The sequence below is a fragment of the Candidatus Lokiarchaeota archaeon genome (assembly GCA_014730275.1).
Classification (GTDB): domain Archaea; phylum Asgardarchaeota; class Thorarchaeia; order Thorarchaeales; family Thorarchaeaceae; genus WJIL01.
Map to the genome: position 1 here is coordinate 57672 of WJIL01000117.1, position 42999 is coordinate 100670.

A 42999-nucleotide genomic window follows, 5' to 3' on the forward strand; every position below is an offset into this window, starting at 1 on the left:
ACATCAAGACAGAAGAAAGGCCTCTCCCAAGAACAGCTCGCCCAGAGAGTCGGTGAAAGAATTTCTACTCTTCAATCAATTGAGGCAGGCCGTTTGAAACCCACTATGAAAACCATTCGAGGCATTGAGCGTGAATTGGGAATTTCATTACTTGAACCCATTCGAAGCGCTTCTGCCGCTCCTAGATCTTCCAAAGGCAATAAGCGACTCACTTTGGGTGATGTTGTAAAAGTGAAACGAAAAAAGAGCCAGAAAAGAGAAAATTCTGAAGATTGAACCATCGGGAAGAAAAGGTCTTATATTGCGTCAGAACAATATATTATTTGACAGTAGTAGTTAGAGACCAGAGTTTTCGCTCCCAACAAATCTCGACTCTGCATTTGATATCTCATGACAAGGTGGCTTCGATGGCTGAAACTGATTTCAATACCGACTTATTTAGGCTTGTAGTTGAAGAGATTGCCGGCAAAGAGGGGGTAGAGGTAGCTTCAGTACTTGTTAATAGTGACGAGACCACGGACGAGGAAATAGCGACAAAGACCGACCTCAAGCTGAATACTGTCCGGAAAACATTATACAAGCTACACGATAATCAACTAGCCTCATATCGCAGAATCCGAGATAGTGATACTGGTTGGTTCCTATACTACTGGCGAATTCATCCGCAGAAAGCGCAGGCCTTGATAAACAGAAAGAAACGTATGGTTCTAAACTTGCTAGAACAGCGGCTTCAACATGAAAGCAGCAATGATTTGTATGTATGTGTAAATAGAGATTCTTCACCCGTGCCTTTTGAAGAGGCTATGAATCTAAGCTTCAGATGTCCGGTATGCGGTGATCGCCTTGAGTATGTTGATAATAAGAAAACAATTGATTTCTTGAAGAAACGAGTTGAAGAACTCAGAGCAGATTTGAAGGCCACATCTGCATCATAACCTGTATGTGACCAGATAGTCTCTGATATTCTATCACATCACAATAGAGAAACCATGAGGAAGTACTATTGACCAAAGTGACTTTAATTCCGCGAGCATATGGACCGGAATCGACCCATCTCTTGGATATTTTTAGCAGGCGGATTAGAAGTCTATCTGAGGATTTACACATCTCCCAGCTTCGCATTAGTACAAATTCCCGGGGTCACATAGAAATCACAATGGGTGGAGATGATGAGGAATTTCTGCGAAATGTGCTCGATCAACGCTACGGAATCGTACCAAGTTTTGAAAAGGTAAGCATAGATATAGAATACTCTGGATATTTAGTTGATGTTGGGCAAGTTGGATATGGGCTATACATCGATATTGGACTGTCACCGAATCCACCTACAGATTTGTTAATTCCACTTCACAGATTGCGTGAGCAATTCGATATGCCGGGAAAATCACTTAATGAGATTTGCCGAAAACAAGTTCTTGTTGAGAACCTTCCGGTTAATACTCGTATTACAAACATAGATTCACGAAAGGCTGAACTGGAAGGAGAATTCGCAGAATCTTATATTGATCGAATTAATGCTTGGGCAAATGAAACTCATCAGCGACTACTTATTTTTGGGTCAACATATAGGATGATTGACAATGCCCTATCCAATACCAATCACAAACAGGATGTGATTGAAATTGAGCGAATAGGAACCTTCGAGTTTTCAGTTACTTGTAAATTGGGAACTAGAGCTACAGGTATTCTAGCCGCTATTGGCCCCCGCCTTCGTGGAATACCCGTTTATCCATTCATACCTAAGAAAGTGCGAGGATAAAACCGTGCCAAGATTAGATAGGTGGCTCCGAGATAATGGGTATTTCAGTTCCCGCCAGACAGCGAAACGGGCAATTAAGAACGGTTTAGTGCTCGTAAACGAAAAGCGGGCAAAACCTTCCACACATGTGACCACAACGGACGAAATCCATATCTCTGAAGAAGCGCGAGACATGCCTCTCGGGTATCTCAAACTCAAGGAAATAGACCAAATTTTGGAAACCAAAATCATCTCTCAAAATGACTACGTTCTCGATATTGGCAGTTCTGCTGGTGGGTTCATTCTCTATGCTAAGGAACAAGGCGCAAGAGTTCTTGGGATTGAGATCTCGGGCGACTTCCTCCCTCGATTGAGAGAAATAGCGCGTCATTCTGAGGATGTCTCGATTCTAGAAGCTGATGCTTTTACAATGCCACTAGGAAACATTCCGTGTGGCGACTTCAACGTGATTCTGATTGATGTAACTACAGAACCTCGGTCTACACTGAAGCTTGCTCGGAGATTCTGTCGGTGCTTGAATTCTTCTGGTAAGATTTTGGTGGCTTTCAAATCCAATCCAATTCCCGATACCGTTGATATCTCCCGCAATTCAATTGAAGACTTAGGTTTCGCTAATTGCAAGTCTATTGTATTAGATGAAAAAAGGCAGGAATTCCACATCTTTGCAATTAAGCCTGAAAATCATACAAAATGAATATATCAAGACAACGTGAGACTTCTATCTCTAGTGTTCCTATGATAATCAGTAGATATCTTCCAAGACAATGTTTTTAATCTGAAGGCTATCCACTGCTTACTGGGTAAAGACTCTTACTTGGTTTAGCCCACATATGGGGCGGTTGTCTAGCTCGGCTATGATGTCTCGTTTACACCGAGAATAACAGACGAGGTACTCGCTGTTCTCGACGGTCGCTGGTTCAAATCCGGCCCGCCCCACCATTGCCTGCGAATTACCCTCTCTTCAATGAAACGTGGATTCAATCTCTCTCACAAGCCTTAAGGTTATAATACCGTAATCTCTACGCTCTATCTAGTACAGTATCTAATGCGGGAGTAGCCAAGCCCGGCCAACGGCGCCAGACTTAAGATCTGTGACAAATCGGGGTCATACAATAAGACATCTGGTCTGGCAGCAGTTCGCGAGTTCGAATCTCGCCTCCCGCACCATCAGCTTCAATCAGAAATTCGATGATGATTTCCTTTCAATGATATCCCGATTGAGTCTAGTTGGTGAGAAAAACATGGAATATGAACGACTAAAATTTCCCGAAAATTTCCTATGGGGTAGCGCGGCCGCCGCTCATCAAACTGAAGGCGGGAATCGCAATAGCTGGACGGAATGGGAATCGAAACCAGGAACTATCAAAGATGGATCAACTTCTGAAGTTGCCTGTGATCACTATAATCGATACAAAGAAGATTTCGACTTAGCAAAAGAACTAGGTCACGAGGTTCACAGATTCTCTATTGAGTGGAGCAGAATTGAACCCAAAGAGGGCAAGTGGGACGATAGCGAAATTGAACATTACAGGAATGTCATCCAGGCCCTGTTGGATAGAGAAATTCAACCGATGGTCACACTTCATCATTTCACCAATCCAATCTGGTTTTCTGAAGATGATGGATGGTTGAATCCTTCTAGCCCTGATAGATTTGGTAGATTTGTACGAAAAGTGGTGGAGCCATTCACCGACTACGGTATAATCTGGAATACCATCAATGAACCGATGGTAGTTGTTACGATGGGATATCTCTTTGGTGATTTTCCTCCTGGTCTGCAAGATTATGGCAAGGCCTTGACGGCTGCCAAGAATCTATTAAAAGCACATGGGCAGGCAGCTACTGCTATCCGTGAAGTATATGATGAAAAAGGAATGGAACAACCCGACATCGCTCCAGTTCTTAGTACTTCATATTTCGAGCCTTATGACCCAAATAATGAGGAAGATGTGGAGTTAGCGGAGTATCTCGATTATCTGTACAATCATGCTTGGCTGGAAGGTGTGATGACATCAACTATACCTGAGATTATGGGTGAAGAGAAAACCTACAAACCATTGGAAGATAGTGCTGATTTCATTGGTGTGAATTACTATAGCAGAATGCGGGTTTCCTCCTCTCTTGATTTTATGGCAGGAGAAATGCCCCCAAAGGATCCAGATTTGCCACGTTGCGAAGGTTTGGAGTGGGAATTCTATCCTGAAGGTTACTACCCCATTCTCAAAGCCATTTGGGACAACTGGAAAACTCCGATTTTCTTGACAGAAAATGGCATAGGGACCCAAGACGATTCCCTTCGTAGGAGATACATCGTCGCACATCTTCGACAGGTTCACAAAGCTATACGCGATGGCGTGGAAATTCTTGGCTATCTTGTATGGAGTCTGACAGATAATTTCGAATGGGCGGAAGGCTATGAAAGCCATTTTGGCTTGGTTGAGGTGGATTACGAAACTCAAGAGCGAATACCCCGTGAAAGTGCCTATATGTTTAGAGAAATCATTCAAGAGAATGCTCTTACCTCTGAAATCCAAGCCAAACATCTCGATAGTGGGATAAATTCCTCCTAATGCTCGAAATTACAGCAATATAGCTTTTGCATTGCTTGGGCGAAGGTTTTATGACGATACAGCGTTGGAGCACAAGCTGAGCTTCACAGGTGTATAATTTTGGTGCAAGAAACGTCGGGATATGTTGGGCTCGCCCTGAGAAAACTCAAGGATGCTGAAGTTCAAGTTGGAGACGAAGTAGAAGTCTCCACAGACAATCAACAGCATGTAGGCATTCTTATGCCCCGTGCGCAGATCGGGAGCGATGAAGAGCATATCGTCATCAAGCTGGATAGCGGATATAATATCGGTATTCGCCTGAATGAAGATTCCAAACTGGATAAACTTCGTGAAGTTTCCAGAACCAAATCTTCTAGAAAGAAAATTGACCGAGAAATTGATGAATCTCTTCCAACTGTTTCTATCCTAAGTACTGGTGGAACAATTGCTAGCCGCGTCGACTACAAAACTGGAGCCGTTAACCCCGCTCTTAATGCAAAGGATCTCTACGATACTGTTCCAGAGCTGACCGACTATGCGAATATTCGAGCCAAAGTCGTAATGAGTGTGCTTTCTGAAAATATTGAACCAAATGATTGGAGCTTGATAGCAGAGAGTGTAGCAGAAGAAATCAGAAAGGATACCGACGGAGTAGTAATAGCCCATGGGACCGATACGTTGGGATTTACTGCAGCAGCACTTGCCTTTGCTCTTCAAAACATACCTATTCCAATTGTATTGGTTGGATCCCAACGCTCTTCCGATCGTCCTTCATCTGATGCTTCAATGAATTTGCTACAGGCAGTGCAATTCGTTGGACAATCTGATGCTGCAGAAGTCATGGTTGTAATGCATGGGGAAAGTGATGATACATTCACATATGCTCATCGTGGTGTAAGATCTCGGAAATGTCACACTAGCAGACGCGACGCATTCCAATCCATTAACATCGAACCGCTCTACAAAATTGAGAATGACAAAATATCAGAGATTCAATCTCCAATATTCCGAAGAGATCGAGATAGAAAATTCGAATTAAAATCCAATTTTGAGGAACGTGTAGCACTAATCAAAACATATCCCGGTATAAATTCTACGATTATTGATAATCTGATTAATGAAGGGTACAAGGGATTAGTAATAGAGGGAACTGGTCTAGGCCATGCTCCAGAACATCTACATGAATCTCTGAAAGAAGCAATTGATTCAGATATCATTGTTACAATGACTAGTCAATGCATCTGGGGGCGAACAAACCTAAATGTATATCGGCCCGGTGTCGAAATGCTACAGATGGGAGTCGTTCCTTGTAAGGACATGCTTCCTGAAACGGCTCTTGTGAAACTTATGTGGCTGTTAGGTAATTATGATGATTTGGATGAAATACGGGACCTGATGACACGGAATCTGGTTGGTGAGATACGACCACGTACAGAGATTGACCAACATTGCTCAACAAAGGAGGCATGATGCTTTTGGACAATGATATTTCCTATGAAAATCTGGGACTGAAAGTTGGACTTGAAATTCATCAGCAGCTTGATACTCGTCGAAAGCTATACTGTCACTGCCCCCCTGTCATTCGAGATGATGAACCCGATGGAGGCTTTATGAGACAACTGAGACCTACTCAAAGCGAAATGGGTGAAGTTGACCCAGCTGCTCTGTTTGAGTTTCAACGAGGGATAACTTACTATTACGAGTATTACAAAGAAACCACCTGTTTGGTAGAAGCAGACGAAGAACCTCCACACAACCTTGCCGAGGAGTCCATCGAAACATCTCTTATGATGGCTATTTTTCTAGAATCCACACCTGTTGATGAAATCCATCCGATGCGAAAAATCGTTATTGACGGCAGCAACACGGCTGGATTCCAACGAACGGCTGTAATTGCTCGGGGTGGGGGGATTGATGTTGGAGGCAAGAAAATCGGTATCCAAACTATCTGCTTAGAGGAGGATGCCGCGCGAAAAATCTCAGAGGATGAGGACAAAAATGTCCGGGTCTATCGACTGGACCGTTTGGGTATTCCCCTTATTGAAATAGCAACAGCACCTGACATTGCAACTCCTGAAGAGGCCAAAGAAACAGCCTTGGCACTTGGCCTTCTTCTTCGTTCAACTGGAAAAGCGATGCGAGGTATTGGTACAATTCGTCAAGATGTTAACGTGTCCATTGAAGATGGTGCTATTACCGAAATCAAAGGTCTACAAGAGCTAGATATGGTGGCAGATGTTGTGCGTTTTGAGGCTCTACGCCAGCATCATCTTCTTGAAATTGCTGACATTCTCCAAGATCAAGAAATCGATACTGATTCTTTTGATGTAGCTATCGAAGATGTCTCTTTAATATTCCTAGAGACCGAGTCTGAGCTCATCAAGTCCGGGCTCGATTCAGGGCACGCTGTGTATGCTGCAAAATTGCCGGGTTTTGCCGGCATATTGGGTCGAGAAATCCAACCAGGCCGTCGATTTGGTACTGAGCTATCTGACTATGCGAAGTTCTGGGGTGGGATTGGAGGCATCTTTCATACCGATGAAATGCCAAAGTATGGCATATCCGAAAAAGAGATATCTTCTCTACGAGAGTACTTGGATGCCAATGAAGAAGATGCTGTCGTTTTCGTTGTTGCTAGCGAAGAAGATGCTACAGACTCGTTGAGTGCAGTTGTTGACAGATCTAAGGCAGCCTTCGATGGCGTTCCAGAAGAAACACGAATTCCCCTTCCGTCCGGCGCTAGTAGATATGCTCGTCCCCGTCCAGGGGCTGAACGAATGTATCCCGAGACAGATGTCCGTCCTGTGAAAGTTACTCAATCAAAGCTTGAGCAGATTCGCTCCAATTTGCCTGAAACTCTCGACGAGAAGAAGGAACGATTCATAGCCGACTATGAACTGAGCGATGAACTTGCCTCACAATTGACGATGTCTTCCAATGCGGATTTGTTTGAAGAAATAGTTGAAACACATCAGGTTCCTCCTACCTTGGTTGCAGTCACACTGGAAAACACCATTGTGAATCTTAAGCGGAACGATGTGCCTGTAGAATCACTAGACGACAATGATTTGTTCCAGATCTTTGAGGGTGTTGAAGAAAATGCTGTTTCAGCTGAAGCTATCCCTGATATCCTCTCTTACCTTGCAACGAACCCCACAGTAGGAATAGACCAAGCATTGAGAGATACGGGTCTTGGTATGATCGAGGAAGAAGATACTAGGAAAACTCTTCGGAGAATTGTTGAACAGCGAAAGGATTTCATCATTGAGCAAGGGAAGGGTGCAATTGGTGGATTGATGGGCGTGGCCATGAAAGAGCTGCGTGGGAAAGTGGATGGAAGCACAGTTAAAAACCTGCTAATGGAAGAAATAGAACGAACACTCGAGAAGGAGGAATCGTAATAGCCTTCTTTAAGAATAGATTTAATAGAACATCGAGACTCGCAATTCTGAATGAGTCACCTCCCAACAACTACACGTCCATAATACATTAGCCGCAGTGGCCTAGCCTGGTAGGGCGCAAGACTCATAATCTTCAGCGGGATACGCTGTTTACAATTGGGGTTAAAAAGATGAGCGCCCCCGGATGGGAAATCTTGAAGTCGAGGGTTCGAAGCCCTCCTGCGGCACCAATTTCTGTTGTTGTTTTGTCTCTTCGTTTGTTCTTGTTGGTCTTTGCACAACCTCTTTATCGATGAATCGTCTTACACCTGTTAGGGGTGAAAGCATGGAACTGCCCTTCAAGACCCTTGACGATGTGGAATACGAGAATAAACGCGTTTTGCTTAGAGTGGATATCAATTCTTCAGTAGATCCTGATACAAAGGAGATACTTGATGCTTCTCGCATAGAGGCAATTGTTCCTACTCTGAAAGAGCTTTCAGAAAGCAAAGTTGTTCTGATGGCTCACCAGGGCCGTCCTGGTAGTGATGATTTTATTTCCCTTGAACCGCATACTTCAATTATCAAAGAATTGGGATTCGATGCCTATTTCGTGGATGATATTTTTGGTTTCAAGGCGAAGCAGGCAATCAAGTCGGTGAAGAAGGGAGAGATTCTGGTCCTTCAAAATGTCAGGATGTTTGAAGGAGAATTGAAAAAGGCACCCCCTGAAGAAGTCGCGAAGGAACCTCTGGTACAAGAGCTGTATTCACTATTTGATCTCTTTGTCAACGATGCGTTTGGGGCGGCCCATAGATCACAAGCTTCTCTCGTAGGATTCACTACCGTGCTACCCTCTGTTGCAGGACGACTTTTCGAGAAAGAGGTAATTGCTCTTCATGAGGCCGCTTCAACAGAACGGCGTCCCTGGATACTAGTTCTTGGTGGAAGTAAAGTTCACGACAAAATAGCCACCTTGGAAGAGCTTTTCCAGTTGGAACGTGCAGATGAGGCTTTGCTTGGAGGACTAGTAGGCATTGTATTTCTAATAGCTGACGGCCAAATATCTCGAAAACATGGAGATTTGATTGAGGATTTGGAAAGTGCTGTGGAGAACGCAGCGCAGGTCTTAGACAACTACCGCGATAGTATTCGCTTACCCGCCGACGCTGCGGTAGAGAAGAACGGCAAAAGATGGGAATGCTCCTTGAATGAAATAGATGATTACCCATTCTACGATATAGGCCCCCAGACCGTAGAGGATTTTATGATGGATATTGATGATGCTGAAGTGGTGTTTGCAAATGGTCCTATGGGATATTTCGAAAAGGAAGCCTTTGCGCGCGGCACCATAGATGTTCTCAAGTCAATTTCGGAAGCTGATTGCACCAGTATTGTTGGTGGCGGTCACTTGGGTTCTTTGGCACGAGAGCTGAAATTCAGCGAAAAGCTCACGCACATAAGCACCGGTGGAGGATCCACAATTCGGTATATCACAGGAAAGAAACTTGATGTTATAGCTGCATTGGAAGAAACTGCCACACGGATGGAATGAACCCGCAAAACCATTTGTCCATCTGGTTAAATCGAAGAAACTTCAAAAGACATAATCCCGCCGTATATCTATGGAAGGTTTTGCGGTTACCCCCAAAGAGTAGGCTTTTAAAGCATTCAAGTCAAAACGCCCACCGGGACATGCCCCAGTAGCACAGCCCGGTTTAGTGCACCTGACTTGTACATTTTGCGGTTATTCGCAAATCAAGAAATCAGGGGGTCGCGAGTTCGAATCTCGCCTGGGGCTCCACAATCTCATAAACAGATTTCAGAAATACATGTAGTGTTGATCACGTTGTTCCGGACATCAAGAAAATGGCATTATATCAAGGTCATGTTTATGAGTCCATCTGTAATAAGAACACATAAGACTAGTCAATACTAGGCTCAAGCGTGTCACACCTGAGTCATACAAAGGCTCAATGTCTACACGAAAGCTAAAATAACCGAGCACAAAGCTCCAATCACAAAGTCATGTACTAGCAGGTGATGTAAATTGCAAACATCGTACAGCCAATTCACGCGATTCATTATTGACCTATTCAGACCACTATCCGACTTCTTTCAGCCCTTGGGCGTACCATTTGGGCCTATCGCTTGGTTCTTTATAGTTTCGGTCACCCCGCTAGTACTCATAATAGTAGGGCTCGCTTGGCTCCGTCACAAATCGACGGCAGGCGGCATAGCTGGCGATTTACAGAAGATAATTGCCTCTACAGGTGATATATCTGGAGGCATTAGCGGATCAAAGAAAACACGCTTCATCAACACTCCCACTGAAGCATTGCTCTTTCTTCGCATTGAGGAAAACGCTCTTAGACAAGCCCTTTCAGCTGTAGATTACTACTCGGAACGAGGAGAGCTTGATGATACACTCCAGTCTCAGCTAGATTCTCTCTATAAGACTCGTCTTGAATCTGTCAAAGATGCAATTGCCAAAAGTGATCAATTGAAGGCGATAGTGGATGCAGATTCTGCTGTAGACAAAGCTCGATCCGATTATCTACGTAAACTTGCAGCTATGTCTGGCAGAACTCTACCTTCTGAAGAACCCGAAGCGGGTCCCTCATCAGTAGGCATGCCTGGTGAAGCAGCCGAACCTGCGGAGGTTACTCCCGAACAACCTCCAACTTCTGAACCGGAGACAGCTCCACCAGCGGAAGCTCCAAGTGGCGGCCCTCCGGGTGGCGGTCCCCCAGGCGGTGCAGCTCCAAGTGGCGGCCCACCCAGCGGCGGCCCACCCAGCGGCGGCCCCCCAGGTGGTAGTGCTCCGAGTGATGGTCCCCCAGGCGATGCAGCTCCGAGTGGCGGCCCTCCGGGTGGCGGTCCCCCAGGCGGTGCAGCTCCGAGTGGCGGCCCCCCAAGCGGCAGTAGCCCAAGCAGTGGTCCCCCGGGTGGCACACCGGCAAAAACACCCTCTTCAACATCTGCAAGTGAAGCTCCAAGTTCTAAAGAGAAAGAATCCGGTGCTAAGAGCACTCTACAATCTGAGATGCTCGCCGAAATGGAGCGTCTTCGCACACTTATGGGTGGAGACTAAGTAGATTAGTCTCTTTCCTTCCGAATTGTTTCTTGAAAGACTAATAGCAGCATTCCATTAGCTTTAGCGGTTTAGATTATATATAGTGCTAAACCTGTTCATGTACCACAGTGTGGAGTGTGGAATAGATGAATAATTTGAAACGAAATGCTGCAAAAAGTGTCTTGGATATTCTACCATCAAGTGCCGTCATTGGTTTGGGCAGTGGGTCAACTGTAGCTTATTTCGCTCAAGAACTTGGCAAGCTTGTTGAAAAGGGAGCTAATCTTACCGTTGTGCCTAGTTCATATCAGGCATATCAGCTTGCTCTTGAATATGACATACCCTTGACAGATTTAGATCGGGCACCTGAGCTAGAACTCACTGTTGACGGCGCAGATGAAGTTGATGACAAACTGAATCTGATAAAGGGTGGCGGTGGCGCTTTGCTTAGAGAGAAGGTTGTTGCATCTGCTTCCAAGAGACTCATTATCATTGTTGATGAATCGAAACTTGTCCAACGCCTGGGTGGAAACTTCCCTGTTCCTGTAGAAGTTCTCCCTTTTTCCTTAGGAACCGTAAAAAGAAAAATCAAGTCTATGGGAATCGAGCCTGTACTACGGATTGCCAAAAAGAAAATGGGGCCGGTGGTGACAGATAACGGCAATTTCCTACTGGACCTAGAATTCAATGAACCTCTGCAGAACCCACTCGAGATGTCAATAACCTTGAAGATGATTCCTGGCGTAATTGAAACAGGTCTCTTTGTAAATATGGCCGACCAGGTTCACGTTGGAACTGAAACGGGCGCTTATGTTCTAAATGAGTCCAGTGACTGAATCGCTAGGAAAACAGTGGCGGGCCCGCCCGGATTTGAACCGGGGCTAACTAACTTAGGAGGCTAGTGCCTTATCCAGACTAGGCCACGGGCCCTTTCTACAGAGCGGTGGAAACGTGGTCACAAGCGCCGAGATAGCGTTTCGCTGTTAAACCTTTTGTGCTATTACATTTGTACTTTTGAAGTTCAATATGCTACTTTACCCGTGATTTCCGCGCCTTCCTCAACCGCATCGACGAGCATACTGCCCTGCCTTGTTTTGATTCGGATTGAACATTCACCATCACGTCCAATCACTGTAGTGAAGAGGTAGTCGTTGTCCGCATAGACTTCTATCCGCTTCTTGGCATATCTCCTCCCGGCCCGTACATTCACCTTCTTCTTAGAATAGCTTACAGTAAGGGGTATTGTCTCGCCAGGCTTTGGTCCCCCGGAGCGATAGTCTTGGCGACCCGAGTTTCTCCTTCTACCGCCCTTGACAGGAACTACAATTTTCTCGCCGCCGAATGAGAAGATTTCGTGCTCAAGAATACCTTGTTCAAAATCTCGAATCTCGACAACCGGTCTAGCCAAGTCTCTCTTTGAACTGCTCATTCCAGTTGGGAGCTTGACTTTCAGCGATAATGAAGTGACCTTCGAAACGCGACCCGCCTCTATGTGCAAAACTGTGTCAACAGTGCTTGGTAGCTGCCCCAGCTCAACACGCCCACCCAAAATCAGTCGTTGGATTGCATCAATGGCTGAACCAGCGTGAACGATTCCGACCATACCAACACCAGCCGAACGAAGATCAGAATATGCCTCGAAGTCAGAATCTTTTCTGAGCTCGTCATAGATTACATAATCGGGGCGTACCAAGAGCAGAATGTCAGCTGCTTTCTCCATACTTCCATCTAGGGATGAGTACTGTACTATGGCATCTTCAACTTGAAGATCTCTGGGCTGTTCCAATGTTTTGACCACATTGCCTTTCCTTCCGTAAAACTCGGCAAGTGCAGTCGCAAATGTGCTTTTTCCTGAGCCGGGTGATCCCGATATGAGAATACCTTCGGCCCTTGCTTCCAATCGCTTCATGAGCTTGGGACTCAAATGATAGTCTTCTATATCCAGTTTTACTATAGGTCTGATTGCACTGATTTCCATCTTGTCCGCAAAGGGTGGCATGGCAATGGCTATTCGATAGTTTCGCAACTGGACAACAGCCGCCCCCTCTTCTTCAATTTCTATGAATGAAGCTCTATCATTTCTGGCGCTTTCTAAAATGCCCCTTGCTAGGATATCCAGTTCCTCATAGGTCAGAGTTCTTTCCGAGAGATCCACCAACTTCCAGTTTCCTGGTTCCCCCCGTTTTGCCCTGGGCGGATTGTTTTCCACCAGGTGGACACTCATAGTGTGATCATCAAAGAATTCCCTAAGCGTAACTAGCTCATCCTCATAGTACTCCCAATCGTCTTCCTTCAAGTTTTATCCGCCTCTAGTTGACTGAGTTCTGCTTTCGCTACTCGATAAAAGTTGACTTCGCCATTCTTGTCTACAAGTGCAAAGGTCAACTTCTTTCGAGCCTCGGCTGACATACGTGTAACCATTTCCAGCTCTTTGAGCGTGATTGGTTCATCTTCCTTCATTATGTATACTAGCTGTTTTGCCGCAGACTGTCCGGGCTTATCACCTCTTTGATACACCCGAAAACCGATCCCCCCTCCAAATCCTTGCCTTACAGCATACCCTCTACTTCTGAGATCTCTGAATACCAAGTACCTAACCCATAGGTCGGGATCTTCGACAATCAAGTTCCGTACTATATCGTCACTATCCATGATTCGTCCCTCTGCAGATTTGACTTGGATTCTTTCCCGTTCCAAAAGATGCAAGATTTCAACAGGGCGTAGCTCTAATTGTCCATTCTCTAATCGCACTCCGTAGAAGCCCTGTTGAGATATTCTGTCGGCGTCTTCTACGCCAACATAACCCTTACCAGCCTCAAATAGGCATACTGAAGGCTCCTCCATCTCATCATCTGTTCTGTTATCTGAACCAGTTTTTTCTTCTGTTGACAAATTATATGCGCCTGCCTAGTCTCGTGTTTTAGTTTTCAAAAAGCCTTCGGCATCACAAGAACTATAGCCAACCGACATTGATGAAACCTCGTGAGCTATGAAAGTCTAGAAAAAGAACTTCTCCAATTCCTCAAGGGCGGAAAAAAAGCAGCAATTCTGGGTATTGGAAACGAGCTGCGAACAGATGACGGTCTTGGCCCCTACATAGTCTCTAAATTGAGTATTGACGATTCAAATATTATGATACAAAATGTTGGGTCAGTACCAGAAGCCTTTGCCAAACCCCTTGCCGAATTTGGGGCTGAGAGAGTTATACTCGTTGATGCAGCAAATATGGGAGAGCCAGTTGGTCATATTGAACTCGTTACCAAAGACCGAATAGGTGGTATAGCTATAAGCACTCATAGCATGCCTTTGTCTATGCTAATGAGCTATCTTGAAGAGAGAAGCGGTGCGCAAACTATCCTTCTCGGAGTCCAACCTCAGGATGTGAGCTTTGGAGAAGGGCTCACAGGCGACATTGAAAACGTCGCAGAGAGAGTAATTAAAATAATAGAAAACGTCTGGAAAAAAACAAAGAGATGAGAATCGTATGTTCCGAACAATTGAATGGACAGATAATAACAAGGTTCGCTTAGTGGATCAAACCAAACTACCTTTGGAAAAAACACACATCGTAACAGATAGTCACGATCGAATCGCGGAATCGATTAAGGTTATGGAAATCCGAGGGGCTCCAGCTATCGGTGCCGCTGCCGGTATGGGCATGGCTCTTGCTGCCTTGGAAAGTGACGCTCAGACCAAAGAGGAACTTCTTGATTTCTTGGAGACAGCAGCTGATACACTCAATACACGCCCCACTGCTGCAAACTTGACTTGGGCAACCTCAAGAATGCTCGATGTTGCAAAAAAGTCCGAGGGGACTGCTGAAGAAATCAAGGAGACGTTGGTTGAAGAAGCAAAGGAGATTGCTGAAGAGGATGTACGCATGTGTCGAGCCATCGGGGATGCATCTCTTCAACTAATCAAACCTGGTTGGACAATTCAAACCATCTGCAATGCCGGCTCCTTAGCTACTGTACATCTTGGAACCGTTGGAGCTGTAGTACGTGCAGCGCATGAAGAATATGGGGATATACAGGTATATGCATCCGAGACCAGGCCAAGATGTCAAGGTGCCCGACTCACAGTTTTTGAATTCATGGAAGATGATATTGATACAACCTTGATAACTGACGGAATGATAGGCACGGTTTTCAAACAAGGAAGAGTTGATTGCTGTGTAGTTGGTGCAGATAGAATAATTCGAACCGGTCATGTCATCAATAAAATTGGTACCTACACTATGGCGATTACAGCCAATTATCACGATATTCCATTCTATGTTGCGGCGCCTTTGTCAACCATCGATATGGGATCAAATCCTGAAGATGTGGTGATTGAAGAACGTGACGAATCCGAGATTAGGAAAATAAATGGAGAATACATCACAGTACCTGACGCAAAGGTTTACAACCCAGCATTTGACATGACTCCCCCTGATTTGGTAGATGCAATAATAACGAATGTTGGTATTGTTGAGAATCCTACCGAAGCAAAAATGAAAAAGCTTTACGAGAAGGGTACTAAGTAGCCCCCTCCCTACTTAGCTATGTACCATCTATTAGCTTACTGCAGGCATCAGCTATGGCATTTCCCGTATTGGATGGAGTAAGAAATAGTGGTTAACTAGATGAAAATCCCCTTTAGAATTGGCAAAATGGCGGGACCGCCCGGATTTGAACCGGGGATGCCCAACTCCGAAGGCTGGTGCCTTATTTGCCTCTTCCAGAAGATTGTCTTCTGGAAGTCCAGACTAGACTACGGCCCCACCAAGTCTTTTTCGTGACCCCTCTTAAGCGCTTCCGTATTTCCACTCAAAAGTTAGATTCTTTCGTTTCTTGGGTTTTCAAGAGGATATCTACTCGTTTCCGAGTTTCTCGCTCCAGACTTTGATGAAATACTCCAAGCTACGATCGTATGTTTTCTCTGCTTCGGGTGGGAAAAGACAACCCGGCAGTTCCTTATGCTTCCAGTGGTATTCTATGCAATCACAGCAATATCCCTTGCGTGAACAACCAGGATATGTGCAGCCACAACGTTCCTTATTGCTTTCGACATTACAAACTCGACCAGTCATCGTACGCTCCGGCCTCGGTACAGCGGCCTCCTATTAAAACGTGATTGGTAGGGCGTTAGCCTAATAGCCATAGGAATAATAACGAAGTAGTATGGAACTCTTCGAGATCCTCCAAGCAGGAATGAAAGGCAAAGATGGGAAAGAATTAGACCCTACTAGCTCGGAAGTTTTGGAATCCCTTCTGGACGCTCTGGTTGATTATCAGCCCTATGATCTTTCATTTCAGCAACTCAGGAGCAAGAAGAACATAGTATTCAAGATTCAAATTTCGACAAAACGAGGAAAGATTCCTGAACTGATAGCCAAGTTGTTTGTTACATCTGGCTTTGAGAGAGAATTGGAAGTACTCAAACGAAGCCAAGAAAACGCACTCACAGTCCCCCAAGTTATTGATGCCAAAGAAGGCGTTATACTGATGAGGTTCATTGAAGGTAATGTATTGACAGATGTAGTAAATGAGACCTTCAGTACTACTGCAATTGAGCAACTTGCTAAGTGGTATTACCGTTTTCATGACATCCATTCCCTGATAAAAGGGGACCCTCGGCTAAGGAATTTCATTTACCATAATAGAATCCTTTACGGAATTGATTTTGAAGAGTCTAGGCCGGGTGATTGGATGGAAGACCTGGGAGGTATTGCGGCTAGTCTCTTGGATACCCGGCCAATATTCCATGAAGCAAAACAGAAGCTTGCATGGCAGTTGCTCGACTCTTACCTTGATTCAGCTGGCTTGGATAGAAACGAAATAATCGAGACTCATTTCCAGAAGACAGTAGCGAATACACTTAAAGAGACTTCTAGATGGCGAGAAAACAAAACTATTTGGACTCTTGCTAAGAAAATTGAATCGAATGGCATACCGAAGAAATGACCTGTACCTCATCGTTATTATGATTAATTTTGTCCACGATGATTCAGGGAGATCCTCTCAACCGCAAGAAACAGGTTATGGAATCCAATGACTCGCAAGAAACTCGTTACAGTTTGTCCTCGTGATTGCTATGATACTTGCTCACTAGAGGTAATTACTGAAAATGGCTCAATCGAATCAATCCGAGGTTATTCGGATTCCCCTCTTACTCGCGGTATTACTTGCCCCAGAGCAGCTAAAGACGCAGAGCGATTGGTCAAGAATCGAGTGCTCTATCCACATGTATCCATTTCTGATAAAGGGAAACTAAGCAAGAAACGCGTGAGCTGGAGGACGGCTTTGAAGGAAGTAAAAAATCGATTACGTGAAGTTCTAAATGACCATGGTCCCGAAGCAGTACTACTACTTGATTATCTTGGGAATACTGGTATCCTGACTTGGCATTTCCCTCGCAGGCTATGGAACGCGCTCGGTGCAACGAGGACTGATTATAGCCTTTGTGCAAAATCCGGCAATGAAGCAATCTCTCAATACTATGGCAAATCCTACGGACTCCTTCCGGAGACTCTTCTGAATTCCGATTTCCATGTTTATTGGGGTTTCAATGCTGCAGTCAGTGCTCCCCATTTTTGGAATCTTTCTCGAATTGCTCGAGAGGATGAAGATGCGCAGGTAGTGGTAATTGATCCAAGAAGAAGCAAGTCTGCACAGCATTCCGATTTGTGGCTTAGACCGAAACCCGGGAGTGATTTGGCTCTAGCTTATGGAATAGCTAATCAACTTATCGCCAAAGACTACATTGACCATCAGTTTCTTGACCAGTGGACAAATGGATACGAGCATTTTGAAACGCAAGCGGCTAGATGGGATTTAGAAAGTACTGCAGAAGCCACGGGTATTCCAACCCAGACAATCACTGAAATGGCAGCAGCTTATGGAAATGCTGACCGGAGTGCCTTGTTGCTCGGTGTCGGATTCCAGAAAGCTAGGCAAGGGGGTGAGGCTATTGGGGTTGCTTCACTTTTGCCTGCTTTAACCGGGCTTCACAGAGGCTTCTTCTACAGTAATGGCAGTGGCTTTGACATAGATACTGCTTATCTAGAGGGCATTACACTTGCAGATACGAATCCCCGAATCGTTAGCCAAGTTGATTTAAGCAAACATGTTCAAGACGGTGAATTCAAGTTCATCTTCTGCTATAGCATGAATCCAGCTCTCACAGTACCAGATCAGGCTGCCTTCCGTAGTGGTCTCGAAAGAAGCGATGTCTTTCTTGTTGTACATGAAACTCACTGGACCGAAACAACTGATTATGCTGATTTAGTACTCCCTGCTCCCACATATCTAGAAAAGAGGGACATCGTTGTTCCCTGGGCTCACAATCGAATTAGAGAATCCCCTCGTGTAGTAGAACCGCAAGGCCAAAGCAAAACCGAAATCTGGCTTATGCAGGAGATTTCTAAAGCTCTTGAAATAGAACAAGACTGGGTACATGCTGACCCTTGGAAATGTCTAGATGCTGCAACAAGTACTACTTTTGAAGATGGCACACTAGAGGACTTGATAGCTGGCGAGACACTTCACCTCAGCTACCGAAGTATGACATCATATTCCACAAAGAGTGGAAAGATAGAATTTGACAACAATCTGCCAGAATATGAACCGACCACGCATTCTACCAATCAGTTTGTTCTCCTGAATAGCGCATTGCCCCAGTATACCCATACACAGTTCCAAGAAGTGTATGGTCCAATTCCCTCCGTTGTCTATATTCACCCTCTTGATGCCTGTGAAAGAGACATTGAGCATGGTGATACCATTATTATTTCCAATTCTCAAGGTCATGTATTACTTCAAGCGAACCTTTCAATAGACATTCAAAGAGGAACAATATGGACTCCTAGAGAGGGTAAAGGCCTCAGTGGTACTCCTCTCAACGCCCTGACTTCGGGAACGCCCCAGAAGCTCGGTGGAGGCCCCATGTTCAACTCCACACTTGTCTCGGTAGAACTCTATGAAAAATGCTAATTCCCAAGCTTCATATCTGTGTGCTTAGAGCACTGATATGAATACGCGTACATATCAATGATAGAAAGACTGTCGAGGTTAGATACTGTTGCAAAGGAAATACATTCTGGCCGGTGCGGCTATCATTTGCCTTGTTTCCGGCGTACTTGTAATTACTTTCTTCCCCTCTTTTCCTAAGCGTAGCCCTCCCCATGTGACTGTTTCAGGCGCACATATCCTTGAAAAAGGCGATTACAATCTTGCTCTAAGAGCAAAGAGTGTCAATGTCTCCATTCATCTTGTATGGAACGAATCTGAGGGACACGGATGTTACTCAACTACAGTTACAAATATCGCCGCGGATCGTATTATTCCTCAATCTCAATCCAATCTTGAAATCAATGTGCTCAATGAAACTTCAATAAAAATCGATGTATGTACCGCATCAGAAGAAGTTGGTATATATCTCACCATGCCCCCAAAATCTGAGTTTAATTTCCTTGTCTTTGGTGACAGCCAAGGCTATCAGGGCGGTCTGAATGAGATTGCATCTATTGTTGAAGGCAATCTCCCCGCCTTTGCCTTCCATTGCGGTGATTTAACACCATTTGGGCAAAGGCATCAATACGGAGAAGTGTACCATGCTCTCCAAAACATCAATATACCTGTTTTCACAACCGCAGGCAACCATGATGTCAGACTTGATGGTGGAGAGATTTACGAAGAGATATTTGGTAGATCTACATATTCATTTGACTATTCTAACTGTCACTTTGCCGTGGTTAATTCGTCAAATTACACAGTTCCGTCGGACGAATTGAATTGGCTTGATCGGGATCTCTCCGCCTCACAGAAGCCGCTGAAATTTGTTTTCACACATGTTCCCCCATTTGATCCTCGACCAGGTAGTATCCATAGTATGACTAACCAAACAAGCGCAAATCGGTTAATGGATATTGTTAAGAAAAACAATGTATCGACCGTTTTTACTGGGCATATCCATCTCTACAACAGCACGGTTAGAAACGGAACACGTTATGTAATATCGGGAGGTTCTGGAGCACGACTTGTTGCTGATCCACAAAATGGAGGGTTTCATCATTTCATCAATGTCACCGTATCAGGTTCAAGTGTTTCAATGGAACCGATTGAGCTTTCCACTCCTGCACCCAATCCTCAAAGAATCATGATAAAAAACGATAACGACGCACTTGAACTGTCTCTCCAGGATATTGTGTCTCTCCCCCAGATTGAAGAGTACAGCTCATTCCAGAACAACTTCGGGAACTGGCGGGGACAGGGAATCTATACCGGCACGACCATCGCAAATCTTATCGAATTAGTCGGCGATATGACACCTGGAGACATTCTACGCATAGAATCTTCTGACGGCTATTCTCAGAATTACTCGTATAGCAATGTATATCCTAATAGTTCGTGGAGTGAACTCCAAGGCAGTATGATTCTAGCATATTTCTACAATGGAACTCCTATCCCCGAATGGGATGAGGGTATGCGTATTGCGATGCTTCCACCTGACGGAAAATACAGCAATGATGATTGCCTTGCCACTTCTTGTCCGGGTATGGGCTGCAACGTGTATCTCTCAGCTGGAGCAAGATGGGTCAAGTATGTTGCTTCAATAGAGGTGATACAAGATGATGCATGAACCAGAAGAACACTTCTTAGGAACGAGAGAAATAGCAACAATTGCGATTTTAGGTGCATTAGGCGGAAGCCTAAGTACTTTCGTGGGTTATTTGGGTAATCTGGTCAATCTAGCTCTTGGTGTACCCTTTGGTGCCGGCCAGTTCATGGCCGGTCTTCACGTTTTCTGGCTTGTACTAATGAGACTTATAGCATCAAAACGAGGCGTTGGAACCTTTGGAGGAACTCTCAAAGGCCTAGTCGAGCTTTTTACAGGTAGTACTCATGGTGTAGTAATCGTATTGGTTTCCTTTGTCCAAGGGATTGTAATTGACTTGGCAGCCGAAGTGGGTGGCTCCCCTCAAGAAGCGGGAGCAAGGAACCAGATCGTTTGGTGGTTTGTTGCTGGTCTTTCCTCCGCTTCCAATGTTATTGTGTTCCAAATTGTATATTTCTCTGGTGCTCCCTGGATCTACCTTGCTGCAATCACAGCTCTAGCGTTTTCCTCGGGAGCCATTTTTGCCGGCTATTTCGCTTGGCAGACCATGTTTTTCATACAAGACATAGGAATCACCGGCTTTTCGGTTGAAACCCCATCCCTTCCAGAATCACCTGTCTATCGAAACATCCCTGCAATCCTTTTCATCATCTTTCTTACTACTGGAGCATTATACTACACTGTATTTGTTGCGAAACCATTTGCGGATCCATATGCTTGTGAAATAACAGGGGATGTTGCTAATCCATTCATCTATCATCCCTCCGATTTTATTCAGCAGGAAGTTACGATCGAGGCTGAGCTTCAAGGCGCATATACATACATCCCTCCGAAGAATTACACTGGTGTACCTTTGAACATACTCATTGAGCAGGCCGAGCCTTCGACTGGAGCAAGTACTGTTAGAGTAGAAGCAAAAGACGGTTATTCAGTAGAATTTGGCTTATCCGTTGTTCTTTCTGACGATAGATTAATACTCACTGAGGAAGAGGATTCAGGTCTTTGGCTGATTGCAGCTGAGTATGAAGGCTCATATTGGGTGCACAAGGTCTCGACAATTCTAGTAACCTAGGAGGTTGAATCACTCTTTGCTCGAAGCAGAAAGCCTTGAATTCTCGTATACAGATTCAGCCAACGTGCTTCGTTCAGCTGATATTTCCATTCCTAAGGGTAACTTAGTACTACTTACAGGGCCTACTGGATCAGGCAAATCAACGCTAGCTTTGTGTCTTTCAGGCCTTATTCCCCACTCAATTCCTGGAGAATTAACAGGCAGGATCGAAATAGATGGTGTTGACATATCCAGCTTGAGCATGCCAGAAATTTCGAGAAGAGTCGCGATGGTTCAACAGGATACAGAAGGCCAATTGGCAACTTTACAGGTTCAGGATGAAGTAGCTTTTGGTCCAGAGAATTTTGCTATACCCGAAAACGAAATATTGACTCGGATTGATGATTCTCTTGAGGCAGTAAATTGCGAACATCTTCGAAATCGTTCGACTAATGCATTATCTGGCGGTGAAAAACAAAGAGTAGTGATTGCTTCACTCCTAGCGTGTAACCCCGACTATTTGATATTGGACGAGCCAACATCGAATCTAGATCCTTGTGGTGTCTCAGAATTACGAACCATTATTGAAGATCTCAAAGAAAGAGATATCGGCATTCTATGCATCGAACACAAAATAGGCTCTTTTGTACATGAAGCTGATCGGATTCTGGAAATTCGTGATGGCCAAACCCAAACACATCATTCTCATAGAATGGAACATGACACAAAAATACCGCGCCAATCAGCAGAAATCCACAAAACTGCTATGCTTTCAATAGAGGATATTTCTTTTTCATATGGATCAAGGCTTGCAATTGATGGAATCTCTCTAGATTCCTATCCCGGGGAAATCATCGCTGTAATGGGTAACAATGGTTCAGGAAAAACTACACTCCTATCTCTAGCTGCAGGCCTTTTGGAACCCGATTCGGGGGTATCATATCTGGACGGAAAACCAGTTTCCGAACTAACCCCCTCTCAAATTGCCTCTCTGATTGGTTTTGTATTTCAAAATCCAAACCATCAGATATTCGAAAAGACGGTGTGGGCTGAACAGACTCTGATTGCGGACTTCCTCCCTGTTAATCGCCAATCGTTCTTCGAAAAGGCAAGGACTCTCCTTTCTGAAGCATCTCTAATCTCTATGAAGGAGCGAAATCCGTTTACTCTCAGTCATGGACAGAAAAGGAGACTGAACATCACATCAGTTACAGCTCATGAACCACGAATACTCCTCCTTGATGAGCCATTTGTTGGACAAGACCCGGATGGTCAGGAATTTGTAACTCGCACGATTCTTAGCAAAGCCCGGCATGGGGGCACATGCCTAATAATCACACATAATTCACAATTTGTTCAGAGATACTGTAACAGAGTGCTTTTCCTCCAAGAGGGGAACCTTCTTCTAGATGGACCCCCGAAGATGGTTTTCAATCGCCTTGAGCAACTGGGCCTGATGGAATATATCCCAAGGAGGAAAAATAGATGAAAAAAAGCACGGGATACATTAATCGGGATACGTTCCTGCACAGACTAAATCCGGCGGTGAAGCTGTTTAGTCTTGCATTTATGCTCATAGCAGCCATTATTCTGTCCAAGTGGTATTTTTTGCTTGCTCTTTTGCTTGCTGTCCTTATTGCCTTCAAAACTAGCCAAATACCAGTGGGTCTTACCACCGCCAGAATCAGATTCCTACTGACATTTTCAGCATTCATACTTGTTGTGCAGCTGATAGCAGTACAGAATGGAGTGGTTATCTTCCACCTCTTTCCCTCTGTTGGAACAATTGGGCCCTACTTTCCCGTAACAACATTTGGCTTAGAACGGGGGTTATTGTTTTCATTGAGATTCATGTTGATTGTTTTCTCAAGCAAGCTGTTTGTGGCAGTGACCGATCCCACACTTCTTGCTCATGCACTCACAGATTTGGGTCTTTCCTACCGCTACAGTTTCGCTCTGGTCATTGCGCTACGTTTTGTACCCTTCTTTGATATTGAAACAGAATCTGTTCGCATGGCTCAGCAATCTCGCGGATTCTCTCCCAAAATTGGAAGCCCTTCCAAATTATTGCGAACAATCAGGATGACTTTCTACCCTCTACTCGTATCTGCACTCTCCAAGGCGAATTCCCTGACTATGTCCATGGATGGGAGAGGTTTTGGCTATAGCAAAAAGCGAACCTATATTCGAAAGTCTAGATGGAGAACAATAGATTGGCTAGTCCTAGTGCTTTCTATGGGCCTTCTATTTGTTAGCATTCTTCTTTCGATAGGTCTGGTTCCCCTACATCCTTTACTAAGGTAAAACAATATTGACTATCTTACCGTTTTCATTTCTGATACAATCCACTCTAGGGCTTCACTAACACTTACCTTTCTGTCGCCCATCATCACATTTGGATAGTGCTTGGAATAAAGCTGAAAACACTTTCCCAACGCCAAGACGAAGATATCCGGTGTATCAGGGTCGCTACCAAGCCGATTTAACTCTTCGATACTATGTCTGATAGTTCTTGAAATCTTCTGCTTGATATCATTCCACTCTGCTTGTTCTACTTGCCCTCTCCTTTTACGACAAACGATGATTGCGTCATACTTGATATTGCTAACATTGAGGAGATGGGTGCTTGCTCGCATTTCACTTCTGATTGGCCAAGATTGCGAAACAAAGAATCCGGCATCTAAGACTGCTGTTACTAGAGCTGTCCATGCATCTAGCTCCTTGTGATGGAACGTGAATACGAGCAACCCATCGTCTTTCAAAATTCGATTGGCTTCAGCGAATACGCTTCTGATTCCGTCCAAGAACTCTGCTTGACTCTTTTGTTGTATCCGATTCTGGACAATTTCTTCTTTCCAAGGAACCAAATCAGGTTTGAAATATTCATATTCTTCTGCTAGAGACATTCTCAGCCACGCATAGAAGAAATTTGACAATTCAGAGTAGGCGACATTATCATAATACGGAGGATCTGTAGCCACTAAATCTACCGTTTTGCTTGAGATTTCAAGATCTTGAGATGATTCGCATAACAGACACGTGTTTGCATTACCATCGAGGTCATCATAGTTGAAACATGTTCTTGCAAGAATTGGATTCTTCAGCTCTATTTTTCTAGACTCCCCATTTTCTACGAGTCTCTCAAAAGGACGCTGACAGTATTTCTTTCCCTCTATAACGAGATGTACAAAGTTGGTAAATGAGCCACGCCCCTTCGGTGGGTCATAGCAATTCGCCTCTACTGGAGTCATTGAAGGTGAGAATGAGTGCGTCCTGAATATATCCGTGATGAAACCGTTACTTGCGTTATACTTACAGAAAGAGTTGTTATACTTCAGGCAGTTAGAAAACGCTAGTAGAAGAAACTCCTTCAGATTCTGGTTTCTAATCTGAAGTATCCATCTGTATATCTTGCCTAGATTCAAAAGCTGCCTTTTGTTGAACATATCTGAAAAGCGAATGTATCCGTGTTTCAAGGCTCTCTGTGTCTCTACGCCCAAAGGAATCTTGGTACTCGGGATTGGCAAGCTATCTCTTTCCCGTTTGAATTCTTGTTCAGCTTTATGGAATAAATCTACATCATAGGAACCTACTGATTTGTAGCCTCTCCCCCTCTTGAGTTTTGGATTCTGGTTTTTGTCGCATTCTGGGCAATAGAATTCTACTGCGTAAAGACGCTCTCTAGGCCGTCCTTGTTTTTGTATTACATCTATTACGTTTCCACCCGTGCACCCTTCGCTAGAACACTCATATTTTCTTCCAGATACGAATGACCGACTCTTGGGGACAAATAATGTCTCACATGTAGGGCATGAGCTTTCTTGGTCTGCATTTTCTGTTTCGTACATGCTCCAGCACTTGGGGCAGATAACTACATCTCCTTGGTCAGTTGGTGAGTTGGCGAGGAAGAAATTGCGCATAAGGGGTACTTTTGTTCCACATTTATCACAGTCTATTTCCTTCACATGGAAGTAGTAAATTGCGTTAGCTACTCCCCCACATTCTGGGCACACAGTTCGATAGTATCTCCTGAATTCATCTCCTAGTTCTTGTTCTAATTTCTGCAACGCCTCTCTCAACAGTTCAGGATCTATATCCTCTATTTCCTTCTTGACTACAAACCATGCTACTGGATTGATATCAACACCAATAATCTGGTTAGCATGCCCAAATCTCAATGCTTCTACTATCGTCGTTCCCCCACCCATCATGGGATCGACGATTGTTCTATTTCGAATTTCAACATCTGAAGCATACAGACTCCAAAGTTCTCGATTATCTCCATTCCACCCCTCTATATGTTCGTCTGCAAGCGAATACAAAAGAATTGTCCTGAAGACTGATCCCAACCTTCTTGCCCACCACTTATGCATAACATAAACTGGCCTGTAATGACGCCTTCCGAATCCTGTTGATTCCTTCTCTGCAATTTTGTTCACCTCATTAATTGGAAACGTCTCTTCTATAGGGGCTCTAGGCAGCTGCATTCCCTCCTCTTCATTCTCTTCTACAAAACAACTTCTCCTTATGAAGTGTACGAGTTCCAAACGCGCTCAGCAATTGTCATAAAGGGGAACTACAAGTCATTACTCCGTGAGAGAAAGTGCGGGAAGTGCATATCGAGCTGAACAGAGATGCCTACCTTGCTGGTCAGCAAGTAGAGGGTACTGTTACGGTTCAAACTGATGAATACTTTGAGTGTGAGGATTTCACCGTATTTGTTCGCGGTTCCGAACGTACCCGTATTACAGTTGGTAGCGGAGATGACCGACGCACATATAGAGGATCCACAAAACTCGTTGAGCATCAACTGGATATCAATACGGTAACCAGATTTGGGGCTGGCAAAACACCCATAAATTTCTCTTTTACACTCCCAATGGGACTGCCCCCAACTTACAAAGGAACTGGAGCTCAAATCAAATACTGGATTGAAGCCAAGGCAGAAATTTCATGGGCTTTTGATTGTGATAGTCAGAAGGAGTTCTGGGTATTTTCGCCCGGGGCGAGAGCAACAACAGCTGCAAATAGTGCGACTGCCAAACACGAAGGAAAACCCGTGCTGGACCTTCGCTTGGACGAAACTTCTGTTCCCCTTGGAGCTGGAATACCTTTCCAGTTTAGGGTACACGACGGAATTGAGATTCGTGGTGTTAGAGCCGAGCTCGTTCATTGTCAGAATCGGAAAGCGAGGAGCCGATCTAGAAGAACGGTAAGGGTGATTAACCAACGAGAAATACCGGCTGAAGAGATTCGGTGGGGCCGATGGGTCGATTGGAGTATTCCCACTCGAAGAGATTTTCCACCTACGTTCAAAACGAGACTCATAACAAGCTGGTATTTTGTGAGACTTACGTTGGATCGGCCTTGGCGCTTCGACAAATCTGCTTCTGTGACCGTTGTGCCTTATTTCGACCCAACCAAAAGTAGTTCTTAGCATCGAAAAATTGAGCGTGGTGGTCGGGACGGCCGGATTTGAACCGGCAGCCGACGGATATCTGGAAACGATTCCAACGGAACCGAATACTACAGTCCGTTGCTCTGCCAGGTTGAGCTACGTCCCGCTTGATTCAGCCAATCAGTTTGTATCTAATCAGCTTGGAGACCCACATCTCAACTCGGAGTCCTACTAATCTGCTTTAAAGCATTACTCTCAGGGATAAAGAGAATGGCACCAAAATATGGTTTCTACCGAATGAACATGAGTGTCATACTCGTATGAATCTGGTATTACAGGTGTTAATAATCTGTAGTACGGAACAAGGATATGGTGTAGAATAAGGATGGCAGACATCGAGCGTAAAATTCGAAGAGCACTTGAGAAAAACGGTATCCGATGTCAATCGGTTTACAAGCTTCCTGATGCAGATAACAGTGAACGCGTCCTGATCGCGTTTGATTCAAAGAACAACGGCAAGCTGAGTACAAAGAACGTTAGAAGCGCACTCAATTCAATGGGTTTGGGACGATTCAGCGTCCCCAGAGACTTTCAGCATCTAAGCGCCGCTTTCGTACATCTAGAAGTGGAACTTGGTGCAAGGACTGACCCTGAAATAAGTACAGGCGCAAGTTGACAGGTGTATATACTAATGAATCTCGGGCTCAAGGATAGAAACTTCGTGGTTGCAGCTGCGTCACGTGGCCTCGGATTTGGTGTGGCAAAAGCACTGATTGAAGAAGGAGCGAATGTACTCATCTGCGGACGAACTGAGCGCACGTTAGAAAACGCAGTAGCGAAACTCGGTGATCGTTCAGATTATACTGTTGCTGATGTATCGGAAAAGGAAGATGTCAAGAAATTTCTGGATGTTGCTACTTCCAACTTCCAGAAGATTGACGGTGTGTTTGTCAATGCGGGTGGTCCGCCGCCAGGCGAGTTTTCTGACCTTTCGGACGAACAATGGCAATCATCATTTGATCTGACACTGATGAGTGCAGTTTGGCTAACCCGCTTTTCACTTCCACTCCTTGAAAAATCGGATTCACCTTCAATTCTCTATAGCACTTCAATCTCAGTGAAGCAACCCATAGACAATCTCCTTTTGTCGAATTCGATACGTTCAGCAGTAATTGGACTAATGCGAACTCTGGCTGACGAGATTGGTTCAGAAGGGGTGCGCGTCAATGCAGTTTGTCCAGGTTATATCTACACTCAACGTGTCGAAGAATTGCTTGAGGCAGACGAAGAGAGCTCCAAATCTGCCATTGAAGATAATATTCCAATTGGTCGAATTGGCACGCCTGAAGAATATGGAAGGGTTTGCGCTTTTCTCTTGAGTCCTGTAGCCGGCTATATCCACGGCGCTTCGCTATTGGTTGATGGCGGTCTTTATCGCGGCATGCTCTAATATGTACTAGAACAAAGATTCGAATTCGCTGCCATCAATCTTTCCTAGGCGTCTTAGAGCTGCCTGAGCGTATTTCCGAACGTGAGGGTCTTCATCATCCAAAAGCTGTTCTAAGCTGGCTGCTGCTGGTGGATATGGTGAAACGCCCATCGCCCAAGCTGCTACACGCCTGACTTCTGTATGTGGTGATGACAAGAATTCAGCTATAGATCTGAGGATTATCTCTGATCGTTTTTCTACAATCAAACGAATCATTCGAACCTGTTCTTCAGGTGAAGCTTCCTTCATGGCACCAATAAGTCCTTGAATAGCCTTTGGAGAGTCCATATCTCGCAAAGCGCGGACACTCCAATCCCTGACTGCCTCTGACTCGTCTTCAAGGGCGGCTAGTAGACAATCGATGGACTCTTCATTTCCTATTCTTCCAAGCGCCCATGCTGCTGATTTCCGCATATCTTCATTTGCGTCTCCAAGAATTGCACATAACGAGCCAACGGTTTTATCATCATCGGATTTGGTGAGGGCGTGGACCGCCTCTCTTCTAAGATCTGTCTTCTCATTTGCATCTCGTGCAATCTGCCGCAGAATCCTTCCGTATTCTTCAGGCTCCTCACTGGCTAGAATATGGGTTGCCCATTTCCTGACCTCAAACGGTTGGTTCTCATCTCTGACTAGTTCAAGGCAATCCGGTGTGAATTCATCACTCCGGGTTCTGTATACAGCTCGCAGTCCTGAAATCCTGATATCCGAGTTTTCATCATTTACTGCTTGACCTATGGCTTCACACATAAGGGGCTTATCAAGCAAATCACAGATACCAATGACTCGTTTTTTCAAATTCTCTTTTCCTGAGGCTTCGAATAATGAAGCCACCAACTCTCGGAATTCAGCAGGGTGCGCATTGATGTACTCTGCAATACCTTCGCGCAATTCTGGCCTATCGCTTTTCATAAGCTGCTGTTTCATAGTGTCCAATGCATATTCCCCTAGTATATCTCGAAAGCTGAAACGTTAGGTTTCTTCCACCCCTTCTTATCTGGCTGGTGTTCCAAAACAGCATAGTATGCAGCCATTTGCAGAGCTATACTGTTGGGAATGACTTGAGAAAGTGAGGTTGATAGACCCAATTCATCATCTGTTTTGAGGTGGTGCGCATGAATTCCAAGCGCATCTTTCAGCGCCTTCATGTACCGGGTCATATTGGTATCAGAATCGGAAATCACGATTGCGGAATCCCCGTCTTCGACTGCCAAGACATAATGATGTCGAAATTCTTCGGTGAGAATCGTGGATGCAAATGTAAGTGAATACTCGTTTACTTTACACATTCCAATTTGAGCAGCAACGTAGTTTGGTCCTTCCGATATGAGATACAATCGACTCTCTGGGCGAATAATCTGTGCTATCTTCTTTCCCTCTTCTTCAGCCCATGCAAGAATCTGTTCTCCTTTTGATTTGAGAATCTCAAGATCCTCAGCTAGATCTTCATGCTCGCCTTCAATGCTGTGTGCTACAATCAACAAGTACGCCATTGCAGTTGTAGTCGGTGAGGAGGGACTGATATCATGAGATGTAACGTGAGATTTCGTCACCCAGACAGTCTCAGCATGTTCTGCTGCACTTCCTTCCGGGTTATCAGTTAGAAGAATGGTGGAAGCACCCATCTCACCAGCTTTGCGAAGTGCATCTATAGTTGTGAGGCTTCGACCTGAAGCAGACACGGCAATCAATGCAGATGCATCGTCAAGAGACAATCGTTTGACTTCTGGTGGCGATACAACAAGTGCATTGATACCTTGGCTCAGGAATACCCATTTGCCATATTCTGCTGCGGCCAAGGAGTCTCCACATCCTGTGAGAACAACCGTTTCACTACCCGATATGATGGAAGCTGTTGAAGTATCTACATTATCGATGGTATCTCCAATCGCAGCTTTCTGTTTGGCAATCGCTTCGTAGCACGCATCCAGGAATTCTGTCAAACCTTTCACCTATTTAGAGCATATTTACATCCGGTGGTTGCCCACCAAGTTTTCTGATGAGTCCTATTATCAGGCCACGATGGTGAACTTCGTGCGTGGCTACATGTAATAATGCCTTAGCAACTGTAAAGTTGTTGGTTACACCATTCCAAATAATGGTCTCCACATTCTGTAAGTCAGTTTCTATCAGGTTCGAAAGATATTCCTCTGTCTTTTCTTCCCTCTCTTTAAACAAAACCCTCACATCAGTGACGGTTGTTACTTCCTCTGGATCATAAAGCCTCCTTCCTCTCCCTTTGAGGACTTCATCAATCCAGTACCCCTCATTATTCACAAGATGAACCACGATGTTCCTGATTGACGAATGCCCGACTCCTAAGTCTCTTGTGAAGTCACGCTCAGAAAGATTTCTTTCTATGGAGGATAAAAGTGGCTCTCTGCACTTGATATTATGTTCGAAAAGAAGCTTTATGCAGTCAATCATGGAACATCAATAATCACACGAGAACATCTTAACCTTGCCTTATCAGCAGAAATTGAATGTGGCGCCCCGGTCGGGAGTTGAACCCGAGTCCCGAGAGTGACAGTCTCGGATGCTATTCTGATACCTATAGATTGTTTCTATAGATATGGCCAGACTACACTACCGGGGCACTACTGAACCTGTCCATACTTGGACGAGTCAACGGGGCCACTTGCAGAGTTCTATTAAAGTTGTCGTTGTCAAACCGTCAGCATAATCCTTTTTTGTTGTCTACATAATACATTCTCTCAGTACATTGCCCCTCATTTGAGCAGCTGATATGCCAAATTAGCTTGTCTTAAGGAAAATCTTTTATTCATACATAATTCCCGTTCGGTGCTCAAGCAGGATTGCTTCCCACTCATGCATGGCCATATGCCGCATCAAAGACAAGATGATGGTGCACATCGTTATCTAGTCATTTGTGTTGCGCATGGTCTACTGCAATGCACGGGCTCGTGGCGCAGACAGGTAGCGCAATAGGCTTTTAACCTAGGGGTCGCGGGTTCAAAGCCTCTCTTGGTTTCCAAGAGATGTGAAACTCCCGCCGAGCCCGCCATCGTGCATGCGCAGTAGTATGAGTTGGTTGCGTTCTGATCGAGCTGAACAATCAACGGGGCGTCTATTGCTGGGAATGTACGAGCTCGGATTTTCTGGGTTCCATGCGAAGGGAAGCATGAGTCTGATTTCTGGCAGTAGTACCCCCGTCCATCTCGGAAAGGTGTCATAATATGGCTGCATTAGACGCAAAAGAACGTGGAAATTACTGGCCGGTTATTGAGGCTTTCTTCGATTACTATGGCCTGGTGGGTCAACATCTTGACTCGTTCAACAGGTTCGTCAACGAAGAGTTGCAGAAAGTGGTCGACGATATTGGGAAGATTACACCCAAGGTTGAGGGCTATCACGTAGAACTTGGTGATATAACTGTAGAAGAACCCTCAATTAGAGAAGCTGATGGAAGCGAGCATCCGCTTTATCCAAATGAGGCTAGAATCCGAGATTTGACCTATGCGGCCAAGTTGTATCTCGAGATGACACCAGTCAGGAAAGATGGCTCCGTATCAACTAGAATGGAAACCCTCCGGATTTATGTCGGCGATCTTCCAATCATGCTTCGAAGTGAAAAATGTCTGCTACACGGGATGTCAGATGAGGAACTTATCGAACATGGTGAAGATCCAAAGGACCCTGGAGGCTATTTCATAATCAATGGTTCTGAGCGGGTATTGGTTACTCAGGAAGATCTTGCACCCAATAGGATTCTAATTGAAGAGGCGAGTAAGAGCTCCAGTTATACTCATGTTGCTAAGGTATTTTCGACATCTCGGGGCTTTAGAGCTCCAGCAACAATTGAACGGAAAAGAACCGGAGAACTAAGAGCATCATTCCCCTCAGTTCCAGGTAAGATTCCATTGGCAATACTGCTCAAGGCTCTCGGATTGGAATCTGACAGAGAAATTGTTGATGTCATCTCTGATGATGATGAAATCCGGAATGAGCTTATTGTTACTATTGAACAATCTGCACCAATAAATGCTGATAGAGATGATCCAGAGGCTTCAACTAAAGACAACGCACTAGACTATATTGGAAAGCGAGTGGCAGTCGGTCAAACAAAGGAATATCGCCTTTCGCGGGCGGAGAAGGTTCTCGACAGATATTTGCTTCCTCACGTTGGGACCGATCCCGAGAATCGTCTTCAGAAGGCTTACTATCTTGGACAGATGATTGAGCGTCTTCTAGAGCTTGTCCTCGGTAAGCGTGAGGCTGATGACAAAGATCATTACGCTAACAAGCGACTAAAACTCTCTGGTGACCTTCTGATGTCACTCTTCAGGGTTGCACTGTACTCTCTGAATCGTGACATAAAGTATCAGCTGGAACGAACTGCCACACGCGGTAGAAAACCCAATATAAGAACGGCGGTTAGAGCGGATGTTATTACACAGCGTCTTAAGCACGCTCTTGCTACCGGGAATTGGGTTGGGGGAAAGGCTGGAGTTTCACAACTACTCGATCGTACTAACTACATATCTTCCCTATCTCACCTGCGCAGAGTGGTTTCACCGCTTTCAAGATCACAACCTCATTTTGAGGCTCGAGACCTTCATTCCACCCATTGGGGGAAGATATGCCCAAACGAGACGCCCGAAGGTCCTAACTGTGGTCTTGTCAAGAATATTGCGATGATGGCGTACATTTCGGTAGGAACTGAGGAAGAACCAATCGAACGTGCACTTCTTCAAGCTGATGTTGAACCAATTGAAAGCCTGAAGGGCAAACGGGGGCAGAAATGGGCAGATGTATTTCTGAATGGCCGTCTTATTGGAGTTCATGCTGCTCCTAAGGTGCTAGCAAAAACCATGCGCCAGAAGAGACAAGCTGGCGAAATCGACTCAGAAACTAACGTCGCATATTATGAAAACACACATGAAGTTCAAGTGAACTGTGATGCTGGCAGGGTTAGACGACCACTAATAGTAGTAGAGAATGGCAAGAGTCGTTTGACCAAAGAACATCTCAGAATGGTAATGGATGGAGAATGGCAGTTTCAAGACTTGATGCGAAACGGACTCGTAGAATTCTTGGATGCAGAGGAAGAAGAGAATGCCCTCATTGCAATGTATCCTGATGATATTGGACCTGATACAACCCACTTGGAGATTGAACCGTCAACTATCCTTGGTATATCTGCAGCTTTGATACCTTTCGCTGAACGAAATCAGTCTCCACGTAACGTATACATGGCGGGTATGGCCAAGCAATCAATAGGTGTTCCCTCGTCCAATTTTAATCATCGTGCTGATACCCGGTCTCATTTCTTCCACTATCCACAGATTCCATTGGTCACGACAAGAGCTATGGATTCGATAGGTTATGAAGACCGACCTGCAGGTCAAAACGTGGTCATGGCAATTCTGTCATTTGAAGGCTATAATATCGAAGACGCTTTGATTATGAACAAGGCCTCAATTGACAGAGGTTTGAGCAGAAGCACATTCTGTCGGGTATACGATAGCGAGGAACGGAAATATCCTGGCGGTCAAGAAGATCGATTTGAAATACCTGAGAGAAGCGTGCGTGGATACCGCGCATCTGAAGCTTATCGCAATCTCGGTGAAGATGGTATTATTGAAACAGAAGTTGAAGTCCAAGGTGGTGATGTTCTTATTGGACGAACTTCACCTCCACGATTCCTTGAAGAATACTCAGAGTTCGAGATTACTTCACCAAATAGACGTGAAACCTCTGTTGCCGTAAGACATGGTGAGTCAGGAGTCGTAGACAACGTAATTCTAACTGAGACAATTGATGGAAATCGTCTTGTGAAGGTCAAGGTACGGGATCTGAGGGTACCAGAGCTTGGTGACAAATATGCTTCCCGTCATGGCCAGAAAGGAGTTCTTGGATACTTGGCGCCCCAAGAGGATTTGCCTTTCACAGAACAAGGCATTGTTCCTGATATGGTTCTTAATCCTCATGCCATCCCTTCAAGGATGACCATTGGACAAATCCTCGAAATGATTGCTGGAAAAGCGTCTTCAGTCGAAGGTCGACAGAAAGATGCTACTCCCTTCTGCGGAGTGACAGAGGAAGAGCTATTTGAAACGCTCAAAGAACATGGATTCCAGCATAATGGCCGTGAGACCATGTACTCCGGAGTAACCGGTGAGAAACTCAAAACCGACATTTTCCTCGGAGTAATCTATTATCAGAAACTCCATCACATGGTTGCGGACAAAATCCACGCTCGTGCAAGAGGTCCTGTACAGATTCTCACTAGGCAACCAACGGAAGGTCGTGCCCGCGAAGGAGGTCTTCGTTTTGGAGAGATGGAACGAGACGTGCTTATCGGACATGGTGCTGCAATGCTTCTGAAAGGTCGCCTCCTCGAGGAATCGGACAGGAGCACGATGCTTGTCTGTGAAGAATGCGGCCTCATTGGAGTGTATGACCGTAATCGTGATAGCTACTACTGCCCGATTTGCGGTTCGGATGCAAAGGTAAGTAGAGTTGTTGTATCATATGCTTTCAAATTGCTTTGTCAAGAAATGATGTCGCTAGGGCTTGCACCCCGACTTAGACTAAAGGAGTTGATCTAGATGTCTTTCAATCAAACACCAACCAAGAAAATCGACGCAATCGAATTCGGGCTGCTTAGCCCAGAAGATATCCGTAAGATGTCAGTTGCTCAGATTGTGGTGGCCGATACCTATGACGAAGACGGCTATCCAATCGAATCTGGAATCATGGATCAAAGACTTGGTGTAATTGATCCGGGACAACGGTGTCGAACGTGTGGGAACCGGGTTGGTAACTGTCCTGGCCATTTTGGTCATATTGAACTTGCAAGACCAGTTATGCACGAAGGATATGCAAAGAAAATCTACAAAGTACTCCGTGCAACGTGTGGTGAATGCAATAGGATTCTTCTTACCCCTGATGAGATTGATTATTTCAAACGTGAAATCAAGAAGTTTCCTAAGACAAGCCAGCGCTATGAAGACTTAATCAAGGACGCTCTTAAGCGTGGAAACAAGCTCAAGAAGGGTAAAGTATGCCCACATTGCGCAGCGGATCAGCACAAGCTCAAATTGGAGAAACCCACTTCCATTTACGAAGTTACCGAACAAGGTTCAGTTAGACTTACACCTATTGATATTCGCGCTATTCTGGAAAACATACCTGATGACGATTATCGTCTGATGGGTATCGACCCTGAAGCTGCCCGACTTGAATGGGCAATTTTGACCGTTCTGCCTGTTCCTCCTGTTACAGTAAGACCGTCAATCACCCTTGAATCTGGTGTGCGCAGCGAGGATGATCTGAGCCATAAACTCATCGACATAATTAGAATCAATCAGCGGCTAAGAGAGAATCTCGATGCAGGCGCGCCACAACTCATCGTTGAAGATTTGTGGGAGCTTCTACAGTATCATGTGACAACCTACTTCGATAATAGTGTAAGCGGAATTCCTCCTGCTCGACATCGGTCCGGAAGAGCGCTTAGAACTCTCTCTCAGAGACTAAAGGGCAAGGAAGGTCGATTCAGATCGAACCTATCAGGGAAACGAGTAGATTTTTCCGCACGGACGGTAATCTCCCCCGATCCGAATCTCAGTATGAATGAGGTTGGAGTCCCTGAACAAGTTGCAAAAATCCTCACAATACCTCAGAGGGTAACGGATTGGAATCTTGAAGACATGAAGGAGCTCGTTATTCGAGGACCGGACAGGCATCCAGGTGCAAATTATCTCATTAGATCTGATGGGCGTAGGGTTGACTTGCGTTTTGTCAAGGATCGAACCATAATTGCTGATACAATAGAACCTGGTTTCGTAATCGAGAGGCATCTAGGCGATGGCGACATTGTTCTTTTCAATCGGCAACCATCTCTACACAGAATGTCAATAATGGCGCACGAAGTACGGGTAGTGCCTTACCGAACATTCCGACTGTCACTTTTTGTGTGTCCCCCTTACAACGCGGACTTCGATGGTGATGAGATGAACCTTCATGTGCCTCAGTCTGAAGAGGCTCGAGCAGAAGCTAGGGTTCTAATGAGAGTACAAGAACAGATACTCTCTCCACGATACGGAGGACCCATTATCGGTGCTCTACAGGACTACATATCTGCTGCATTTCTATTGACTCGAAAATCGAGTCTCTATACTCGCAATCAAGTTAATCAGCTGCTAGCAACCTCTGGCTACGAAGCTGACATTCCAGAACCTGCCATCAAGTCACCCGTCAATCTATGGACTGGAAAGCAAATCTTTAGCATGTTTATTCCTGAAGGCATCAACATTTCATTCACAGCAAACATATGTCGGAATTGTGACGTGTGCAAGGCAGAGGAATGCGAGTTTGACGCATATGTTGTTGTACGCGATGGGAACCTAGAATACGGTGTTGTTGATGAGAAAGCGTTTGGTGCTGGTGAGCCTGATTCTCTCTTCCACAGAATTGTTAAAGAGGAAGGTTCCACAGCTGCGAGGAGATTCATCGACTCCATAGGTAGGCTTCTTGTGCGCCTCATTACTAATCGAGGTTTCACAATGGGTCTTGACGACGTAACCCTTCCCGATGAAGCTTCCCGACGGATTCGAGTCATCTTGAAGGAAGCCAACGAGAAGGTCAACCAACTTATCGAAACGTATCAGCGCGGCGAGCTCGATGCCAATCCTGGTCAAACCGTTCTTGAGACCTTGGAACAACGTATTATGGCAACCCTTGCAGAAGCTCGTGATTCCGCAGGTGAAGTAGCAGGTCAACATCTAGGGTTGGACAACTCGGCTGTAATCATGGCACAGACAGGAGCCAGAGGTTCTCGATTGAACCTTTCTCAGATGGCTGCGGTCGTAGGACAACAAGCCGTTCGTGGTGAACGAATCAGCCGAGGATACGTTGGCAGAACACTCCCTCATTTCAAGGCTGGAGATCTGGGTGCGCGTGCACGAGGATTTGTATCATCGAGCTATAAACGGGGCCTAGATCCTATTGAGTACTGGTTCCACGCTGCAGGAGGAAGAGAGGGTCTTGTAGATACTGCAGTTCGTACCTCAACATCTGGATACATGCAGCGCAGGTTGATGACGGCACTTCAGGACTTGAAAGTTGAGACTGATGGTACTGTGAGAACGGCCCCAGGTAGAATCGTCCAGTTCAAATTTGGTGATGATGGTGTCGATCCAAGTAAATCGGACCACGGAAGAAGCGTTAACATAGATATTGAGCTGGAGAAGGTGTTAGGAAAGGGTAGGATGGAACAAGGGAGGTAGTAAGTAGATGACAGAAGGCAATATGTCCGAGCATATGGAGAAGCGCATGCAAAAGATCAGAGATAACCGGCGATTACCGCCGAAGATTATCAATCAACTTGAAAATAAGTTTGAGAAGTTAGATGTAACAGAAGACGAATTTGATCAAATCTGCGATAATGTAATTCAGTCCTATGAACGGTCCATAGTTGAACCTGGTGAAGCTGTAGGAACGGTTGCTGCTCAAAGTATAGGGGAGCCTGGCACACAGATGACACTGCGTACTTTTCACTATGCCGGTGTTGCAGAATTGAGCGTTACCCAAGGTCTTCCGCGTCTTATCGAGATTGTTGACGCACGTAGAAATCCAAGCACTCCCACGATGACCATTCACTTGGACCCATCTATTGCAGCTGATCGTTCAGAGGCCAAGAAAATAGCACAAAACATTGAGATGGTACTCGTAGAGAGTGTAGCTAGCAACGTTTCTATCGATCTACTTAGACAGGCTATTGATATACGGCTTGACCCCGAACTCATGGAAGACAAGGACCTAACTGTGGAAGCAGTGGCTGAAGCAATCGACAATGACATTAAGAGAAAGGGGGAAGTTGAAACTGGCAAAAACACCATTTTTGTTTACCCTACTAGTGATGAGCTCGCCGATCTCCAGCGACTTAGTGACAAGATACGCGAGGTTAGAGTGAAGGGTATTGATGATGTAACACATGTGGTTATTCGAAAGGACGGTGGGGAATATGTCTTGTATACCGAAGGCACTAATCTTGAAGATGCATTGGAAATAGAAGGTGTAGACCCGAACCGAATCCACACAAACCACCTACGAGAAATTCTTGAGGTTCTCGGAATTGAAGCTACGAGGAACGGAATAATCAAAGAAGCACTTGCAGTTCTTGACGAGCAGGGTATGGACGTTGATGTGCGCCATATCATCTTGGTGGCTGACATGATGACCCATTCAGGTGAGATTCAACAAATTGGCCGCCATGGAATATCAGGACAAAAACACAGCACACTCGCCAGAGCTGCTTTTGAAGTCACAATCAAGCATCTGCTTGGTGCAGGTATCGCTGGTACTAGAGATCCCCTTGATGGTATCACTGAGAACGTGATTTTGGGTCAGCTTATACCACTTGGAACCGGCTCAATTGATCTACTGATGAACCCTCAAGCATCGAATTCATAGTGATAAGAGTTGAAGATACATGTCGGAAACATTAAAACAGGTCATCTATCTGGCCATTCCCTGTAAAGGCCTAGCCTACAATCAAAGAAAGAGGTCGTAATAGTGAGTCTAGAACAGCCGATTGCTAGTGCAGCGAATACTGGCGAATGTCGTATTGGTGCTAAGTCATCAATCCGTGCAATAAAGATGGGAGAGGCCAAACTAGTTGTAGTTGCTGCCAACGCCCCAATTGATGTACTGGAAGATATCGACTACTATGCCAAAATGGGGAATGTTTCTACTAAGAGATTTGAAGGAACCTCTTGGGATTTGGGTGAAGTTATAGGCAAACCATTCATGGTTGCCGCAATAGCGGTCATTGAACCAGGTGATTCAAACATCCTCGAATTGGCGTGAGGGCGAATTTTTTGGGCAAAGTAAAGCTATCCATGGATGATATGGCTCTTATTGCCAAATTCGAACAAATTACCGGCGCTCCCGCAACTGATGTGATTGCTGAAGAGGACCGTCTCATTTTTGTTGTGAGTGGAAAACACTTGGGTAAAGCAATCGGTCCTCGAGGTTCTCACGTGAAAAAAGCTGCTGAACTCTTTGACAAGGAAATCGACATAGTCGAGGATGCAGATAATCCGGAAGACTTCGTGAAGAATGCATTGTCCCCAGCACGTGTTGATGAAGTAAACATTAGAGAGCAGAAGAATGGTCGCAAGGTTGCTTCGGTGAAAGTTAATGATAAAGACCGTGGTATTGCTATTGGCAAACAAGGGCGCAATGTAGCACGAGCCCGCATTCTTGCACAACGCCACTTTGATGTGGATCAAGTTGTAATAGATTGATGGTATGACTGTTTTTCATTAGTTATTTTTTTGTGCTCATTTCTTACAAGAAACCTTTTGTCGTGTCATAATTCTTTTAAGCCTCTAGGAGTGGCTTTGCTCTGACCCACCGTAGAGAACGCCATGAATGGTGTCTTAGCATTAGCACTAGGAGATGTTATGATTTGACCGGAAAGAAAAGCCCAATGGGTGAATTCGCAGCAAGAGACCTGAAGAGGAAACGCAAAAAATTCCGCTGGAAAAAAGCCAGTGTAAAACGGAAGCTTCTCAATTTAAAAGAGAAGACTGATCCCTTGGAAGGGGCACCCCAAGCCAATGGTATTGTACTTGAGAAAGTGGGAATCGAATCCAAACAACCTAACTCAGCTATTCGAAAGGCTGTGAGGATTCAGCTTTCCAAGAATGGGAAACAAATTACTGCTTTTATTCCTGGCGACGGTGGACTGAAGTACATCGATGAGCATGATATGGTGCTAGTAGAAGGAATAGGTGGGGCAATGGGCGGTGCTATGGGTGACTTGCCTGGAGTACGGTGGAAAGTCGTGAAGGTCAATGGTGTAGCCTTAGAATCATTAATCTACGGTAAAGCTGAGAAACCAATTCGGTAGAGGAAGAAAAATGTCAGAAGAAGCAACAACTGAAACTGAAGAACAGGAAACACACACAGCACCAAGGCTTCTGCTTTTCGGCAAATGGGATTCCACGAGGGTTCAAGTTGGCGATATTGGTTTGAGAAGATACATCTCTTTGAAACCTGTTTTGATTCCTCACTCAGCAGGACGACATGCTGGCAAGAGATTCCATAAATCAGATGTTCCCATTGTTGAACGTTACATCAACAAATTGATGAATGCAGGCAAGCGGAAAGCGAAGAAAACGAGGACAGGACGCTGGGCCGGTAAGAAGGCGAGGATGATATACGCCGTTCGACGGGCGTTCAATATGATTAATTTCAAGACAGGCAAGAATCCAATACAAGTTCTTGTAACTGCAATAGAGAACGCAGCACCAGCTGAAGAAACTACTCGCATTTCATATGGTGGCATGGCTTATCCGCGTTCCGTTGATGTTGCTCCTCAACGAAGAATCGATTTGGCTTTGAGGTATTTGGCAGTAGGTTCTGTTCGAGCTGCTCACAAGAATCCGAAATCACTTGAAGAATGCATCGTCGACGAGCTTCTGGCTGCCTATAATAATGATACGAGAAGCTATGCTATTTCCCGTAAGGAAGAGCGGGAGCGCGTAGCCCGATCTGCTCGGTAATGTCTCGTTCCTTTCGGTTTACGACACTAGGCTAAAGCAAATGCTCTTTAACTAGCGGTCTTTGTTTCTGCAAATGAGAGTGGAGACATGGATCAACATACGAAATCGTGGTTAGCCATCCTGTTCACTACTCTCGCTTGGGGCTCGTCTATCGTATTTGCCAAGTTCGTCTATACCGAACTAACACCCATGGTATTCCTGGCGTTGCGTTATACCATTGCATGTCCGCCGCTTTATTTGCTGGGAAGACTTCTAGCTCAGACCAAGCCCGATGAGTACATAATCCGAGAGAATTGGAGAATTCTTCTTGCGGCAGGCATAAGCGGCCCTTTCGTTTCACAGGCACTTCAATACATAGGATTGGGCTATACTACGGCCAGTGACACTGTACTTCTAATCAATTTCGCCCCGTTATCATCAGCAGTCCTAGCAGTCCCCCTTCTTAACGAATCGATGGGCCGATGGAAAATCACAGGCATGATCCTTGCAATTGTTGGTGCATCCTTTATTGTCCTAGGAGGGGCTTCAGTTGAATCAGCAATATTGCCGAATCGTGTACTTGGAGATTTGCTCGTTCTTGGTTCTACATTTTTCTTCGCCCTCAATGGTATTTTTGGAAAAATGGCGGTTAAGACCCTTCATTCTCTGCATTTCACATTTGTTAGCATTTTATTCTCGATTCCTTTTCTCTGGCTATCCGCAATAATCACAGAAGACCTTGCTATTCTGCTTACTGTGTCATTAGGAAACTGGCTTCTTATGCTCTGGATAGGCATTGTGAACACTGCCGTTAGCTTCGCCCTCTACTATGAAGCTCACAGACATATAGACGCCTCCACCATCCAAATTGGGTTAAATATGGTTGCAGTATGGGGTGTCCTTCTGTCCGTCCTTCTGCTTGCTGAATCCGTAACATTGCTTACACTTTTCGGTGGCGCACTTACTGTTGTGGGTGTCATACTAGCACAGGCTTTCACCAAAAGAAATAGGACTGCTTCCGAAAAGACCCCATAATCCTCTCTCCTTGCTCAATACCATCCGGTATTCTAGACCCTATACTCCTCCTGTAGGATTATTTCGGGTATCTTTGGAAGTATCGGAGGCCATAACACTTAGTAACTGACCTTTAATTTCCTCAATAAAGCTTCGCCGTACTCTCTTGGGATGAATCGCAATTATTAAAAGGTGAGCACGGCAGGACTCAAAAAGCCAGTCCTTCCATGAGGAAGGGCTACCAAACAAGAATAATAGGAGAGATTATGCCTTGCCTAAGAAAAGTGAGCATCTCAATATGGTTGTTATCGGGCACGTAGACCACGGCAAATCAACCATGGTTGGGAGGCTATTATATGAAACAGGCGCTGTTGATGAGCGTACATTCCAGGCGCACAAGAAAGAAGCGGAGGAACTTGGGCGGCCTAGCTGGGCATGGGCCTTTGCGCTGGACCGCCTGAAAGAAGAGCGCGAACGTGGTTTAACCATCGATATCGCTTTCTTCAAGTTCGAGACTCCGGGAGGACTATACTACACGATTATTGATGCTCCTGGTCACAAGGACTTCATCAAGAACATGATTACTGGTGCATCACAAGCAGACCTCGCTCTACTCGTTGTGTCTGCGAAACGTGGTGAGTTCGAAGCCGGTATTGGTCCAGGTGGACAGACCAAAGAGCATGCCTACCTTGCAATGACATTGGGTGTGCCTAACATCATCGTATGTGTTAACAAAATGGATGATGAGACTGTCGACTATAGTGAGGACCGGTTCAATGAGGTTAAAGAAGAAGTGGGTGGCTTCCTGAAAGGCATCGGATACAAGCCTGAGGATGTTGAATTCATTCCTACTTCCGCTTTGTCAGCATGTAACCTCAAGGAGAACACACCCGACCTTACACCTTGGTATGACGGACCGTCTTTGCTTGAGGCACTTGATCAAGTACAGTTACCTGAGAAACCAATCGAGTTGCCCCTCCGAGTACCTATCAACGATGTGTACTCAATCAAGGGTGTCGGTACTGTACCAGTAGGACGTGTCGAGACTGGAGTCATGAAACCTGGTGACAAAGTCACATTCATGCCGCCGAACAAGACCGGTGAAGTCAAATCGATTGAAATGCATCATGAGATGCTAGATGAAGCAGAACCAGGTGACAATGTTGGTTTC

The 42999-nt window shown here is 45.1% G+C and carries 37 protein-coding genes and 9 tRNA genes (1 of these 46 cut by a window edge); 35 read left to right on the plus strand and 11 right to left on the minus strand.

Annotated features, from left to right (window positions below):
• The 14 genes from GF309_12970 to rpiA form a co-directional block, all read left to right on the plus strand.
• Nucleotides 1-276: the 3' end of a TIGR00270 family protein gene (locus GF309_12970; protein ID MBD3159695.1), read on the plus strand. It extends 306 nt beyond the left edge of the window; only the last 276 of its 582 coding nucleotides appear in the window; its start codon lies off the left edge, out of view; the stop codon is at nt 274-276.
• 131 nt (nt 277-407) lie between these two features.
• Nucleotides 408-935, plus strand: a complete 528-nt coding sequence (gene tfe, locus GF309_12975; GenBank protein MBD3159696.1) for a transcription factor E — start codon at nt 408-410, stop codon at nt 933-935.
• A gap of 68 nt (nt 936-1003) precedes the next feature.
• Nucleotides 1004-1759 carry a DUF2110 family protein gene (locus tag GF309_12980; protein MBD3159697.1) on the plus strand — a complete coding sequence of 252 codons (756 nt, stop codon included), beginning with the start codon at nt 1004-1006 and terminating at the stop codon, nt 1757-1759.
• On the plus strand, nt 1698-2453 hold the full coding sequence (locus GF309_12985; protein ID MBD3159698.1) for a methyltransferase domain-containing protein: 756 nt from the start codon (nt 1698-1700) through the stop codon (nt 2451-2453). Before GF309_12980 ends, GF309_12985 begins: the two co-directional genes overlap by 62 nt.
• 138 nt (nt 2454-2591) lie before the next feature.
• A tRNA-Val gene (locus tag GF309_12990) sits at nt 2592-2698 on the plus strand.
• Nucleotides 2699-2806: 108 nt separating this feature from the next.
• A tRNA-Leu gene (locus tag GF309_12995) sits at nt 2807-2926 on the plus strand.
• 38 nt (nt 2927-2964) lie between these two features.
• Nucleotides 2965-4329, plus strand: a complete 1365-nt coding sequence (locus tag GF309_13000; GenBank protein MBD3159699.1) for a family 1 glycosylhydrolase — start codon at nt 2965-2967, stop codon at nt 4327-4329.
• 135 nt (nt 4330-4464) lie between these two features.
• Nucleotides 4465-5778 carry a Glu-tRNA(Gln) amidotransferase subunit GatD gene (gene gatD, locus GF309_13005; protein MBD3159700.1) on the plus strand — a complete coding sequence of 438 codons (1314 nt, stop codon included), beginning with the start codon at nt 4465-4467 and terminating at the stop codon, nt 5776-5778.
• A complete protein-coding gene (gatE, locus tag GF309_13010) occupies nt 5778-7709 on the plus strand; it encodes a Glu-tRNA(Gln) amidotransferase subunit GatE (protein MBD3159701.1) in 1932 nt (643 codons plus the stop codon). Before gatD ends, gatE begins: the two co-directional genes overlap by 1 nt.
• 91 nt (nt 7710-7800) lie before the next feature.
• Nucleotides 7801-7939 (plus strand) — tRNA-Met (locus tag GF309_13015).
• 62 nt (nt 7940-8001) lie between these two features.
• A complete protein-coding gene (gene pgk, locus GF309_13020) occupies nt 8002-9243 on the plus strand; it encodes a phosphoglycerate kinase (protein ID MBD3159702.1) in 1242 nt (413 codons plus the stop codon).
• Between the two features lie 142 nt (nt 9244-9385).
• Nucleotides 9386-9492 (plus strand) — tRNA-Thr (locus GF309_13025).
• Between the two features lie 246 nt (nt 9493-9738).
• The gene (locus GF309_13030; protein ID MBD3159703.1) at nt 9739-10782 is read left to right on the plus strand and encodes a hypothetical protein; all 1044 of its coding nucleotides are present in this window, start codon (nt 9739-9741) and stop codon (nt 10780-10782) included.
• 128 nt (nt 10783-10910) lie between these two features.
• A complete protein-coding gene (rpiA, locus tag GF309_13035) occupies nt 10911-11600 on the plus strand; it encodes a ribose 5-phosphate isomerase A (protein ID MBD3159704.1) in 690 nt (229 codons plus the stop codon).
• A gap of 16 nt (nt 11601-11616) precedes the next feature.
• Here rpiA and GF309_13040 read toward each other — a convergent pair.
• From GF309_13040 to endA, 3 genes are all read right to left on the minus strand, one after another.
• A tRNA-Arg gene (locus GF309_13040) sits at nt 11617-11694 on the minus strand.
• 91 nt (nt 11695-11785) lie between these two features.
• Complete coding sequence (locus GF309_13045; GenBank protein MBD3159705.1) at nt 11786-12988, minus strand: hypothetical protein; 1203 nt, start codon at nt 12986-12988, stop codon at nt 11786-11788.
• Between the two features lie 68 nt (nt 12989-13056).
• On the minus strand, nt 13057-13656 hold the full coding sequence (endA, locus tag GF309_13050) for a tRNA-intron lyase (protein MBD3159706.1): 600 nt from the start codon (nt 13654-13656) through the stop codon (nt 13057-13059).
• Between the two features lie 90 nt (nt 13657-13746).
• On the opposite strand from endA, the gene hycI reads away from it, so the two are divergent.
• Together hycI and mtnA are read left to right on the plus strand one after the other, a co-directional pair.
• Complete coding sequence (hycI, locus tag GF309_13055; GenBank protein MBD3159707.1) at nt 13747-14241, plus strand: hydrogenase maturation peptidase HycI; 495 nt, start codon at nt 13747-13749, stop codon at nt 14239-14241.
• Nucleotides 14242-14248: 7 nt separating this feature from the next.
• Nucleotides 14249-15289, plus strand: coding sequence for an S-methyl-5-thioribose-1-phosphate isomerase (mtnA, locus tag GF309_13060; protein MBD3159708.1), 1041 nt, complete (start codon nt 14249-14251; stop codon nt 15287-15289).
• A gap of 127 nt (nt 15290-15416) precedes the next feature.
• On the opposite strand, the gene GF309_13065 is transcribed toward mtnA, so the two are convergent.
• Nucleotides 15417-15526, minus strand: a tRNA-Arg gene (locus tag GF309_13065).
• A 90-nt stretch (nt 15527-15616) separates the two neighbouring features.
• Nucleotides 15617-15835 carry a hypothetical protein gene (locus GF309_13070; protein MBD3159709.1) on the minus strand — a complete coding sequence of 73 codons (219 nt, stop codon included), beginning with the start codon at nt 15833-15835 and terminating at the stop codon, nt 15617-15619.
• A gap of 91 nt (nt 15836-15926) precedes the next feature.
• Here GF309_13070 and GF309_13075 point away from each other — a divergent pair, with 91 nt between their 5' ends.
• The 6 genes from GF309_13075 to GF309_13100 all read left to right on the plus strand — a co-directional run bounded on the left by GF309_13075 (nt 15927) and on the right by GF309_13100 (nt 23716).
• Entirely contained in the window at nt 15927-16709 is a 783-nt protein-coding gene (locus GF309_13075; GenBank protein ID MBD3159710.1) for a hypothetical protein, read from the plus strand.
• Nucleotides 16710-16796: 87 nt separating this feature from the next.
• Nucleotides 16797-18737, plus strand: a complete 1941-nt coding sequence (locus GF309_13080) for a molybdopterin-dependent oxidoreductase (protein ID MBD3159711.1) — start codon at nt 16797-16799, stop codon at nt 18735-18737.
• 88 nt (nt 18738-18825) lie between these two features.
• Nucleotides 18826-20385, plus strand: a complete 1560-nt coding sequence (locus GF309_13085; protein ID MBD3159712.1) for a hypothetical protein — start codon at nt 18826-18828, stop codon at nt 20383-20385.
• Nucleotides 20375-21433, plus strand: coding sequence for a hypothetical protein (locus GF309_13090; protein ID MBD3159713.1), 1059 nt, complete (start codon nt 20375-20377; stop codon nt 21431-21433). The genes GF309_13085 and GF309_13090 overlap by 11 nt, the downstream gene beginning before the upstream one ends.
• A 4-nt stretch (nt 21434-21437) precedes the next feature.
• Nucleotides 21438-22901 carry an ATP-binding cassette domain-containing protein gene (locus GF309_13095; GenBank protein MBD3159714.1) on the plus strand — a complete coding sequence of 488 codons (1464 nt, stop codon included), beginning with the start codon at nt 21438-21440 and terminating at the stop codon, nt 22899-22901.
• Nucleotides 22898-23716, plus strand: coding sequence for a hypothetical protein (locus GF309_13100; protein MBD3159715.1), 819 nt, complete (start codon nt 22898-22900; stop codon nt 23714-23716). The genes GF309_13095 and GF309_13100 overlap by 4 nt, the downstream gene beginning before the upstream one ends.
• A gap of 11 nt (nt 23717-23727) precedes the next feature.
• Here GF309_13100 and GF309_13105 read toward each other — a convergent pair whose 3' ends face one another.
• A complete protein-coding gene (locus tag GF309_13105; protein MBD3159716.1) occupies nt 23728-25899 on the minus strand; it encodes a DUF1156 domain-containing protein in 2172 nt (723 codons plus the stop codon).
• 116 nt (nt 25900-26015) lie between these two features.
• On the opposite strand from GF309_13105, the gene GF309_13110 reads away from it, so the two are divergent.
• Nucleotides 26016-26849 (plus strand): hypothetical protein, encoded by an 834-nt coding sequence (locus GF309_13110; protein MBD3159717.1) that lies wholly within the window; start codon nt 26016-26018, stop codon nt 26847-26849.
• 20 nt (nt 26850-26869) lie between these two features.
• On the opposite strand, the gene GF309_13115 is transcribed toward GF309_13110, so the two are convergent.
• Nucleotides 26870-26976, minus strand: a tRNA-Tyr gene (locus GF309_13115).
• A gap of 219 nt (nt 26977-27195) precedes the next feature.
• Between GF309_13115 and GF309_13120 the strand changes: the two genes are divergently transcribed.
• Both GF309_13120 and GF309_13125 read left to right on the plus strand, forming a co-directional pair.
• Nucleotides 27196-27486 (plus strand): hypothetical protein, encoded by a 291-nt coding sequence (locus GF309_13120; protein ID MBD3159718.1) that lies wholly within the window; start codon nt 27196-27198, stop codon nt 27484-27486.
• Between the two features lie 15 nt (nt 27487-27501).
• Entirely contained in the window at nt 27502-28260 is a 759-nt protein-coding gene (locus GF309_13125; GenBank protein ID MBD3159719.1) for an SDR family oxidoreductase, read from the plus strand.
• A 6-nt stretch (nt 28261-28266) separates the two neighbouring features.
• Here GF309_13125 and GF309_13130 read toward each other — a convergent pair whose 3' ends face one another.
• The 4 genes from GF309_13130 to GF309_13145 form a co-directional block, all read right to left on the minus strand.
• Nucleotides 28267-29235, minus strand: a complete 969-nt coding sequence (locus GF309_13130) for a hypothetical protein (protein ID MBD3159720.1) — start codon at nt 29233-29235, stop codon at nt 28267-28269.
• 11 nt (nt 29236-29246) lie between these two features.
• Nucleotides 29247-30251, minus strand: coding sequence for an SIS domain-containing protein (locus tag GF309_13135; GenBank protein ID MBD3159721.1), 1005 nt, complete (start codon nt 30249-30251; stop codon nt 29247-29249).
• A 4-nt stretch (nt 30252-30255) separates the two neighbouring features.
• Complete coding sequence (locus GF309_13140; GenBank protein MBD3159722.1) at nt 30256-30726, minus strand: DUF664 domain-containing protein; 471 nt, start codon at nt 30724-30726, stop codon at nt 30256-30258.
• A 59-nt stretch (nt 30727-30785) separates the two neighbouring features.
• A tRNA-Asp gene (locus GF309_13145) sits at nt 30786-30895 on the minus strand.
• 322 nt (nt 30896-31217) lie between these two features.
• On the opposite strand from GF309_13145, the gene GF309_13150 reads away from it, so the two are divergent.
• The 10 genes from GF309_13150 to tuf all read left to right on the plus strand — a co-directional run.
• Nucleotides 31218-31324, plus strand: a tRNA-Lys gene (locus GF309_13150).
• Nucleotides 31325-31496: 172 nt separating this feature from the next.
• Nucleotides 31497-34871 carry a DNA-directed RNA polymerase subunit B gene (locus tag GF309_13155; GenBank protein ID MBD3159723.1) on the plus strand — a complete coding sequence of 1125 codons (3375 nt, stop codon included), beginning with the start codon at nt 31497-31499 and terminating at the stop codon, nt 34869-34871.
• Complete coding sequence (locus GF309_13160; protein ID MBD3159724.1) at nt 34872-37550, plus strand: DNA-directed RNA polymerase subunit A'; 2679 nt, start codon at nt 34872-34874, stop codon at nt 37548-37550.
• A 34-nt stretch (nt 37551-37584) separates the two neighbouring features.
• Complete coding sequence (gene rpoA2, locus GF309_13165) at nt 37585-38736, plus strand: DNA-directed RNA polymerase subunit A'' (protein ID MBD3159725.1); 1152 nt, start codon at nt 37585-37587, stop codon at nt 38734-38736.
• A 102-nt stretch (nt 38737-38838) separates the two neighbouring features.
• A complete protein-coding gene (locus GF309_13170; GenBank protein ID MBD3159726.1) occupies nt 38839-39132 on the plus strand; it encodes a 50S ribosomal protein L30e in 294 nt (97 codons plus the stop codon).
• A gap of 32 nt (nt 39133-39164) precedes the next feature.
• Complete coding sequence (locus GF309_13175; protein ID MBD3159727.1) at nt 39165-39572, plus strand: NusA-like transcription termination signal-binding factor; 408 nt, start codon at nt 39165-39167, stop codon at nt 39570-39572.
• 164 nt (nt 39573-39736) lie between these two features.
• Nucleotides 39737-40180: a 30S ribosomal protein S12 gene (locus GF309_13180; protein ID MBD3159728.1), complete on the plus strand. Its 444-nt coding sequence runs from the start codon at nt 39737-39739 to the stop codon at nt 40178-40180.
• A 10-nt stretch (nt 40181-40190) separates the two neighbouring features.
• Nucleotides 40191-40835, plus strand: coding sequence for a 30S ribosomal protein S7 (locus GF309_13185; GenBank protein ID MBD3159729.1), 645 nt, complete (start codon nt 40191-40193; stop codon nt 40833-40835).
• 87 nt (nt 40836-40922) lie between these two features.
• On the plus strand, nt 40923-41849 hold the full coding sequence (locus GF309_13190) for an EamA family transporter (protein MBD3159730.1): 927 nt from the start codon (nt 40923-40925) through the stop codon (nt 41847-41849).
• 277 nt (nt 41850-42126) lie between these two features.
• A partial coding sequence (tuf, locus tag GF309_13195; protein MBD3159731.1) for an elongation factor 1-alpha occupies nt 42127-42999 on the plus strand: 873 nt, incomplete at its 3' end.

Excerpts from the sequence above, each read along its gene's own strand:
- tfe (MBD3159696.1), top strand. The coding sequence starts at position 408 with ATGGCTGAAACTGATTTCAATACCGACTTATTTAGGCTTGTAGTTGAA.
- GF309_13000 (MBD3159699.1), top strand. The coding sequence starts at position 2,965 with ATGATATCCCGATTGAGTCTAGTTGGTGAGAAAAACATGGAATATGAA.
- gatE (MBD3159701.1), top strand. The coding sequence starts at position 5,778 with ATGCTTTTGGACAATGATATTTCCTATGAAAATCTGGGACTGAAAGTT.
- pgk (MBD3159702.1), top strand. The coding sequence starts at position 8,002 with ATGAATCGTCTTACACCTGTTAGGGGTGAAAGCATGGAACTGCCCTTC.
- rpiA (MBD3159704.1), top strand. The coding sequence starts at position 10,911 with ATGAATAATTTGAAACGAAATGCTGCAAAAAGTGTCTTGGATATTCTA.
- GF309_13045 (MBD3159705.1), bottom strand. The coding sequence starts at position 12,988 with ATGAGTGTCCACCTGGTGGAAAACAATCCGCCCAGGGCAAAACGGGGG.
- mtnA (MBD3159708.1), top strand. The coding sequence starts at position 14,249 with ATGTTCCGAACAATTGAATGGACAGATAATAACAAGGTTCGCTTAGTG.
- GF309_13070 (MBD3159709.1), bottom strand. The coding sequence starts at position 15,835 with ATGACTGGTCGAGTTTGTAATGTCGAAAGCAATAAGGAACGTTGTGGC.
- GF309_13075 (MBD3159710.1), top strand. The coding sequence starts at position 15,927 with ATGGAACTCTTCGAGATCCTCCAAGCAGGAATGAAAGGCAAAGATGGG.
- GF309_13080 (MBD3159711.1), top strand. The coding sequence starts at position 16,797 with ATGACTCGCAAGAAACTCGTTACAGTTTGTCCTCGTGATTGCTATGAT.
- GF309_13090 (MBD3159713.1), top strand. The coding sequence starts at position 20,375 with ATGATGCATGAACCAGAAGAACACTTCTTAGGAACGAGAGAAATAGCA.
- GF309_13100 (MBD3159715.1), top strand. The coding sequence starts at position 22,898 with ATGAAAAAAAGCACGGGATACATTAATCGGGATACGTTCCTGCACAGA.
- GF309_13105 (MBD3159716.1), bottom strand. The coding sequence starts at position 25,899 with ATGCAGCTGCCTAGAGCCCCTATAGAAGAGACGTTTCCAATTAATGAG.
- GF309_13120 (MBD3159718.1), top strand. The coding sequence starts at position 27,196 with ATGGCAGACATCGAGCGTAAAATTCGAAGAGCACTTGAGAAAAACGGT.
- GF309_13125 (MBD3159719.1), top strand. The coding sequence starts at position 27,502 with ATGAATCTCGGGCTCAAGGATAGAAACTTCGTGGTTGCAGCTGCGTCA.
- GF309_13140 (MBD3159722.1), bottom strand. The coding sequence starts at position 30,726 with ATGATTGACTGCATAAAGCTTCTTTTCGAACATAATATCAAGTGCAGA.
- GF309_13155 (MBD3159723.1), top strand. The coding sequence starts at position 31,497 with ATGGCTGCATTAGACGCAAAAGAACGTGGAAATTACTGGCCGGTTATT.
- GF309_13160 (MBD3159724.1), top strand. The coding sequence starts at position 34,872 with ATGTCTTTCAATCAAACACCAACCAAGAAAATCGACGCAATCGAATTC.
- rpoA2 (MBD3159725.1), top strand. The coding sequence starts at position 37,585 with ATGGAGAAGCGCATGCAAAAGATCAGAGATAACCGGCGATTACCGCCG.
- GF309_13175 (MBD3159727.1), top strand. The coding sequence starts at position 39,165 with ATGGATGATATGGCTCTTATTGCCAAATTCGAACAAATTACCGGCGCT.
- GF309_13185 (MBD3159729.1), top strand. The coding sequence starts at position 40,191 with ATGTCAGAAGAAGCAACAACTGAAACTGAAGAACAGGAAACACACACA.
- GF309_13190 (MBD3159730.1), top strand. The coding sequence starts at position 40,923 with ATGGATCAACATACGAAATCGTGGTTAGCCATCCTGTTCACTACTCTC.